Raw genomic sequence first — 51,736 nt, forward strand, 5'->3', positions numbered from 1 at the left:
GAAGCGGTCGCCCTCGGAGGAAACATGACCGATACGCTGACCGAGCGCCTCGAACGCTGCTACACCGGCATCATCCACGACACGATGCGGGCTATGGGCCTGAAGGACTTCACCCTGCCGCCGGCGCTTCGCCCGCTGCTGCCCGGCGTGAAACTCGCCGGCCCCGCTTTCACCGTCGAGGGCAAGACCGGCGAATTCGACGCGCACGAGACCCTGCTCGGCTGGACCGGCCTGCTCTCGGCCGCCAAGCCCGGTCACGTCTGGGTCTGCCAGCCGAACACCGAGGAGGTCGCGCTGATGGGTGAGCTCTCGGCCGAGACCCTCAAGAACAAGGGCGTCCGTGGCTGCGTCATCGACGGCCTGTCGCGCGACACCGAGTTCATGGTCGAGATGGGCTTCCAGGCCTATTTCAAGGCCTACACGCCGCGCGATATCGTCGGCTTCTGGCTGCCCAAGGCGGTCGACGAGCCGATCAAGATCGGCGATGTCTGGATCCGCCCTGGCGACTATATCCTCGCCGATCGCGACGGCGTCGTGCGCATCCCAGTCGAGATCATCGAGGAAGTCCTGGAGAAATCCGAGACGGCGATCTCAGCGGAGAACAAGGTGCGCACGGCGATCCTCGCCGGCACCGACCCGCAGCAGGCCTATCTGCAGTTCGGCAAGTTCTGATGACCCAGCACGATCCCCGCCTGATCCTGCTCGATCCGCGCGACAATGTCTTCGTCGCGCGCACCCGCCTGCCGGCGGGCGAGCCTATCGAGACCGGAACCGGTCCGGCGGAGGTCGATCGCGACATCGCGCTCGCCCACAAGATCGCCCGGCGCGCCATCGCGCCCGGCGAGAAGATCCTGAAATACGGTGCGCCAATCGGCGTGGCGACGATCGCCATCGCCGCCGGCCACCACGTCCATGTCCAGAACATGAAGAGCGACTACACGCCGACCTATCACCTCGAGGAAGAGCGCAAGGCGGGAGCGGCGCAATGAGCGGGTTGCAAGGCTATCTCCGCAGCGACGGCCGCAAGGGCATCCGCAATGTCGTCGCCGTCGCCTATCTGGTCGAATGCGCCCACCATGTCGCGCGCGAAATCGCCCTGCCCTGGCGCGAGCACGAGGTCCACGCCATCGGATTCCCGGGCTGCTACCCCAACCCTTACGCCGAGCGGATGATGGAGCAGCTCTGCACCCATCCCAATGTCGGGGCGGTGCTGCTGGTCTCGCTCGGCTGCGAGAGCTTCAACAAATACGCGCTGGAGCGGGTGGTGCACGCCAGCGGCCGACCGGTGAAGACGATCGTGATCCAGGGCACCGGCGGCACGCGCGCCTCGATCAAGGAAGGCCGCGCCTGGGTCGAGGAACAGCGGATCGCGCTCGACAGCGCCGAAACCGTGCCGATGCAGGTCAGCGAACTGGTGGTCGGCACCGTCTGCGGCGGCTCGGACGGCACCTCCGGCATCACCGGCAATCCGGCGGCGGGCCGCGCCTTCGACCAGCTCATCGCCGAAGGCGCGTCCTGCATCTTCGAGGAAACCGGCGAGCTGATCGGCTGCGAGCACATCATGGCGGCGCGTGCGATCACGCCCGAGCTCGGGCTCGAGCTGGAGAAATCGGTCGCCAAGGCGGCGCGCTACTACGCGACGCTGGGTTATGGCTCCTTCGCCGCGGGCAATGCCGCGGGCGGGCTCTCGACCATCGAGGAGAAGTCGATGGGCGCCTACGCCAAGTCGGGCGCCTCGCCGATCTCCGGCCTGTTGAAACCCGGCGACGTGCCGCCGCGCGGTGGGCTCTATCTGCTCGACGTGGTGCCCGACGGCGAGGTCCGCTTCGGCTTCCCCAACATCAACGACAATGCCGAGATCGCCGAACTGATCGCCTGCGGCGCGCATTGCGTGCTGTTCGTCACCGGGCGCGGCTCGGTGGTGGGGTCGGCGATCTCGCCGGTCGTCAAGATCTGCGCCAATCCGGAGACTTATCGCCGGATGAGCGACGACATGGACGTCGATGCCGGCCGCATCCTCGAAGGCAAGGCTGGTCTCGACGAGGTCGGCACCGAAATCCGCGACCTCGTCGTCTCACTCGCTCAGGGCGGGCGGACGAAGTCGGAGGAGCTCGGCCATCAGGAATTCATCCTGACCTATAAGAGCTTCGAGCCGCTCGGCCCGGCTTGCCTGCCGGCGGCATAAGATCCGAACGCTGCGCAGCCGTCCTTGACCCCTCCCCTGACCCGGCACTAACCTTGGGTCATCGGGGACGGGCAGGACCAAGATCATGGCGCTCACCTCGCCACGCTTTTCCGCCAATGACCGCCTGAGGAAGGCTGCCGAGAACGCGCCGCCGCTGAAGCAGGGCGAGCGCGGCCAGGCGGTCGCCATCATCCAGCTCGCTCTCACCGATCTTGGCCTGGCGATGCCGAGCTCGACCAATCAGGGCCGCACCCTGCCTGACGGGATTTTCGGTCCGGAGACAGCGCGCCGAATTCGCAGTTTCCAAACGGCCAATGGACTCGTCGCCGACGCCATCGTCGGCCCGCTGACCATGGCCGCGCTGGAGCGCGCCATCATCGCGCAGAGCGCCCTCAACCGGCGGGCCGATGCTGCCAAGGCACGCACGCACAGCGCCGCCGTTCGCTAGATCGACGCTCCCAGCCCCGCAGGCCTGGGGTAACCGGGACATCCGATATCAGCAGGAGTAGCCATGGTTATCGCGATCGCTCCCGGCAGCGCCACGATCACCGCCAACAAGGGCGGCTCACGCACCGACATTCATGTCGGCACCGAACACGCTTTGCTCCACTGCACCACCAAGGTGCGCCGCGCCGCGGCGGACGAAGCCGCGGGGCATCCCGGCCATACAGGCCCGATGATCACCTGCACCGGCACCGTGCTGATGTCGGGCGACCCGGCCAATCGGCAGGACAAGATCGACCTGATGAGCAATTGGGAGTTCGGGATGATCCTGGTCGCCGACATCGTCGTCTACGAGGCGCACTATGCCGGGCGGATGGCCAATGAAGGCAGCATCGTCGTCAATCTCAAATCCGCTTTCGGCACCAATCCATCGCTGGACGGCGACGGCGACCTGCCGACCGTCGACGAGATGATCTTCGACCCGAGCAATCAGGTCATCACCGACCAGACCACCGGCACCAAGGGCTTCCTGGTGACCTATAAATTCGGCGACCATCCCAACAACCCGTTCCCGCTGCGCCAGACCAACAGCAAGGCTCATTCGCCGAACTTCCTGCACACGGCGCGGCGCGACGAAGGCTTCATCGCCTATTTCGTCGCAAGGGAGCGCGGCACGACGGTGCACCATCTGGCGCGGATCGGCTGGCACACGATCTGGCACGGCACGCTGGGCTGGACCTCGCCGACCGCGAAGCCGACGGCCGCTATGGTGACTTCGCGCATCGATATCGGCCAACCGACCACCGACGCGGTCGACAACACCGCCTTCCCGCGCTCGGCCGCCATCGCCAAGAACCCGCAGCGCCCGACCTGCAACGAGCAGGACGGCACCGCCTTCGACAGGGGTTACGGCCCGACCGCCAGCGAGCCGGTGCGAACCGAGTCGACCACGCGGCCCGGCAACCTGCCGAGCAATTTCTTCCCGACGCCCTGAGACAGGGGCTCATCGCGAGACCCCGGCCTGCCTACCGGCCGCCCGCCCGGTCAATCGTTGCGCGCGGCGGGGCTGGTGCCAGAACTGGCCGGCTGCGGCGCTGGCGCGGTCCAGGACGCCGTCCAGGTTTCGCTGAGCGTGTGCTTCGCCGTCTTCAGGAAAAGCCGCAGATCGGTGCTTTCGCCGAGCCGCAAGCTCACGTCGACGATCGCGCGGAAGCCCTTCGCCGCGATGTTCGGGTCGACGATGGTGCCGGCGACGGTGCCGGCCGAGACCGTCGCGACCACCGAGACACGCTTGGGATCGGAGAGATAGTATTCGAGGTCGCCGGCATTGAAGTCGACGATGAAGCGGCGCCTCGCCAGCCCTGCCGCAGCATCGAGCTCTTCGCGCGCAGCAAAGCTGCTCTGCACCTGCGCCATCGCGTGCAGCGTCTCGGTCGTCGACACCGTGGTGATGCGATAGCTCAGTTCGGTCGCCTGGCCGCTCGGCAGAGGCGTCTTCGGTGTCCAGCAGCAGACGACGTTGTCGAATTCCTCGCCCTGGGTCGGGATTTCGATCAGGTCGACTCGGCCCTCGCCCCAGTCGCCTGATGGTTCGACCCAATAGCCGGGACGGGCGTGGTAGTGCGCTTCCAGATCCTGGTAGTGGCCGAATTCACGGTCTCGCTGGATCAGCCCGAAACCGCGCGGGTTGCGGTCGTGGAAGGACGAGATCGTCAGCGCCTGCGGGTTCCGGATCGGACGCCAGATCCATTCGCCCGCACCGGTCTTCAGCATCAGCCCGTCGGAATCGTGGACCTCGGGTCGAAAGTCGGTGCGCTGCTCGCGGTCGCCTTCGCCGGCGAGGAACATCGAGGTCAACGGCGCGATGCCGATGCGCTCGATCGTTCGCCGCGGCACGATTGTCGCCGTGACGGCGACGCTGGTCTGCTGGCCGGGCGTCACGACATAGCGGAAGGCGCCGCTCACGGACGGTGAATCCAGCAGGGCATAGATGACGAGGTCGAGGTTGTCGGGCTTCGGCTTCTCCAGCCAGAGCGCGCGAAAGAACGGAAACTCCTCGGCCTGCTCGCCGCCGACATCGAGCGCCAGCGAGCGCGCCGAAAGGCCATAGCGATGGCCGCGGCCGAGGAAGCGGAAATAACTGGCGCCGAGGAACGAGATCACCTCGTCCTGCACCTTCAGGTCGTTGAGCGTCGTCGTGACGGCGAAGCCGGCGAAACCGAGCGAGATCGGCAGCTTCTGCGGGACCTGCGCCTTGCCATATTCGAACAGCGCCATGTTGAACGGCAGCGGGATCGCGGTTCCGTCGCTGATCACATGAACCGGCACCGGCTTGTCGTGCAGGAAGCCGAGATGGAACAGATGCAGGCGGTAGTCTGAGCCGCTCTCCTGCCAGAGCGCCTTGTCCCTGCGGAACCGGATCTCGCGATAGCTGTCATAGGTCAGCGATTTCAGCGCCTCCGGGATGGCGGGCGCGCTCGTGTCGAACGGCCGGGCTGCGAGCTCGCGGGCCTGGCGGACGACATCCTCATAGCCGAAATTGCCTCGCCGTTGCTCGGCGGGCGTCGTGTTCGGCGCGGCAGCCGGCGGGCGGCTGTCCTGGGCACCGGCGGATGAGGCGACCGCAGCCGTCGAGGCGAGAGCCGCGATGATGGCGCGGCGAGACGGCCGCGCCCGATCACAAGAGAACATGTCGCTCTGGTCGAGCGGGGGCGTGCTCACATCGGGCTCCGCAGGAATCGCGACGCGTTCGTCGTGTCGCTTGCGATCTGCCAACGTCGCGGTGACGACGAAGTTCCGGCGGGAAGGGATCGCTGACCCATGCCATAGATTATCCTTGTGATAAACACAACCTATGGTTGTTGTAAGCAATACTGAAAATACTGGAAAATCGTCGATCGGCTTAAGACTAAATCAAATTGCGCTGCGGCACTGTCCCGTGAACGGCGTCAGAATACCGCCGGTGCCTTGTGGAAGAATCCATGCTGCAGACCCTCACCCGCATGCCGGCGGAGATGTCCTCGGACTCCCGGCGCAAGCTTCTCAATGCCGTGACCGACCTGTTCCTGCTCGACGCCGATCCGAGCGAGGAATCGCAGGAGCACTACGGCGACATCGCGCTGCGCTCGTTGCCGCATCTGGATGCTGAGGGTCGCCGCGAATATGCGGATTCCGTCGCCGAGACGGCGACCCTGCCGCGCCCGGTCGCGGTGTCGCTGGCGAACGATAGCGACAGCGAAGTCGCACGGCTCGTGCTCAAGCTCTCGCCGGTCCTGACCGACACCGATCTGGCGGCCATCGCCATCAGCCAGACGCAGGCGCATCTCGCAGCCATCGCCGAGCGCGCCCGCCTGTCGGAGGGCGTCACCGACATCCTGGTCGAGCGCGGCGATTCGACGGTGCTCCGCTCCGTTTCCGGCAATGAGGGCGCCCAGTTCTCCGACCATGGCTTCGATCGGCTGCTGCAGCGCGGCGGCGACGACGCCGTGGTGGGCGACGCGCTGGCGCGCCGCTCCGACCTGTCGCCGCAGCGCGCCGAGCGGGTGCTGCGCATCGTCGAGCAGATGTCGGATCCCGCAGCCGAAGCGAGCTCGCACCAGGCCACGATGATGGCGCGTCAGGCGCGGCAGCAACGCCGCGAAGTCCGGCTGCTCATCGCCGACCTGCAGGCGGGCGCACGCAGCCTCGACGAGGTCGTCACGATGCTGGCGGAGGAGGATCGCGCCTTCCACCTTGCGCAGGTGATCGCGACCCGCGCCGACGTCACCAACGAGCAGGCCCTGCGTGTGCTGCTGCAGCGCGACGTCAGCGGCATCGCCGTGCTCTCGCGCATGCTGGAACTCGGCAAGGATACCTTCCACGCCGTCCTGCTGCTGCGCGGGCGGCGCCTCTACTTCAAGGCCAAGGATATCGAGGACGACCTCAAAGCCTATGAGCAGCTCGACATGGCCACCGCCGAGCGGACGATGCGCTTCCTGCGCCTCAAGACCAAGTTGAGCTGAGCCGGCAACGCACCTGCCGCCACAAAAGCGCGACAATCGCGCCCTCACCTGCTAACCCATGAGCATGATCCTGGCTGCGGGTAGCGCACGCATGAAGCTTTTCTCGGCCGGCGCCGCCGTGGCGGCGCTGATGGCGACCAGCGCCTCGGCGCAAGCACAGGCCTTCCTGCCGCTCTCGGGCTTTGGAATCTTGCCTTCCTTCGCCTGGTCCGAGCCGACAGTGTCGCCTGGCGGCGTCAAATGGGACGGCTCTTATGCCCGCATCTCCAGCGGCTTCCAGGTCAGCAGCTCGAAACGCTTCGGCACCTCGGCCGGGCCGGTGATCGGGCTCGAGGCCGGCAAGATGTGGCGCGACGGCGACTTCGTCTATGGCATCGCCGGAGCGCTCGAATTCTCTCCGGCTTTCGGCGGCTACGCCAATCCGGGCTTCAACCAGGCGAGCTACACCCGCGACATCGCCGGCGCCTTCCAGCTCAAGGCCGGCGTGTTCGCGACGCCCGACGTGCTGCTCTACACGAGCGTCGGCCTGGCTGCCGCCAACGACACCTTCCGCTACGGTGCGACGCTGTTCTCCAACCCCTTCTCGCGCTCCGAGATCGCGCTCAGGCCGGAGGCGCGCGCCGGCATCCAATGGGCGGTGACCAACAATGTCACGCTCGGGCTGGAAGTCGGCGTGGTCGGGTCGGCGATCCGTTGAGAAGCCGATTCAAGACGCTTCGGACTTGATTCAGGCCGCTGGCGAATTGAATCAAAGGATTGGCGCAAGCCTCTGACCAAGCAACGGATTGGCCGCGGCTGGCGCTCTCAGGCCGTCAGGCTGAGTACGGTCGCATGCTTTTCCGACCAGGCCCTGATCTCACGAAAGACTGCACCAAGATCGCGCGCTGCCGGCGTCAGCTCATACTCTACCCGCGGGGGCACCTCCGGATAGATCGTGCGCTTGACGAGACCGTGCGCCTCAAGATCGCGCAGCTGGGTCGTCAGCATGTGCTGGGTGATGCCGGGGATCGAACGGCGCAGCTCACCGAAGCGCAAGGTGCCCTCCCCGAGCCGCCACAGGATCTCGCCCTTCCACTTGCCGGTCAGCATGCGCATCGCGGCGTGAAATTGTTCAACCGCGGCGGAACTCGGACAAGCTTCTGATTCCGCGAGAGTTTCCGTGCCGCTGACCGGGCGCTGCAGCCCAATAGTCTTGTTTTCCATACTATATCACAAATTTCATCCTACTTGAGTTTTCGATCTTACTCTCGATTTTCTCACGACGAAAGCGACGGGCCGCCCGCCGCAGCCCTCGAGCATTCCTCGGAGACATCCATGTCGGCTACTGAAGTTTCGGAGGCGCCACGTTGGCGCCGGCTCGGCCTATGGGCCGTCAAAGCGCTGCTCGCCGCCTCCTTCGCAGTCGCCGGCGGTGCCAAGCTTGCCGGCCTACAGCCGATGGTCGAGGTCTTCGACATGATCGGCTTCGGGCAATGGTTCCGCTATCTGACCGGGACGATTGAACTGGCCGGCGCTGCCGCACTGCTCCTGCCTGCACTCGCTGGTTTCGCCGCCCTGTTGCTGGCCGCCACCATGGTCGGCGCCACCCTGGCGCATCTCACGGTCCTGCCCGGCTCGCCGCTGCCGGCCGCGGTCCTGCTCGCGCTCTGCCTGCTGGTCGCCAGTGCCCATCGCAGCGCGATCGAGGCAGCGGCCAAGCCGGTGTTTCTCGGCCGAGACTGAACAGGCCCGGCTCGCACTATCCCTGCACGATCCATCCGGAGCAATTCATGTCGCGCCTGATCACCGCCGCACTGCTGGCATTCACCTTGTCGGCCTGCCACACCACCGATCTCGGCCGCTCGGTCGGCTGGCCCACGCCGCAGCGCACCGTCAGATAACGGCGCGCCGCCGGGCGCCCGCGGCCTCGCTCACCCCCCGAACTTGTTGTTCTTCGGGAAGCCCTTGGGCGGCAGGCGGCCGGCTTCGGCGCGATGGCCGAGCCATTCGATCAGCTCGGCCTGCGCCACCGTCCAGGTCCGGTTCGAGGAATCCAGCCAGGTCAGCCCGTCCTCGAGCTTGAAGACCTTGGCGTCCGACAGGCCACCATCCTTGTAGCGCTGCAGCTTGACGCCTTTGCCGCGGCTCATCTCGGCGACCTCGGAGAGCGGGAAGCAGAGCAGCTTGCGATTCTGGCCGATGATTGCGACATGGTCGCCCTCGGCCGGCACGACGAGCATCGCCTCGGCCGGCAAGTCGACATTGAGCACCTGCTTGCCTTTGCGGGTATTGGCGACGACGTCGTCGGTCGGCACGACGAAGCCGCGCCCCTCCGTGCTCGCGACCAGGAGCTTCAAGCCCGCCTTGTAGGGGAAGGCGGCGACGATCTCGGCACTCTCCTCCAGCTCGATCATCAGCCGGATCGGATCGCCGAAGCCGCGCCCGCCCGGCAGCTTCGAGGCCTCCAGCGTGAAGATCTTGCCGTTGGTCGCCATCACCAGGATTTTGGCCGTGGTCTCGCTGAAGAAGGCGGTGCGGAGCGTGTCGTCGCCCTTGAAGGTGAGGCTCGACAGGTCCTGGACATGGCCCTTCAGCGCCCGGATCCAGCCCTTCTTCGAGATCACCACCGTCACCGGCTCACGCTCGACCATGGCCTGGGTCAGGTCGATATCGGTCGTGTCGGGCATATCGGCGAAGGTGGTGCGGCGCTTGCCGATCGCAGTCTCCGGTCCGAACAGCTTCTTCACCTCGCGGATGTCCCAGGAGATGGTCTTCCACTGCTGCGCGTCGGAAGCGATCAGGCCCTCGATCTGGCCCTTCTCCTGGGTCAACTCGTCGAATTCGGTCTTGAGCTGCATCTCCTCGAGCTTGCGCAGGGCGCGCAGGCGGATGTCGAGGATGGCATTGGCCTGGACTTCGTTGAGCGCGAAGACCTTCATCAGCTCGAGCTTCGGCTCGTCCTCCTCGCGGATGATTTTGATCACCCGGTCGAGGTCGAGATAGACGATCAGCAGGCCGGCGAGGATTTCGAGGCGCTTCTCGATCTGGCCGAGACGGAAGCGCGAGCGCCGAATCAGCACCTCGCGGCGATGGTCGAGCCAGGCGCGCAAGGCCTCGGCCAGACTGAGCACGCGCGGCACCAGCCCGCCGGTCAGAACATTCATGTTCATTGGAATGCGCGATTCCAGCTCCGAGAGCTTGAACAGCGATTCCATCATCAGGTTGGCGTCGACATTGCGGGCGCGCGGCTCGATGACGACGCGGATGTCCTCGGCCGACTCGTCGCGCAGGTCCGCGACCAGCGGCAATTTCCGGTCGTTCAGGAGCTCGGCGATCTTCTCTATCAGCCGGCCCTTCTGGACCATGTAGGGGATCTCGGTGACGACGACGAACCAGGTGCCCCTGCCCTGATCCTCGACATGCCAGCGCGCCCGCGTGCGGAAGGCGCCGCGGCCGGTCCGGTAGGTCTCGACCATCGAGGAGCGCGACTCGACGATGATGCCGCCGGTCGGGAAATCGGGCCCGGGCACGAAGGTCATCAGCTGTTCGGAGGTCGTCTCCGGGTGCTGGATCAGATAGAGCGCCGCGTCGCAGAGCTCGGCGGCATTGTGCGGCGGGATCGAGGTCGCCATGCCGACCGCGATGCCCTGCGAGCCATTGGCGAGCAGGTTCGGGAAGGCGGCCGGGAGCACCATCGGCTCCTCGTCCTCGCCATTATAGGTCTCGCGGAAATCGACCGCGTCCTCGTCGATGCCGTCGAGCAGGAGGCGCGCGACCTCGGTCATGCGCGCTTCGGTGTAGCGGTAGGCGGCGGCGTTATCGCCGTCGATATTGCCGAAATTGCCCTGGCCGTCGACGAGCGGGTAGCGCTGGGCGAAGTCCTGGGCGAGACGCACCAGCGCGTCATAGACCGACTGGTCGCCATGCGGGTGGAACTTGCCGATGACGTCGCCGACGATGCGGGCGCATTTCTTGTGGACCTGGCCGGGATCGAGCCGGAGCAGGCGCATGGCGTGCAGGATGCGGCGATGGACCGGCTTCAGCCCGTCGCGAGCATCCGGCAAGGCGCGGTGCAGGATCGTTGAGAGCGCATAGGTCAGATAGCGCTCTTCGAGCGCGCTCTTCAGATCGACGCGTTCGGCTTCCTCCTCCGGAGGCGGCTCGACGGGTTTGCCCATGCTTCTACCAACCTAGTTCGACACGCAGCCCAGCTGAGGGGCTAACACCGGTCCATACCTCGCAGGACGAGGGAATAAGGGCCCGAATCACTTGATGCAACGATGCAGTCGGGATGCAAGCGACGCAAAGCGGGACCGGCGAAAAAACCGCAGAAATCAGGGGATTCTCGCAGCCAGCTCCAGCAGGCGCACCCGCTCGGGCGGCTCCAGCAGGCCGCGCGGCTCGTAGAGGTCACGGCGCAGGAAGAAACCTGTCAGGGCAAAGCCGGCGGCGATCTCGGCCGGCGCCGGCCGGCGCGCGCCCTGCCCCTCGCTCAGGAAGGCCGGCAGGGCGAGGAGACGGTCGAGATAGGGCTCGGCGGCCTTGCGGCTGACCGCCTTGCCCGATTTCGGCGAGACGTGGCTGAGCTCCTCGCGCAGGCCGGTGACGGCGCAGCGTTCGAGCGAGAGGCCGTAGCCGAGCTCTGTGAGCATGGCGAGCTCGAAGCGCACCATCAGCGCCGGGGCGATCGCGATCTCGTCGAGATGGGCTAGCAGCACCGCGAGGCCCTCATAGAGGCCGGGATGCGGATCGCGCTCCGGCAGCAGGCGCAGCAGGCCGGCGACATTGGCGAGCCCATAGAGCGCGACCGGCTGCGCCATCAGCCTGGCCGCATGCGAGGTCAGGAGCTCGACCTTGTATTCGCCGAGATGCTCGTCGAGCCGCGCCCGCCAGGTCAGCGAGACGAGGTTGCCGGGCTGCAGCACCGGCTGCTGTTTGCTCGAGCGGCCGCCGCGGACGAGGCCGAGATGGCGGCCATGATCGCGCGTCATCGCCTCCAGGATCACGGCGCTCTCGCCGTGGCGCCTGACGCCGATGATCGTGCCCTCGTCGCTCCATTCCATCGCGGAGAGTTAGAGGCAATGAGGGGTAGGTTTCCAGTGCTGCTATGCTGAAGCGTGTCAGCAGAAGCGCGGGATCCCCTCTCCTGGAAGGAGAGGGGTAGGGGTGAGGTGTTCGGGAGAGAAATCGTAAGCCTCAACCCGACCGCGCCGTGAGCGCTCGCGGAACTGGTCCAGCGGCCTACACCTCACCCTGCCCTCTCCTTCCAGGAGAGGGTTCCCCGCGCCTTCTCCAGTGACGTTTGCTCACGCCACGTACTGCGCGATCCCGCCGCCGAAGGACCAGTCCTCGCGCTTGACCTCGACGAGGTTGATGAAGATGTCGTCGGGCTTCAGCCCCGGCTCCTTCTGCAGGTTCTCGGCTATGGCGGCATAGAGCGCCTTCTTTTGGGTGACGCCGCGGGTGTTGGCGACGGTAAGCTGGATGATCACCAGAGCGTCGCTGCGGTTGAAGCCGAAATAGTTGTTGTCGAAGATGAACTCCTCGGCCTCGTGCTGGTGCACCACGGCGAAGAGATCGTTCTCCGGCACCTCGAAGGTGGCGCGCAGGGCGCGGTAGACGCCATCGACGATGGCGGCGGGATGCGACGCCGGGCGGCCGCGGCGCATCGAAATCCGGATCAGAGGCATGACAGGCTCCATGGAACGGGGCGGCCTTAGCCGCCGACATCCCGAAGCTAGGCTTGAAATGATAATCTGAAAACCGTATTTTTGATGATATCAATGATCTTAAATTGAGATCTAAAATGAGCAACACCCTCGACCTCGACGGCGTCAGCGCCTTCCTGCATGCCGCCGAACTCTCCAGCTTCACCCGCGCTGCCGAGGCGCTCGGTACCGCGCAATCCCTGATCAGCACACGGGTCAAGAAACTGGAGGAGGCGCTAGGCCAATTGCTGCTGCAGCGGCATCCGCGGCTGGTTCGGCTGACAGCCGAGGGCGAGCGCTTCCTGCCGGCCGCGCGCGAGCTGATGGCGGCGCATGAGCGCGCTCTGACCTCCTTCCAGCAGGTTCAGGAGCGCATCACCATCGGCATCAGCGAGCAGGCGGTCGGGGCCGATGCCCCTGCTTTGCTGGCGCGGCTCGCCAAGCACGACCCCTCGCTGGTAATCGGGCTGCGCATCGAGCCCTCGGCGGCGCTGGACACGGCCTTCGAGCGCGGCGAGCTCGATGTCGCGGTGATCCGCCGGCTGGGCTCCGGACGCACCGGCGAGGTGCTGCGGCGCGATGCGTTCGGCTGGTTCGGCGCACCTTCCTTGGCGAAGCCCGACGGGCCGGTGCCGCTGGTCAGCTTGATGCCGGAATGCCGCCTGCGCCGCCATGCCATGGATGCGCTCGACCGCGTTGGCCTGCCCTGGCGCGAGGCCTTCATCGGCGGCGGCATGGCGGCTGTGCTGGCGGCGGTCGAAGGCGGCCTCGGCGTCTCGCCGCTGGCCGCGCGGATCGCGCCGCGCGGAGCGGTCGACCTCGGCCCGGAATGGGGATTGCCGGCGCTGGATACGTTCGAGGTCGTGCTGCGCAGCAATGTCGCGACGCCTCGCGCCAACGCCTTCGTCAGGGAGCTGGCGGCGGCGTTCCGGGCGGGGTGACGCTTACGCCACCACGCGCTCGACCCGGCTGATCACCCGCTTCTCGCGGAGTTCGCTGATGATCGCGGAAAGATGCTTCAGGTCCCAGACCGTGAGGTCGATGGTGACGTCGGTGAAGTCCGGCGTCGGGCGGATCATCGAGACCGCGTCGATATTGCCGTCATGCTCGGCGATGGTGGTGGTGATCTGGGCGAGCGAGCCCGGCTCGTTGATCGAGTTGAGCTGGATGCGCGCCGGGAAGCGCTGCGGGCGCTTGTCGTCGAGGTCCCAGCGCACGTCGAGCCAGCGCTCCGGCTCGTTGTCGAATGCGGCGAGCGAGGGCGACTGGATCGGATAGATCGTCACCGCCTCGCCCGGCGTCAGGATGCCGACGATGCGGTCGCCCGGGACGGCGCCGCCGCCCGGCGCGAAGCGCACCGGCAGGTCGCCGCCGAGGCCGCGGATCGGGATCGCGTCGGCGCCCGGCGTCTCGTTCGGCAGCTTGAATTTGAGGTTCTCGCCCTGGCGCAATTCGAACCAGCCCTTGCCGGGCGGCGTCGCCTTGGCCTCACCCGTCGCACGCTTCTCCGGCTCCAGGTCGGGATAGACCGCTCTCACCACGTCGCCGGAGAACATCTCGCCGCGCCCGACGGCGGCCAGCACGTCGTCGACGGCAGTGCGGGCGAGGCGCTTCAGCGCCGCCTTCAGCTTCTCGTCGGTGAAGGGCCGCTCGGCCCGCATGAAGGCGCGCTCCAGGATCTGGCGGCCGAGCCCGGCATATTGCCGGCGCACCGCCACGCGGGTGGCGCGGCGGATGGCGGCCCTCGCCTTGCCGGTCACCACCAGCGATTCCCAGGCCGCCGGCGGCGCCTGGCCCTCGGCGCGGGTGATCTCGACCTCGTCGCCGTTCTGGAGCTCGGTCAGGAGCGGCGCGATCCGGCCGTTGATCTTGGCGCCGACAGCGGTGTTGCCGACATCGGTGTGGACCGCATAGGCGAAATCGATCGGCGTCGCCCCGCGCGGCAGCGCGATCAGGCGGCCCTTGGGCGTGAAGCAGAAGACCTGGTCGTGGAAGAGCTCGAGCTTGGTGTGTTCGAGGAACTCCTCGGGATTGTCGCCCTCGGCCAGGAGGTCCACGGTGCGGCGCAGCCATTGATAGGCGCGGCTCTCGTCGGCGGCGGCGACGACGCCGGCCGTCCGGCCATCCTTGTAGCGGGCATGGGCGGCGATGCCGAATTCGGCGACGCGGTCCATCCCGTCGGTGCGGATCTGCAATTCGACGCGCTGGCGGCCGGGGCCGACGACGGTGGTGTGCAGCGAGCGATAATCGTTCTGCTTCGGCGTCGAGATGTAGTCCTTGTATCGGCCGGGCACCATCGGCCAGGTCATGTGGACGATGCCGAGGACGCGATAGCAGTCCTCCGGCTTGTCGATGATGACGCGGAAGCCGAAAATGTCGGAGAGCTGCTCGAAGGAGACGGATTTGCGCTCCATCTTCTTCCAGATCGAATAGGGGCGCTTGCGCCGCCCAAGGACCTGCGCCTCGATGCCACGCTCGGCGAGCTTGGTCTTGAGATCGCTTTCGATCTCGCCGATGACCTTGCCTTCGCGCTGCGTAACCTCCTCCAGCCGCTTGGTGATGGTGGCATGCGCTTCAGGCTTGATATGGCGGAAGGCGAGCTCCTCCAGCTCCTCGCGCAACTCCTGCATGCCCATGCGGCCGGCGAGCGGCGCATAGATCTCGATCGTCTCCTCGGCGACGCGCAGGCGCTTTTCCGGCGGCACATAGTGCAGCGTGCGCATGTTGTGCAGCCGGTCGGCGAGCTTGACCAGCAGAACACGGATATCGTCGACGATGGCGAGCAGAAGCTTGCGAAAGTTCTCGCCCTGCGCCGCCTTCTTCGAGACGAGGTCGAGCTTCTTGATCTTGGTCAGCCCGTCGACGAGGCGGCGGATATCGGGCCCGAACAGGGTCTCGATCTCCTCCAGCGTCGCTTCGGTGTCCTCGACGGTGTCGTGCAGCACGGCGGCGACGATGGTGGCGTCGTCGAGCTTGAGCTCGGTCAGGATCGCCGCGACTTCGAGGGGATGGGCAAAGAACGGGTCGCCGGAGGCGCGCTTCTGCGTGCCGTGCGCACGCATGGCGTAGACATAGGCGCGGTTGAGCAGCTCCTCGTCGGTGTTCGGGTTGTAGCGCTTGACCCGGTCGACAAGCTCATATTGCCGCATCATGCCCATGCGGGCGTAACTCCACCGCTCAACTCGATTGGATTCGGTTCAATATCGACGATCGCGGCAGGGTGCGGCAAGACGAATCCGTGCGGGGCGGGCATGAAAAAAGCCCGGCGGGGCCGGGCTTTAGCAAACGTCATGAACGCTTTCCGGCGGTTCAATCTTCGTCGTCGGCGCTCTCGGTCGGCGGCACGAGGCCGTCGAGGCCGCGCAGCAGGTCGTCCTCGCTCATCCGGTCGAACTGAACCTCCGAATCGGGGGTGGCGACATGCGACTGCGAGGTCAGCAGCGGTACGGTGTCGGCCTCCGGCTCGTCGACCTCGACATGCTTCTGCAGCGAGTGGATCAGGTCTTCCTTGAGATCCTCGGGGGTGAGCTTCTCGTCGGCGATCTCGCGCAGGGCGACGACCGGGTTCTTGTCGTTGTCGCGCTGGACGAGAATCGAGGAGCCCGAGGCGATCATGCGGGCGCGATGGCTCGCGAGCAGAACCAGCTCGAAGCGGTTCTCGACCTTGTCGATGCAATCCTCAACGGTGACGCGAGCCATTCGCGGCTCCTTCTGATCTTGCGCGATACGATGGAAAGGTTGAACGGCGCTCATACAGGCTGCGCGCCGGAGATGCAAGGTTTGAACCGCCTTCCCCGCGCGCCGCGATGCGGGCGTGGCCATTACGGCGACGCCACTGCCTTGAGCCATTGCCGGACGGCCTGAACATCCGCGCTGGCCATGTTCTCCTCGGTCGCGACCAGGTGATAGTGATGCCCCTCGATAACCGGACCGAACGGGTGCACGAGCACGCCGCGCGAAAGCTCGTCCTCGACCAGGAACAGGCTCGTGATCACGACGCCCTGCCCTGCCACGGCCGCCTGGATAGCGTGGCTTTCGTCGGTGAAGCGCAGGCCAGCCTCGACATTCAGTCCCGCGACCCGGGCCAGGGCCTGCCAGCATCGCCAATCCGGCTGCAGATCCCGACGCAGCCACTCCGAGTGGATCAGCCTCGCCGCAGTCAGATCGATGGGATCGCGGAGACCGAGCAAGGGGCTGCAGACCACGCCGAAACGCTCCTGACACAGCGGTTCGGAGACCAGTCCCGGAAACGGGCCAGCACCGTAACGCACGGCGAGATCGGCAGCGCCGCTCACGAGATCGACGGCGTCGTCCGATGCATGCAGCCGCAAGGCAAATTGCGGCCACTGCGCCTGGAAAAGCCCCAGCGCCGAAATGAGGCGGCGCGCGGTGAAGAGCGCGGTCGCGCTGACCGTCACCGCGCTGCGCTGAGGCCGAGGAGAGAGTTCGGCGATGGCGCGCGCGAAATTGTCCAGCCCATCCCTGAGCACGGGAAAGAGCTGCGCGCCGGCCTGCGTCAGCGAAACGCGCCGGACATGGCGCTCGAAGAGCGGCAGGCCAAGCGTCGCTTCCAGCAGCCGCAATTGATGGCTGACCGCCGTCGGCGTCACGGCCAGTTCCCGGGCCGCCTTCTGAAAGCTCAGATGCCGGGCGGCAGCCTCGAAGGCGCGAAGCGCAGCAAGCGGAGGAAGCTTCCGGGGCCCCGACATGAGTGAAACTGGCTCATCTATCAGTTGAGGAATTCGATTTTGTTCGTCGGCAGATAGCAACCTATCTCACAGATAGCGAGAACATCGCATGAGAAATTTGAATTCATGGAGATCGCCATGCCGCCGCTTCACATTCTGCAGATCGATGCCAGCGCCCGTCCCGGGCGGTCCGGGGTCGACCCGCGCGGATCGCATACGCGCCGCCTGACCCATCGCTTCGCCGAGCGCTGGCAGGCGGCGCGGCCGCAGGACACGCTGACCTATCGCGATGTCGGGCTGCAGCCGCCCTCGCCCGTCAGCGGCGACTGGATCGCGGCCGCCTTCACCCGGCCCGAACGCCGGGACGCAGCGGCGCAGGCACAGCTCGCAGAGAGCGATGCCCTGGTGAACGAGCTTCTGCGCGCCGACCTCATCGTGATCGGCGCGCCGATGTATAATTTCGGCCTTCCAGCCCAGCTCAAGGCCTGGGTCGACAACGTGGTACGCGTCGGCGTCACCTTCGGCTTCGACCGCAGCCGGCAGGGCGAGCCCTATTGGCCGATGCTGCCGGCGGACAAGCGGATGGTCATCCTCTCCTCCCGCGGCGATTACGGCTACGCCCCCGGCGGCCGCCTCGAGGCCGTTAATCTGGTCGAGCGCGGCCTGAGCGTGCCGATGGGCTATCTTGGCCTGACCGAAACGCATTCGGTCGCCATCGAGTATGACGAGTTCGCCGATGAGCGCTTGAGGGCGTCGATTTCCACGGCCGAAGCCGCTGTCGACGAACTGGTCGAGAAGCTCGCGCGCGACGCCGCCGAAACCACGGATCGAGCGCTGGAGATCGCCTGACACAATCCAAGCGGCGCCAATCCCACGACCCGATCGGTGAGTACCGCCAGCGTCCGGGTATCAGAGCCCGCGCATGCGGGCGACGAGCTCCTCGACCAGCGGCTCGCGCTGCTCGACCTGGGCAGCCACGCGGCCGGCCATCGCCGGCAGCTCGTCGGGCCGCTGCTCGGAAAAGCGCATGCGCATCGTCGTCGCGACCGCCTCGCCGAAGGCGATCGCCTCACGATTGCCGATCGAGGAGAGGAAGGCGATGGTGCTGGCCGAGGCGTCGGCGATCGCGGCGCGGATGATCTGCTGGTCGCGCTCGTTGCCAAGGCGCATGGCGAACACGGTCGAGCATTGCGACAGGATGGTCGGGTCGAGCTCGCCCGGACGCTGCGTCACGATGCCGAGATAGGCGCCGTATTTGCGCCCCTCCTTGGCGATGCGGGCGATGGCCTGGCGGGTCGGCGCGAAGCCGAGCGACTGGTCCTGCGGCACATAGCGATGCGCCTCCTCGCAGAGCAGCAGGATCTCGTAGCTGCCGCGGCTCGCCATGGCGAGGTCGAAGGCGAGCCGCGCCAGGCTGGACGCCACGGCGTTGACGACCTCGGAGGGCAGCCCGGCGAGTTGGAACACGGTGATCGGCCGGCCCCGATGCGGCACGCGGAAGATCTGGCTGACCACCGGTGCGATCGTCTCCATGCTGTTGGCATGGGCGAAGAGGAAGCCGTAGCGCGGATCGCTGTACAGCGTTTCGAGCCTGACTTTGAGCGCGCGCAGGGTGGTGCGCGGATAGCGCAACTCGTGCAGCCCGATCAGTTCGTCGAGCGCGGTGAAGAGATCGGCGATGCGATAGGGCGCTGCGAGCTCGGCTGTTCCGCTGACCTCCCCCGGCCGGCGCGCGCCGGGATCGAGCGGCCGCTTCAGCACGCTGCTGCCGAGATCGCGCGCCATGTCATGGGCGGAGACGACGCGGTAGCGGCTGCGAGCCACCGCAACGACCTCGCGCAGGATCTCGGCTTCGTCCTCCAATGGCGAGCGGCCACGGAAGACGATGTCGGCGAACTCCTCGAAGCGGAACAGCCAGAACGGCAGGTCGAGCGTGCTCGCATCGATCCGCACGCAGGTGTCCTGGAAGGCGTGGGCGTATTCGTTGTGGGGATCGAGGATCAGCACCCGCAGGTTCGGCCTCGCCGCCACGGCCTTGCGCAGCATCAGCGCCACGGCGCTCGATTTGCCGACGCCGGTGGTGCCGAGCACGGCGAAATGACGCGATAGCAGGCGCTCGATATCGACGCTCGCCGGAACCGCTGCATCCTGGGTCAGGGTACCGAGCGAGACAGCGCTGCGCTCGCCGAGATCATGGATGAGCGCCAGGTCCCGCGAGCGGATGCGATGCGCCAGCGCCCCGATCGGAGGGTAAGTAACGATACCGCTGTTGAAGCGCGCCGCGCCGTTCTCACCGTCGACGACCTCGCCGAGCAACTCGACCTCGATCGCGATGGCATTGGGGTAGGCTTCGTCCCAGACCGGCTGCAGCGCGCGCATTTCGTAGACAAGCCCGACGACACGGCTCGTCCCGAGACTGATCGAGATCAGGCGGCCGATCGCGCAGCCGTCATGGGTGCCGGGCGCACCGGACGCAGTGGCCGCGATGGTGGCGCGCGATCCCGTGCACGACACGACGCGACCGAGCGCGCGGTCGGCCGGCTGGTTCAGGTCTCGCCGATCCGGCGTGACCTTCGTCTCGAACTGCCGATGGTCGGCGGGAAGCTGCATGACAGGTCCGAAAAGGCGATGGGACGATGCCGGAAGCTAGGTGCCAGGGCTTAATAAGCGTCACGCCGCAGATTGCGTGTAGATTCCTGATACACACGCAATACGTGTGGGATTGATCACCAATACTGACGGCGTTGATCACATCCCTTGCCTTGAACCCGCGCCTGACGCGGCGTAGACGGCAAAGGACGAGGGGGGCGACGATGACCAAGAACCGCTTGCGCCTGGGCGTGAACATCGACCATGTCGCGACCGTGCGGAATGCACGCGGTGGCGCCCTGCCCGACCCGGTGCGCGCCGCCCTTCTCGCGGTGGCTGCCGGCGCCGACGGAATCACCGCCCATCTGCGCGAAGACCGGCGCCATATCCGCGACGCCGACATACAAAGGCTCGCGAGCGAACTCTCCAAGCCGCTGAATTTCGAGATGGCGGCGACGGCGGAGATGATCGGCCTTGCCGAGAGATTCAAGCCGCACGCAGCCTGCCTCGTGCCCGAGAAGCGTGAGGAGCGTACCACCGAGGGCGGGCTCGACGTGGTCGGCCAGGCGGACGCATTGGCCGCGCCGATCGCGCAGCTCAAAGCTGCCGGCTGCCGCGTCTCGCTGTTCATCGAGGCCGACGAGGCGCCGATCGCGATGGCGGCGAAGCTTGGCGCGCCGGTGGTCGAGCTTCATACCGGCACCTGGTGCCATGCTGTCGCCGATGGCCATGCCGACAAGGCGCAGGCCGAGTTCGAGCGGCTCGCCAATGGCGCGGCATTCGCCGCCTCGCTTGGGCTGGAGGTCCATGCCGGTCACGGGCTCGACTACGACACCGCGCGCAAGCTCGCCGGTGTTCCCGACTTCGTCGAGTTCAATATCGGCCATTTCCTGGTCGGAGAGGCGATCTTCGTCGGCTTCGAGACCGCGATCGCCGTGATGCGGCGGGCAATGGACGAAGGACGCGCCGCGAGCTAAATCGCTGGCATGATCCTCGGCATCGGTTCCGATCTCTGCGACATCCGCCGCATCGAGAATTCGCTCGCTCGCTTCGGCGAGCGCTTCACCCAGCGTATCTTCACAGCTGGCGAGCAGGCGAAATCCGATCGCCGGGCGACGCGCGCCGCTTCTTACGCCCGCCGCTTCGCCGCCAAGGAGGCCTGCTCGAAGGCGCTCGGGACCGGCATCAGGTCAGGCGTGTTCTGGCGCGACATGGAGGTGATCAATCTGCCGAGCGGGCGGCCGACCATGCGGCTCACCGGCGGCGCTGCGGCGCGACTGGCGGAGATGACCCCGCCCGGGCATGAGGCGGTCGTGCATGTCTCGCTGACCGACGACCCGCCACTGGCGCAGGCCTTCGTGGTGATCGAGGCCAGGCCGGTTCGGGCCTGACCTCGGTTAGCAAGATTTACTCGGCCGGGGCCGGCGTGACGCCGGTGACCTCGCCCCTCGGCTCCTCGCTCAGCCAGCGATAAACGACGCCGCCGAGCGCACCGCCGATGATCGGCGCCAGCCAGAACAGCCAGAGCTGCTGGATCGCCCAGCCGCCGACGAACAGAGCCGGCCCGGTCGAGCGCGCCGGATTGACCGAGGTGTTGGTCACCGGGATGCTGACGAGGTGGATCAGGCAGAGCCCAAGGCCGATCGCGAGCGGGGCGAAGCCGGCCGGCGCCTTGCCATGGGTCGCGCCCATGATGATGAACAGGAACATCATCGTCATCACCACTTCGGTCAGGAAGGCCGAGGCCAGCCCGTACTTTCCGGGTGAATGCTCGCCGAAGCCGTTGGAAGCGAAGCCCTTGGCGAGATCGAAGCCGGGCGCTCCGACCGCGATGAAATAGAGCACGGTGGCGCCGATGATCGCGCCGACGACCTGCGCGACGATGTACGGGACGACCTGACTAGCCGGGAACCGCCCGCCTGCCGCCAGGCCGACGGTCACTGCAGGATTGAGATGGCAACCGGAGATGTGGCCGATCGCATAGGCCATGGTGACGACGGTCAGGCCGAAGGCGAGCGAGACGCCGAGCAGGCCGATGCCGACCTGCGGAAAACCGGCAGCGATGACGGCGCTGCCGCAGCCGGCGAAGGTCAACCAGAAGGTACCAATAGCTTCCGCGGCATATTTCTTCGTGCTCATGGCGATTCGCCCCAAGGTTGCGGGTCACGAAACTGTGATCCCCGGCAGACCTAGCGTCAATCGCCGGAAATCGACTGCCCACCGTGCAATCCAGGGCGAACGATCACCCGCTTGACGTGTGCTGCATCCTTTGCGGCCTTGCCGCGTTGCAGCATGAGCGACCGGTCATGCGGGAGATCAGATGGCATTCGATGAGATCATGCGGGGCATGGAAGCCCGGCTCTCCTGGCTCCCGGCCTGGAGCATCAGCCTCGTCCTGTTCGCAATAGCCTTCGCCTTGGCCCTGACGATCCACCGGATCGCCTATGAGATCATGACCCGGATCGTGGCGAATTGGGACCTGTTCTGGCGCTCGCTGGTCTCACGCACCTTCGGCCCGGCGCGTTTCACGGTGATCACGCTGGCGCTGTCCTTCGCCGCCTCGATCGCGCCGCTATCGCAGACGCAGGCGACGCTGATCCGGCATGTGCTGCTGATCTGCTTCGTCGCGCTCGTCGCCTGGATCGCCAAGACCGCGCTGCACATCTGGACGACGGTCTATCTGCGCCGCTTCAAGCTCGATGCCGAAGACAATCTCCTGGCGCGCAAGCACGTCACGCAGACGAAGATCCTGCGCCGGATCGCCGAGATCATGGTCGTCGTCGTCGCCGTCGCGGCGATGCTGATGACCTTCGACGGGGTCAGGCAATACGGCGTCAGTCTGCTCGCTTCGGCAGGCGCGGCCGGTCTCGTCGTCGGTCTCGCCCTCCAGCCCTTGCTGAAGAACGTCTTCGCCGGCATCCAACTCGCGGTGACCCAGCCGATCCGGATCGACGACGCCGTGCTGATCGAGGGCGAATGGGGCAATGTCGAGGAGATCACTTCGACCTATGTCGTGATCCGGCTCTGGGACTGGCGCCGGATGATCCTGCCTTTGTCCTACTTCATCGAAAAGCCGTTCCAGAACTGGACCCGCGACGATGCCGCGCTGATCGGCACGGTGATGATCTATCTCGATTATACGACGCCGATCGAGGCGGTGCGCCGCAAGGTCGAGGAGATCGCAGCAGCGTCGCGGCTCTGGGACAGGCGCGTCGTCAACGTCCAGGTCACCGATTTCAAGCAGTCGACCATGGAGGTGCGCATCCTCGTCAGTGCCGGCACCTCGCCGCGCGTCTTCGACCTGCGCTGCGAGATGCGCGAGCAGATCGTCGCCTTCCTGCAGCGCGAATATCCGCATGCCCTGCCCCGGATCAGAGCTGAGCAATTGCAGCCGGCGCACGGCGGAACTGCGGCGGTGACGGCGGTGCAATGACCCGGTGAGCCATCATATTTGTTGCCGCGTCGCTGCGGCGGCACGTACCGGCCTTGCAAAAGTGGTTTCCACTTTGACGGAACATGCTCTAGACCGCGCTCTCGAAACGTAGCCAGCAGGAGGCCCGTGTGGCCAACGACGCCGAGATCAAGAGCAAGACCAAGGACGAAGGCGGCATCCTCGAGACGATCAAGGTCGTCGTCCAGGCCCTGCTGATCGCCCTGGTGATCCGGACCCTGCTGTTCCAGCCCTTCAACATCCCCTCGGGCTCGCTGATCCCGACGCTGCTCATCGGCGACTACCTGTTCGTCTCGAAATACACCTATGGCTATTCGAAGCACTCGATGCCGTTCAGCCCGCCGCTGTTCCAGGGCCGGGTCTGGGCGGCCGAGCCGAAGCGTGGCGACATCGCCGTGTTCAAGCTGCCGAGCGACAATTCGACCGACTACATCAAGCGCGTCATCGGCCTGCCGGGCGACCGCATCCAGATGATCGACGGCATCCTGCACATCAACAACCAGCCGGTGAAGCGCGAGCGCATCGCCGATTTCGTCACCAACGACGCATGGGGCCGCGCCACGACCGCGATTCAGTATCGCGAGACGCTGCCGAACGGCGTCAGCCACCAGATCATCGAGCGCGAGGGCGACACCGGCACCTTCGACAACACCCCGGTGTTCCGCGTGCCCGACGGCCATTTCTTCATGATGGGTGACAATCGCGACAACTCGCTCGATTCGCGCGACCGCAGCGTCGGCTACGTGCCGTTCGAGAACTTTGTCGGCCGCGCCGAGATCATCTTCTTCTCGATCGACGAGGGCGCGTCGGCCTGGCGCATCTGGGAATGGCCCTGGACGGTGCGCTGGAACCGCATGTTCTCGACGATCAAGTGAGCAAGACGACCGACAGCGGCCGCAAGCTGCCCGAGCTCTCGCGGCTCGAGGACAGGCTCGGCCACCGCTTCCGCGACCGAAGCCTGCTGGAGACGGCGCTCACCCATATGAGCGCCGACACGCGCCGGATCGCGAGCTATCAGCGGCTCGAATTCCTCGGTGACCGGGTGCTGGGCCTCTCGGTCGCCGACATGCTGTTCACCACCTATCCGCAGGCCGAGGAAGGCGACATGTCGCGCCGCCTCGCCGACCTCGTGCGCAAGGAGACCTGCGCCGAGGTTGCGGCGGCCTGGGACGTCGGCCCGCACTTGCGGCTCGGTGAGGGCGAGATACTCTCGGGCGCTCGCAAGAACAAGGCGATCCTGGCCGATGCCTGCGAAGCGATCATCGGTGCGGTCTTCATCGATGGCGGCTATGATGCCGCCCGCAAGCTGGTCGAGGCGGGGTTCGGCGAGCGGCTGCTGAAGCCCGTGACGCCCTTGCGCGACGCCAAGACTGCGCTGCAGGAATGGGCGCAGGGCCAGGGGCATCCGACCCCGACCTATGCCGAGCGCGGCCGCTCCGGCCCGGACCACGCGCCGATCTTCCGCATCATCGTGCGGATCGGCGCATTGGCCGAGGCGGAAGCCGAGGGGCGCTCGAAGCGGTTGGCGGAGCAGGCCGCCGCCGAAGCCTTCCTGCGCCGGCAGGGCCTGTGGAACGAGACGATGGAGGGCGAGCATGGCTGAGCCTGATAAGGCGACCCGCTGCGGTTTCGTCGCGCTGATCGGCGCGCCCAATGCCGGCAAGTCGACGCTGCTCAACCAGCTCGTCGGCGCCAAGGTCTCGATCGTCTCGCGCAAGGTGCAGACGACACGCACCCAGGTGCGCGGTATCGCGCTCACAGGGCCGACGCAGGTCATCTTCGTCGACACGCCCGGCATCTTCGCACCCAAGCGCCGGCTTGACCGCGCCATGGTGACGAGCGCCTGGGGCGGGGCGACCGATGCAGACCTGATCGGCGTGCTGATCGATGTCGGGCGCTTCGACCATGAGGAGAATACTGCGCTGCTGGAGAAGCTCGTCCAGCTGAAGCAGCCGAAATTCCTGATTCTCAACAAGATCGACACGATCCCGAAGGAGAAGCTGCTCGCCATTACCACGGCCGTGAACGAGCAATCCAAATTCGAGGCGACCTTCATGGTCGCGGCGCTGACCGGTTATGGCGTCAAGGACATCCTCACCTGGCTGGAGACGCGGCTGAAGCCCGGCCCGTGGCTTTATCCGGAGGATCAGATCTCGGATGCGCCGCTGCGCTTCCTCGCCGCCGAGATCACCCGCGAGAAGATCTTCGAGCGGCTGCATGATGAGCTGCCCTATCGCTCGACGGTCGAGACCGAGAGCTGGCAGCAGCGCCCGGACGGCTCGGTCCGGATCGAGCAGACCATCTATGTCGAGCGCGAGGGCCAGCGGAAGATCGTGCTCGGCGAAGGCGGGCAGACGATCAAGGCGATCGGCCAGAAGGCGCGCGTCGAGATCGCCGAAGCGGCCGAGGCGAAGGTGCACCTGTTCCTGTTCGTCAAGGTCCGCGAGAACTGGAGCGACGACCCGGAGCGCTATCGCGAAATGGGATTGGAGTTTCCGAAAGGCTGAACACTTAAAGCTGAACACTGGAGTTTGCGCACGCTTAGCTGGCAAAATTCGCTCGCAATCTTGCGCGGTACGCCGCATTCACCACATAAACGCCGAAGGGCCGCTCGATTTGGAGCGCCAACCCGACATTATTCAACCTTGATCCGTGCCGATTCTTATTGATCGACTCGATTTAAGCCAGGAGCCATTACATGGCAGGTGAACCGCGCATCGCGCTCTTCATCGACGGAGCTAATCTCTATGCGACGTCGAAGCAACTCGGCTTCGACATGGATTACCGTCGTTTGCTCAAGGAATTCCAGGGACGCGGCAATCTGATCCGCGCCTTCTACTTCACGACGCTGATCGAAAGCGAGGAATATACCTCGATCAGGCCGCTGGTCGACTGGCTCGACTACAACGGCTACCGGGTCATCACCAAGGCGGCCAAGGAATTCACCGACGCGACCGGCCGCCGCCGCGTCAAGGGAAATATGGATATCGAGCTCGCCATCGAAATGCTCGAGCTCGCCCCCCATCTCGACCACATCTACCTGTTCTCGGGTGATGGCGACTTCCGACCGCTGGTCGAGGCGGTGCAGCGCAAGGGCGTCAAGGTCTCGGTGGTCTCCACCATCAACACCAGTCCCCCCATGGTCGCCGACGATCTGCGCCGGCAATGCGACGAGTTCGTCGAGCTCGCCAGCCTGATGCAGAAGGTCGGACGCGACCCGGCCGAGCGGGCGGCGCGCGCGCCTGCTGCCGGCAATCCGGGGCTGGAGCGCCGTTATGGCATCCGGCAGGGCGACGAGCCGCCGGAAGGCTGAACTCTCCCCCACCCTCCTGCGTTGTCGATGAGGAACAGGCGGCGCGGTGCGAAGGACACTTGACCGCGACCGCGGCTCGCGCAAGCTCTGTTTCCGCAACGACACCTGGAGGGCATGCCTTGGAACGCCGCAGTTTTCTCACCGGCCTTGTCGCCGGCTCCGCCCTCATCATCGCCCGTCCGGCGCTGGTGCTGGCACAGACCGCGCCGGCGCCAGCCGCCGCTCCGCCGCCGCCGGTCTTCACCTTGCCGAAGCTGGCTTACGCCTATGAGGCGCTGGAGCCGGTCATCGATGCGCAGACCATGCGCATCCACCACTCGCTGCACCATCAGGCCTATGTGAACGGCGCCAACGCCGCGGCCGGCCAATGGGAGGCCTTGCGCACCACGCCGATCGAGACGGTGCTCGCCGATCTCAGCGCCGCCCCGGACAATGTCCGGACCGCGGTCCGCAACAATGTCGGCGGCCACTGGAACCACAGCTTCTTCTGGGAGCTGATGACGCCCGGCGGGGCGCAGCAGCCCGGCGCCGAGCTGAAGAGCGCGATCGACGGCGCTTTCGGCTCGATGCTCGAGCTGGTGCAGAAGGTCAACCAGGCCGGTGCGACGCGCTTCGGCTCGGGCTGGGCCTGGCTCGTCGTGGACAAGGACAAGAAGCTCGCCATCGTCTCGACGGCCAACCAGGACACACCGCTCGAGCTCGGCGCCAAGGCAGTGCTCGGCATCGATGTCTGGGAGCATGCCTATTATCTCAAATACCAGAACCGCCGGCCGGAATACCTCGCCGCCTGGTGGAAGACGGTGAACTGGGACAAGGCGAACGAGAACTTCAAGAAGGCTATGGGGTGACCCTACGGAACTTGCCTCGGCTTTCCCCGTTACGGTCGTGACGTGACGGGGAAACGAGGCAGTTCATGCCGGATGATGCGAGCGATTTAGCGCGCGCCTGCTACCAGGCCTATGTCGACAAGGATCGAGCCGCGCTCGATGCCCTCATCGCCGAGGATTTTCATTTCAGCAGCCCGCTCGACAATCGGCTCGATCGCGAGACCTATTTCGAGCGCTGCTGGCCGAACAGCGAGCGCATCCGTTCCTGCACGCTCAAGCACCTCATACCGATCGGCGAGACGGTCTTCGTCACCTATGAGGGCGAAAGCATTGGCGGCAAGGGATTCCGCAATACCGAGATCCTGACGATCCGAGGCGGCAAGATCGTCGAGGTTGAGGTCTACTTCGGCTGGTCGCTGCCGCATCCGGCGCCGGACGGAAGTTTCGTCGAGCTCAATGAGCTTACCAAATAGGCTCGCTTCTGACGCTTATCCGCCGGTCTTCAGGATCCGCGCCTTGTCGCGGTTCCAATCGCGGGCTTTCTCGGTCTCGCGCTTGTCGTGCAGCTTCTTGCCCTTGCCGAGGCCAAGCTCGACCTTCGCCCGGCCCTTGTCGTTGAAATAGACCTTGAGCGGGATGACGGTGTAGCCCTCGCGCTGGATCGCGCCCATCAGCTTGTCGATCTGGCGGCGATGCAACAGGAGCTTCCGCGGCCGGCGGACATCATGGTTGAAGCGGTTGGCTTCGAGATATTCCGGGATATGGGCGTTGAACAGGAAAAGCTCGGTGCCCATCGGCCCGGCATAGCTCTCGCCGATCGTCGCCCTGCCGCCGCGCAGCGACTTGATCTCGGTGCCCTGCAGGGCGATGCCGGCTTCGAGTGTCTCGGTGATGGCATAGTTGTAGCGCGCCTTGCGGTTGTCGGCCGCAAGCTTGTAGCGCTCGGGATCTGGCTTGCTCATCGAAACACTCCGGTAGTCGTCGGCATTGCCGACTACCTCACTTAAGCATTCAACAGGCCGGCGTGAACCATGGCGCTGCGGATGACGTTCCCGGTCGCCGGCGTCACCGGCATCAGCGGCAGGCGAACTTCTTCCTCGATCCGGCCCAGGCGCTTCAAGCCGTGCTTGGCGCCGGCGAGGCCCGGCTCCTTGAAGATGGCGTCGTGCAGCGGCACCAGCCGGTCCTGGATCTTCAGGGCGCCGGCATAGTCGCCCTTGAGCGCGCAGGCCATCAGATCGGCGCAGAGCTTCGGCGCGACATTGGCGACGACCGAGATGCAGCCATGGCCGCCGGCGGCCATATAGGCGAGCGCCGTCATGTCCTCTCCCGAGAGCTGGATGAAGTCCGGACCCAGCACATGACGCTGCTGCGAGACGCGGGCGAGGTTGGCGGTGGCGTCCTTCACCCCGGCGATGTTCTTCAGCTCATAGAGCCGCGCCATGGTCTCGACCGACATGTCGACCACCGAGCGCGGCGGGATGTTGTAGATGATGATCGGGATGCCGATCGCATCGTTCACCGCCTTGAAGTGCTGGTACATGCCCTCCTGGGTCGGCTTGTTGTAATAGGGCGTGACCACGAGCACGGCCTGGGCACCCGCCTTCTCGGCGTGCTTTGCCAGCGAGATCGCCTCGGTGGTGTTGTTCGAGCCGGCGCCGGCGATGACCGGCACCCTGCCCTTGGCCTGGTCGAGGACGATCTCGGTGACCTGGCCGTGCTCCTCATGGCTGAGCGTCGGGCTCTCGCCGGTGGTGCCGACCGGGACCAGCGCCGACGAGCCGCTCTCAATCTGCCAGTCGACCAAAGCGCGCAGCGTCGCTTCGTCGATCTTTCCGCCCTTGAATGGCGTCACCAGCGCGGGCATCGAACCGGTGAGGGGCGCATGCTTGGTCATGGACGGTCCTGAAAACGACAAAGTTCGGCGTGAAACGGGCGACAGACATAGCCTTTCAGCTGCAGTCCGCAAAGCCGGCAACCCATCAAAAATCGTGGCGGCATGGTTAGGACTTCCTAAAGCTCCCTGCGGGAGCATGGTCTACTGCTACGATCCGGCTTGCTTGGGGGATGCCTCATATGGCGATATCGCCGGGCCGACGGTTCTTTGGAGCCGGCCTGACGCTCATTCTGGTGACTGCCGGACCCTGCTCCGCGGGCCCTGATGGCTCGCATCCATTGCAGATCGAGCGCCTGGCGCGCGTCAATACAAGCGACGATACCGGACATGCGAGCGTCGATGTCGGCGTGACGGCCTCGCTCGCGCCGCAGACCGAGCCGCCTGCGTCGCCCATGCCGCCGGCCGCGATCGCCCGGCCGGAGGAGCGCATCGACCTCGAGCCGCTGAAGAAAGTGGTCGCGGCCTATCGCGCCGGCAAGCTCGAGGAGGGCGATGCCATCGCCCGGCGCATCGACGACAAGGCGGTGCGCGGCATGCTGGAATGGGTGGCGCTGCGCAGCCTGTCCAATGTTGTGAGCTTCGAGCGCATCGCCGAATTTCTCGACGCCTTCCCGAACTATCCCGGCACGACGCCGTTCCGCCGACGCGCCGAGGCGGCGCTGGTCACCGACCGGCGCAGCCCGGACACGGTGCGCGCCTTCTTCCACGGCCGCGAGCCGATCAGCCCGGCCGGGCGCATCGCGCTCGCCCGCGCCCTCGCCGCCGAGGGTAAGAAGGACGAGGCGCTGGCGCTCGCACGCCGGACCTGGCTCAAAGACCATCTCGGCGCCGGGCTCGAGAAGATCGTGCTCGACAATTTCGGCGACAAGCTCACCAGCGCCGACCATCGGCTACGCACCGAGCGCTATCTCTTCGCCGCGAAGAGCGAAGAGGCGCTGCGCAATGCCGCCCGCGTCTCGCAGGACTATGTCGCCCTGGCCAAGGTCCGGCTCGCCAGCGCCAAGGCGAAAGGCCCGATCGCGCAGAAGCAGATCGACGCCGTGCCGGCGGCCCTGAAGAAGGACATCTCCTTCGCCTTCCTGCAGGCGCAGCAGGCGCGCCGCTCCGGCAAACCGGCCGATGCGGCCAAGGCGATCGCCGAGGTGCCGCGCGATCCCGCTTTGCTCGGCGACGGCGATGGCTGGTGGGAAGAGCGCCGGCTGATCGCCCGCAAGCTGCTCGACGACGGTGATGCCAAGGGTGCCTATGCGGTCGCCTCCGGCCACGGCGCCGAAGACACCGCCGAGCGCATCGACGCCGAATGGCATGCCGGCTGGATCGCCCTGCGCTTCGAGAAGGACGCCGAGCGGGCGGCAAAGCATTTCGCAGAGGCGGCCAAGGTCGCGGAGACGCCGATCTCGGTGGCCCGCGCCACCTATTGGCAGGGTCGCGCCGCCGACGCGCTCGGCAAGACCGACGAGGCGAAGGCCTTTTATGCCCGCGCTGCCGAGCACCCGATCGCCTATTACGGCCAGCTCGCTCGCGCCCGGCTCGGCCTCACCGAACTGCCAGTCCGGCGCACCATCGCGGCGCCGCTGGCGCATCTGCCCGGCTTCAAGGCGGCCAAGCTGCTCTATGCGATCGAGGCGCCCGATCTCGCCGGCCAGTTGCTGATCGACCTGTCGCAGCGCCTGCACGATACCGCTGCGCTGGAAGCAATCGCCGACATCGCCCGCCAGCGTGGCGACGCCAAGACCCTGCTCACCATCGGCAAGATCGCGCTGCAGCGTGGTTTCCCACTCGACGAGGCTGCTTTTCCGACCTTCGGCGTGCCGGATTTCCCATCGGTGGGCGATCCGATGGAGCGCGCCATCGTCCATGCCATCGCCCGGCAGGAAAGCGCCTTCGACCCGGCCGCGGTCTCGCATGCGGGTGCGCTCGGGCTGATGCAGATGATGCCGGCGACGGCGCGCGAGACGGCGCGGCGGGCTCAGTTTCCCTTCGAGCTCGACCGGCTGACCAAGGACCCGCTCTATTCGGCGAAGATGGGCGCCGCCCATCTCAACGACCTGCTCGGCGACTGGCGCGGCTCCTATATCCTGACTTTCGCCGCCTACAATGCCGGCTCGGGCAATGTGAAGAAGTGGATCACGGCCTATGGCGACCCGCGCTCGCCCGAGGTCGATGCCGTCGACTGGGTTGAGCGCATCTCGTTCACCGAGACGCGCAATTATGTGCAGCGGGTGATGGAGAACCTGCAGGTCTACCGCCAGCGCCTCAACCAGCGCACCGCCTACATGATCGACTACGATCTGAAGCGGGGCGGCAAGCGCGACTGAGCGCCGGCCACATTCGTGATCAACGCCCTCAGAAGCCCAACGGCCCGGCCCCGGCTTTCGCCCCCGGCACGGCCATGGTTAGGTGCGCCGTGCCCGCTTTCCCCCCGAGTCCCGCATGAATTCCGATACCGGTTTCCGCTCCCTGTTCATCAGCGCCCGCGACGGGCTGAAGCTGCATGTGCGTGAATACGGGCCGCAAGCCGCTTCCCTGCTGCCGATCGTCTGCCTGGCCGGTCTGGCGCGAACCTCTGCCGACTTCCACGAACTCGCCCTGGCACTTTCGGAGGACGGGCCGCGGCGGGTCCTGGCGCTCGACTATCGCGGCCGCGGCCGCTCCGATTACGCCAGGGACTGGCACGACTACGATATCCGTATCGAGCTCGACGATCTCATGCAGATGCTTGCGGCAACCGGCGTCGAGGAAGCCGTCTTCGTCGGCACCTCGCGCGGCGGGCTCCTGACCATGGCGCTGGGGGCAGCACGACCTGCGGCGATCCGCGGCGTCGTCCTCAACGATGTCGGGCCGGTGATCGACGCGCGCGGGCTGCTGCGCATTCGCGGCTATGTCGGCAAGCTGCCGACGCCGCGCAGCTTCGCCGAGGGGGCCGAGATCCTGAAGCGGCTCTCGGACCAGCAATTCCCGCTCTTCGGCGAGGCCGAATGGGAGATCATGGCGCGCCGGACCTGGACCGAACGCAACGGCGCGCTCTTGCCGGACTACGATCCACGCCTGCTGAAGACGCTGGAAGAGCTCGACCTGGAAGCGCCGCTGCCCGAGCTCTGGCCCTATTTCGCCGCGCTCAACCATGTCCCGGTGCTGGCGATCCGCGGCGAGAATTCCGACCTCCTGGCCGAGAAGACGCTGGCGGAGATGGGGCAGCGCCATCCGCGCTGCGAGACCTTCACCGCGCCGGGCCAGGGCCATGCTCCCCTGCTCGGCAGCAAGGACATGGTCCGCCGGATCGGCCGGTTGATCGCGAAGGCTGAGAAGCAGGCAGCCTAACGATCTGGCCTCCTAACGCTGCCTTGCCTGAAGCGGCAGGGCGTCGAACAGCGACGGCTCGGCGCTGGTGCGCGCCTTCTCGATCGTCAGGATCTTCAGCTTTGTCTCGACGCCGCCATCGGCCGAGAAGCCGCCGGTCTTGCCGCCGGCGGCGAGCACGCGATGGCAGGGCACGATGATCGGGATCGGGTTCTGGCCAAGCGCCACGCCGACGGCCCGCGCTGCGCCGGGCTCACCGATCCGCGCCGCGACCTCGCCATAGGTCAGCGTCTCGCCAGGCGGAATCGCCAAAGCGACGGCGTAGACGCGCCGGTTGAACTCAGGCGTCGCCGAGAGATCGATCGGCAGATGCGCGAGATCACGCTGCTCGCCTGCCAACAAGGCGACGACGTCATCGATCGCCTGCCGCACGAAAGGCGGAGGCTCGGCCTTGACCGCCTCGGGAAAGCGCTTCGCCAGGCGCCGCCGCGCCGCATCCTCGTCGCGCTCGGGCAATTGCGCCGCGATGATGCGCTCGCCCTGCCAGACCAGAGCGCAGGAGCCGATCGCGGTCGCAAAGAGACAGATGTTCTGCATGGGTCGAAGCTAGCGCAGATGCCGCCTGCGCGGCACCCGCTTTCTGCCAGCAGGTGGTCAGGCCCAGAGCCGTTCCTTCTCCAAGCCCTTGTAGAGATCCGCCACCTGCTCGGCATATCCGTTGAACAGCAGCGTCGGCTTGCGGTCGCGCGAGCCCAGCACCTGCTCGCTCGCCTGGCTCCAGCGCGGATGCGAGACTTCCGGGTTCACATTGGCCCAGAAGCCATATTCGGAAGCCTGCAACCCCTCCCAGAAGGTCTTCGGCCGCTCGGCGACGAAGCTGATCTTGCTGATCGATTTCACCGATTTGAAGCCGTATTTCCACGGCGTGATCAATCGCAGCGGGGCGCCGTGCTGGGTGGGGATCGGCTTGCCGTAGATGCCGGTCACCATCAGCGCCATCTCGTTGGTCGCCTCGGCGATGGTCAGCCCTTCCGTATAGGGCCAGGGATACCAGCGCTGCGACTGCCCCGGCGCCATCTTCGGATTCAGGAAGGTCTGCATCTGGATATATTTCGCCCCTGACAAGGGCTTGGCCAGCGCGACCAGACTCTTCAGCGTGAACCCCGTCCACGGCACCGCCATCGACCAGGCCTCGACACAGCGGAAGCGATAGAGCCGCTCCTCCAGCGTGACCTTGCGGATCAGGTCGTCGATGCCGATCTCGAACGGCTTCTCGACGAGACCGTCGATCGTGATCGTCCACGGCCGCGTCTGCAGGCGCTTGGACGCGGCGGCCACCTCCTTCGAGGTGCCGAACTCGTAGAAATTATTGTAGTTCGCCGCCAGTTCCTCGTCGGTCACCGGGCGGTCGAGCGTGTAGGCCGCATTGCGCTTGGCCGGGTAGAGGTCGAGCGTCGGGTCGGCGCCCTGCGCCATGGCGCCCTGCGGCAAGGCGGCCCCGGCGATCAGACCGGCACCGCCGGCGAGCCATTGCCGCCTGTTCAGGAAGACGGCCTCGGATGTCGCCTGGCTCTCGGGAATTTCCCAGCCGGCGCGGCGCTTGATCAGCATGACGGACATACTCCGTTGCAACAGAGTATGATTAGTCGATTTGGTACCTGCCCACCAAGTCACGAGGGGGAGAGCAGCTCTCCCCCTCGCTTGGAAATCACAGCGGCCCGGCCATTCAAGCCGGCAGATCGGCGAAGCGCTTGGCGTAGTCCGCCTCCAGCCCTGCGATCCTCGACCAGAAGCCACGCGGCGGATCGCCGGCGAGCTTGTCTTCCAGAATGCCGAGATGGGCGTGCCAGCCGCCGGAGACGTCGGTCATCTCCGCCTTGTCGGCGAGCTTGCGATGCGTCAGCACCAGCTTGACCTTGTCGCCTTTGGGCGTGAGTTCGAAGGTCACCTCCGAGCTGGCGCCGCCCTCGCCCGGCCAGGTCATCGCCAGCGCGGTCATCGGCTCGTAGCGCGTCACGGTTCCCTTGGAGGGCCAGCCATTGTCGTTCATCTCGCGATAGCGCTCCGGCGGCCGCTCGCTGGTGATCTCCGAATGCTTGAACAGGAGATCGACCGTGCCGCCGACGCGTGGCTCGAGTTGGCCCGAAGCCAGCCAGGTGCCGCGTTTGTCGGACTCGGTGAGATAGGACCAGACTCGCTCGACTGGGCCGGGCAAAAGGCGTTCGAAGCGGATAGCGCCGCTCTCCAGAACCACACCATACTCGTTCATGACTGCTCTCCTTACTCGTCGTCAGATTTTGCGAGCTCTCGTTCCAGGCGGTCGAGCCCGCCATTCCAGAAGCTGCGGACCTGCTTGACCCAGGCCTCGAAGGCATCGAGGCCTTCCGGATCGAGCCGGTAGATGCGCCGCTGGCCACTGACCTCGACGCTCACCAGCCCCGCCTCCTTCAGCACCTTCAGATGCTGCGAGATCGCCGGCGCGCTCATGCCGAACTGGGCAGTGATCTCGCCCGCCGCCATGGCGCGCTGGCCCAGCATCTCGACGATGCGGCGGCGGGTCGGGTCGGCAAGGGCAGTGAAGCGATCCATGCATTTCATTTAGTCATTTACTTAATTAAGTCAACACGAAAATTAAGAGCCACAGACGCATGCCCTCCCCCTTGCGTGTACCGGGCTTGCCCTTGCGCGCACGACGGGTCATGAGGATCGCCCTTCCCGCCTCATTCGTCAGATCATGCCCTCCCGAAACGCCACCCTCGCCGGCATCCTGATGATGCTGCTCGGCATCCTGCTGTTCTCGATCAACGACGTGATGGGGAAATGGCTGGTCGCGACCTATACGGTCGGCCAGATCCTGCTCCTGCGCTCTGGCGTCGCTCTCTTGGCGATCATCCCCTTCGTGGTGAAGCAGGGTCTCCGTCGTACGCTGCGGCCCGAGCGGCCGGGCCTGCAGCTGCTGCGTGTTACGCTCGGCTCCTGCGAGGTCGCGCTGTTCTACTGGGCGGTGTCGTATCTGCCGCTCGCCGACACGATGACGCTCTGGCTGGCGGCACCGGTCTGGGCGGTGGTGCTTGCGGCGCTGCTGCTCGGCGAGCGTGTCGATGCTGGGCGCTGGCTCGCCGTGGTCGCCGGCTTTATCGGCGTCGCGATCGCGCTCAACCCGTCGAGTGAGAGCCTGTCCCTGCCGGCGATCATCGCGCTGATCGGCAGCTTCTCCTTCGCCGCGATGATGATCATCGGCCGGCAACTGCGCGGCACGCCCGACGTGACACTGGTCTTCTGGCAGACCTTCGGCGCGCTGGTGATGGGCCTGCTGCTCCTGCCCTTCGGCTGGGTGACACCGAGCCTGGCCGATATCGGCCTGCTCGGCCTGCTTGGCATCCTCGCCATGGTGGCGCATCTCTGCGTCACCCGCTCGCTCAAGCTGGCCGAAGCCTCGGTCGTCGTGCCCTATCAGTACACGCTGATCATCTGGGCGCTGATCTTCGGCTGGTTCGTCTTCGGCGATTGGCCCAAGCCCGCCATGCTGTTCGGCTCCGCCCTGATCATCGCTGCCGGCCTCGCTTTGCTCGTGCTCGAGCGGCGCGCGGGCAACTCGGCCTCTGAGAACGCCAAGGAGCGTGTTACCGTCGAGCAGAACTGACATTGGGGGTGCGATGGCCGAGGCTGCGAAACCGCCTGATTTCTGGAGTTGGCTCGGCGCTGCGATCTCCCTCGTCCTCGGCCTCTGGCTGCTCATCGCCGGCTTGCGCACCCTGCCGCTGGCGCGCGGCGATCTCCTGGTCGCCGACCATGTCGGCCCCATCAATTACAGCGCACCTCTGATGCGCGTCAGCTCGGGACGCGGTTCCAGCACCTACCGGACCCAGGACATTCCGCTGGTCGCGCTCGGCGACAACCAGCAGATCTACCGCCAGCGCTACTACCGGCCGGCCCGCGGCCTCTGGGTCGACGGCATCGACCGGCTCGACTCCGGCCAGCAGGTCCGCTTCCTCGTCGATCCGGGTCGGCAGCTGGTCTACGAGGCGACCTCGCGCGGCAAGACCTTCCTTGCCTATGACGCCACCGCCGAGACGCTGACCAGCGCCGCCTATCGCTCGATGCTGTTCGGCTTTGCCCTGCTCGGCAGCGTCGCCTGGCACCTCAAGCCACTGGCGTCGCGCTACTGGCGCGAGCGGCAGGGCGCCGGCGAAGCCCATGGCGGCTGAGAATGCGGAAACCGGACCGCTCTGGTGGACAGGTGTTGCCGTCATCGGCCTGGTCTTCCTCGCCTTGGGCTATGGCGCTCTCCCGGTCGGCCGCGACAGCCTCGTTACCGTTGAGATCGAGGCGCCGCTGCCGGTCCGCCGCGTCCTCGTCGAGGGCAGCGGCAGGAACCCCGACAACTACTTCACCCAGCGCCTCAAGGTCGCCTTGCCTGGCAACGATAGTGCGGAGGTCTCGCCGGTTCGCAAGCTTCTGATCCCGGAGATCGAGGATCTGAAGCGCGGCACAGTACGCTTCCTGATCGACCCGCTCTCGCGCCAGATCTACGAGGCCTCGCTCGATGGCCGCGTGCTCCTCTCCTATATCCGCTCGGCCGGGACCCGGCGCCGCAATGCATTCATCGCGATGCTCGTCGGGCTGTTCTGCGTCGGGGTCGGGGCTCTGGGGCTGGCGCCGGTGGCGCGGACGGGCGAAAAGACTCCTGCCCGGTCCGAGAGCTGAACGGGCGCAGGGGAGGACCATGGCGACGATTTCCTATCTGACGACGATCCAGTTCGGCTTCGGCGAACTCAAGGCCATCGCACCCGGCCTGACCGATCTGAAGATCACGCGCCCCTTGATCGTCGCCGATCGCGGCCTGGCGGCTACCGACCTGATCGATCGGCTGCGTGCCGCCTCGCCTGTGCTCGGCAATGCCCCACTCTTCGTCGACACACCCACCAACCCGACTGAGGAAGCCGTCGAGGCCGCGGTCGCGCTCTATCGCGAGCATGGCTGCGACGGGCTCGTCGCCATCGGCGGCGGCTCGCCGATCGACCTAGCCAAGGGCGTCGCCCTGCTCGCCAGCCATGACGGGCCGCTAGAGACCTATGCCGCGATCCTTGGCGGTATTCCGAAGGTTACGAGCAAGGTTGCACCGGTGATCGCCGTTCCAACCACCGCCGGCACCGGCAGCGAGGTCGGCCGCGCCGCGCTGATCACGTTGAAGGACGGCCGCAAACTCGGCTTCATCTCGCCCTACCTGATCCCCAAGCTCGCCATCTGCGATCCCGAGCTGACGCTCGGCCTCCCGGCAGGGCTGACCGCCGCCACCGGCATGGACGCCCTCACCCACTGCATCGAGACCTATCTCAGCCCACGCGAGAACCCGCCGGCCGAAGCGATCGCGCTCGACGGACTGAAGCGCGCTGCCGGCCATATCGAGCGCGCCACCGCCGATGGCTCCGACCGCGAGGCCCGCAAGGAGATGCTGATGGCCGCCCTGCAGGGCGGCCTGACGTTCCAGAAGGGTCTCGGTGCCGTCCACGCCCTCTCGCATCCGCTCGGGGGCCTGAAACAGGTCTCGCTGCATCATGGCACGCTCAATGCCGTGCTGCTGCCGGCAGTGCTGCGCTTCAACGAATCAGCTGCCGCCGCGAAATACGCCGAAATCCGCCGGGTGCTCGGCTTGCCCGCCGATGCCGATCTCGCCGGCTGGGTCGCCGGGTTGACGCAACGCCTCGGCCTGCCGGGGACACTCGCGCAGATGGGCCTGCCGCGCGAGGTCCTGCCTGCCATCTCGGAAGCGGCGACGCAGGACCATTCGAGCGCGACCAATGCGCGGCCGGCGAGCGCGGCGGAGTATCTGGCGATGCTCGAGGCTTCGTTCGGGTAAGCGCCGGGCGATACCCAGCGCAGCCGGTCGTTCAACGCTTCCGCTTGCCACGCTTGCCCTTTGCGGCGCGCGAATGCTCGGTCTGGCCGCCGGCAGCAAGAATCTTCGCCTCGGCCTGCCATCGTTCCGCAATTGCATGCTCCGCGATGTCGGTGTGGCTGGCGAGGAAGCGCAGTTCCTCCGGGCCGAGAGCCGCGATCTGGTCGAAATGCCAGATTCCGAGACCGTTCAGCTTCTCGGCGATTGCCGGTCCGACGCCGTCGATCAGGCCGAGATCATCCGGCTTGCCGCCACGAGCCGCCGGCAGGAGGTTGGCCGGCCGTTTGCTTTCGAGCACCGCGGTGGAAACCGGAGCTGGCACGTCAGCCGCCGGTCCCGCCAAGGCCGCCGCCTGCTTCACCCATTCCTCGCGCTCGATGCGCCCAGGGAAGGCGAGATAGGCGCCGACCCATTCGACGTTCTGCGGCGTCCAGGCGGCAATCTGACTGAAATGCCAGATTCCGAGCACCTGCAGGCGCCCCTCGTTCTGCGGACCTATGCCCTTGATCAGCTTGAGGTTATCGGCAGCGCCGCGGGCCGCAGGCAGACCGGCCGGGCGCTTGCCGGCGAGCGCATGCTCGCCCTCGACCTTGGGCATCGGAGCGGGCTCAGTCTCGTGCGCGCTGGCGGTAACTACCTGCTTGGACGGCGCCGGAAGTGCCGGGGCTGGCTGGGGCAGAGCAAGGCGTGGCGCAGGCGCGGCGAGCGCCGGAAGCGCCTCGCCTTCGCTGGCGAACAGGCTGCCGATCAGACAGCCGGCGGCATAAGCGAGCAGATAGAGCAACGCGGTCTCGATCCAGAACGCCGCCTGGTCGTTGACCAGCCGGAACCAGACCAGCGCCGCCAATGCGGCCCAGAGGATCGCAAGGCCGGCAACAGGGCCGCGCGGGCCGCCTCTCCCGCTGAGCCAGCCGAAGACGAGGCCGACCGCGAAGGCGGCGAAGAGGAACCAAGCGAACTGGGTTGCGAGATAGAGCATCGCCGCCCTCCTATTTCGCCACGGTGAACTGGACGCGGCGGTTCTTGATCCGCGCCTCCGGGTCGGTCGGGGCAACCAGCGGCCGATCGGTCCCGTAGCCCTTGACCTCGAGCTGCGCCGCGGCGACACCGCGGCGGATCAGCTCTTCGCGGACACGCTGCGCCCGCCGGTTCGACAAATCGAGGTTGTTGAAGCCGCTGCGCTCGCCATCGAAATTGCTGTGCCCTTCGATGGTCACGCGCGTGCTCGGGCACTGTTTCAGGATGGCGGCGGCCTCGGTCATGGCCCGCTCGGTTACGGGATCGAGAGTCGTGACCCCAGTCCCCAGGGCAAAGATGACGTAGTAGCGCTGCGTCAGCGCATCGAGCTCGTTCTGGCAGGTGCTTGCCGGGTCGATGACGCAGCCGGTCTGGCGCATGCTGATCTCGGCCTTGCCGGAAAAGCCCTGCGGCAAGCCGCTCGCAAGATCGGTCTCTACCTCGTCGCGGACCAGCGCGCGGCAGGTCAGCCCGCGAACATTGACCTCCCGATCGACCACGCTGGCCGAACCGAGATCGAGCCGCAGCAGATCCTGCACCACCCCGCGCGCCGCGACACCGAAGCCGGTCGGCGCCGCCGGCCGGATCTCGGTCTCGTCATTGACGCGCCCACGCAGCGGCGACGCCTCGATCAGCGCCGCGATCGCGTCCTTGGCCGCGGCATCGGGCAGGTGGCCGTTGAGATAGCCCCCGGATTTGTCGATCGAGGCCGTGAAACCGTAGCCCGCCGCAACGGGCGGCGCCGGCTGCGGCAAAACCGGCGGCTCGGTCACGGCGGCCGAGCTCGGTGCGCCGGGAGCGGGCTCGACCGGCGTCGGTTGCCGCAGGGCGCCCGAGCCGGCGGGCGGCACCGGGGCAGGCGTCGGCGCCGGCGATGGGACCAACGGGCAGACGATGCTGGCGAGCGCGACCGAATCGGGACCGTCGCCCTGCGCGATATTCAGCTTCAGGGCCTCGCAGGCCTCGTAATTCTCAGGCCCCTGCCCCGAGATGCGGTAGGCGCCGCCTTCGATCTCGACCTTGCCGCTGCGCAGGCGGGCGAGATCGGCGACGGCGCGCGTCACCTTGGTGGCGAAAGCCGCCGGCTCTCCGGCGGCCGGCAGCATGCGATCGGTCACCGCGCCGACGGTCTGGAAAGCGCGAGCGAGCAGTGCCGCAATCTCGCGGCGTGCCGGATCGGATGGATAGTACCCCGCGACCGTGACCGAGCCGGACGCGCTCTTCTCGGCGCTCCAGCGATAGGGGGCCATTGTCGGTGGGCTGAGCGCGCAGTCGACGCGGGTGAAGCCCTTCTGAGCGGCGGTGGAAGCACTCTCTCGCAGTGCCAGGAAATTCTGCGGTGTCGCGGCGGTGCCCTCGACACAATAGCGCGTATCGTCCAGCGCGACCTTGCCTGCGGAGAGTTGTCCGAGATCGCGCATCAGGCTGCCGGCGAGTTCGGCGAAGCCGGGCGGCGCACCGAAAGCGACCTTCTGCTGGTCATCGACCCGCAGCTCAGGGCCAAGCGCCCGGGCCGCAGACACGCTCGCCGTGGCAATCGCCTCGTCCGGCACGAAGCCGGACAGTGTCACGAGATTGGCCTGCCGTGTCGCCGACCAGCTATAGGGCTTTTGCGCGATGACCTGCGTGAGCCCACCGAGCACGCGCCGGACACCGAATTCCGATTGCAGCTGAGCCAGCGCCTTGCTGGCGCCGTCGGCCGTGACCGCCTCGCCGTCGAGATAGACGTCCCGGCCGCTGACCCGAACCAAAACGCCACGTGCGCCAGAGGCGGCCCCCGCCACCGCGTTTGCTGCAAGCGCCCTGGCTTCGATGTCCCGGCGCACGGTTTCGGTGTTCAGGACGTTGGCTGACGCCCAGAGCAAGGCCAGTGGAACAAGCCCCCAGAGCCAACCGGCGTTTCGCGCCATGCCGAAATTCCCGCCTCGTCCCAAGGATCGCTCGCGCCGAATCCGGACGCCCGCGGCCCCTTGCAATCACGCCCCATCACGGCCCCAAGTCAAGCAAGAGGCCGCCTCGCCCTTGTGAGGGACAGACAGGGTTTCCACGACAGGGAGATAGATCGGAAACGAAAAAAGCCCCGGGTTTCCCCGGGGCTTTCCTTGAACGATCAGGTGATCGATCAGAAGTCGCGCTGGATGCGGAGACGGCCAGCCCAAGCGTCGTCGGACTTGATCGTGCCCGGACCACGGCCACCGGCGTCGGTGCCGGCCAGAACGGCCTGCTTCAGCTCGGTGCGGGTGTAGAGAACCTCGACACCGATATCGAGACCCGAAACCGGCGACCAGATCAGGTTACCAGCAACGATCAGCTCCTTCGGATCAAGCGGACGGGAAACCACGCCCGGGACCGCCTGGTTGGCCAGGACGTAGCCGAGCTTCAGCTCGGAATACGACGCGGCCAGCTCCGACCGCAGGGTCGGGGTCCAGAAGTGACGCAGAGCAGCGACAACCGACCAGCCAGTGGCCGTCTTGGTGTTGCCGAAGACGTCGGTCGAGACATCGGCGATGCCGAGCTGGGCGTTCTGCGCCAGGATACGACCCGAGCCGAAGCTGCCGCCCCAGCCGAGATAGCCGAGAGCGCCGTCAGCATAGGCAGCCTGCAGGAACAGGGAGTCGCCAGCCGCAAGCATCGGCAGGTTGATCTTCACGCCACCCTGGACAGCAAAGCCCCACTCGTCCTCGTTGCGGAAGCCGAGAGCAGCATTGTTGATGCTACGCTGGGTGATGGCACCCGACAGCTGAGCCGAACCCCAGCCCTGATCGACGCGCACCGAAGCGACGATGTCGGGGAAGTTCGTGCCGAGCAGCGTCGAAGCGCCACCGGGGCTGACAACACCGTTTTCACGGCCGCCGGTGCCGGTGACGCGGTCTTCGAGCGAGATCGTCGCCGAGAAGCCCGAGCCGAAGGTGGCGGTGTAGGCCAACAGGTTGAGACGCGAGTCAGCCGTGCGGACCGTCGTGTAGGTCCAGTCGTTCGCGTAGAAGTCGAAGAACGACTGAGCGCGACCGGCGGTGATCGGGCCGAACTGGATGAAGGCCAGATCGAGGTTCGACGCCGTCGCGTTCGCGAACAGGCTGCCGGCGCCCGGGGTAGCGGTCGGACGCGGGTTGCCCGGGGAGACGATGCCCTGGTTACCGCCGGCGGCCGTGCTGTTGTAGAAGCCGGAGCTGACGGTCAGCTCGTAGCGGAAGAAGGTGCGCAGCGTGCCGTAAGCGGTCGCGGTGCGAGCGTCGACGTTCAGACGACCGCGCGAGCGGGAGCCGTAGCCATCGCCGGTGTCGCCGTAGCGCGAACCGATGGTGTACTCAGCGCGAACACGACCACCAACGCGAAGGCAGGTGTCGGTGCCCGGGATGTAGAAGAAGCCTGCGCCGTAGGCGGAGCAAACACGAACGTATTCGACCGGAGCGGCCTTCCGCGAAGGAAGGTCGGCGGCCTGAGCCCCGGCAACCGCGGCGATGCCGGCGGCGGAACCGAGGAGGAGGCTCTTTACGAGCTTCATTTGATAACCTCCAAAAGAGTTTCGAGACCCTCGGGCGTCGGCGCGTTCCTTGCCGGCGGCCCCAGGAGACCAAACCAGCGAACCCGCTTATCCCGGTCTTTCGCCCGCGTCCCCGAACCGTTCGGAGGCGAAGACGAAAAACAGCGACCGGGAACGTCCCGCCGCACAGTCACCATTACGAATGCCCGGCCGCCGATCAACCACGATCACGCCACAGTCCCCACCACGGACCCGCTTTGCCCCCCGGTGTTGCACCTCGGCCACGCTTTGACCGCCGAACTTAAGAGGGCGTTAACCGCATAGGGTCGTTTGCGGGCTTCCAAAGCCGCCTGCTCGCCATTCCGGCTGCGAATCTGCGGCGTCGTCTCGGCGATTGAGTCGGGACGTCAGTATTCCCACTCGGCCCCGACGCCGACCGCAGCACTGCCGTCGGCGTTGGTCTCGGCCTGGAGCTTCAGGCGGCGTGTCACATCAATGCCGATGGAGACGCCGCTGTCCTCGGGCTTGGCACCGGCTCTGACCCCGAGCGTGACGTTGTCGCTAAGAGCACGCGAGACACCGACCGTCGGACCACCCGGCCCCATCTGGACATCGAGATTGTCAACGCCGAGCGAGCGACGGATGCGTTCGAAGACGTCGTCGCCGCCGGCTCCGGAGAACTGCGCCGCGGTCTGGGCGAGCTGCAGCGCCTGGAAGGGCGAAAGCGAACCGGAGGCACGGGCGAAGAGCAGCCGCGAGAGCACCTCGTCCGGTGGCAGCTCCGGCGAGGAGGAGAAGGTGAATTCCGGCGCCGAGGCCTCGCCGGAGATGATGATCCGTGCGGTGACGTCGGCGGCGCGGGTTTCGGCGACGAAGTCGAGCGTCGGCATCACGTCGCCGGAGAAGGTGATGCGGCCACGGGTGAAGTCGAGGCGCTGGCTGGCGAGGCTGAGACGCCCGCGCCGGAGATCGAAGCCGCCGGTCAGCGCCGGCGCGCCGGAGCTGCCGCCGACGCGCAGGTCGCCGCCGAGCTCGGCATCGATGCCACGCCCGCGGATGAAGACGCGCCCGGGCGCCGACACGGCGATGTCGAGCACGGCGTCGAAGGCCGGCGCACGAGCACCCTTCCGACTCGCGACTGCGCGCGCCTTGCGCTCGGCCGCGAGTCGGGCCGCCGCCTGGCCCTTGGCATTGATGTGACGGATGCCGTCGACCGGTCGCGAGCTCGATGGCAGGCGGTCCGGCACCGCGACCTCCATGGTCACGACATCGATGCGCCCGGCGATTCGGGGCCGCTGCACCAGGGGGCCTGCCAGCTCGAGATTGAGATCGGAGACCGCCCTGACGAGACCGCTGTCGACGAGCTGGGCCCGTTTGCCCTCGATCCGAATCGTGCCGGGGAAGCCAGCCTCGGGATCCAGTTTGACATTGCCGCGGGCCGAGAGCGTGCCGCCACCTGGCGTCTGCGCGGCGAAGCGCTCGATCACGAGCTCGGGTCCATTGGCCGCGAGGCGCGCTTCGAGTCCAGTCAGCTTCACGCCCTGAAGCGCATCACTGAAGCTGCCGCCGGAGAGCGTCGCGCCACCGGAGAGGCGCGGCGCCGCAAGCGTACCGCCGGCGCGCAGGTCGAGCGCGAGCTGGCCGGTCAAGCGCCTGCCATCGGCGGCGAGCTGGGTGTTGGCGAGCGCCGCATCGGCACGGCCTTGTATCGAGAGATCGAGCGCGCCGTCGCCACCGAGCGGTGCGGTGCCCTTCGCGGTCAGGCTGACGAAACGGCCGGCGTTCAGGCTGGCATCGAGGCTGGTCTGGCGGCCGCCCAGCGCGCCCTGCCCGGCGATCTCGATCGGCGGCAGGCCGGCGGAGCGGGTCTGCGGCGTGACGAGGCGGGCGATGCGGACGCGCCAGGGTCCGGTCGGTGCCTCGGCCGTACCCTTGATCGTCGCCTCGGCGTCGAGCGTGCCGGACAGGTCGAGCGTCGGAGAGGCCAGGCGAGCGGCGGACAAAGGCACGTTCTGCGCGGCGAAGCGCAGGTCGAGCGCCCTGCCGGCCTCGCCGTCGAGCGTGATCCGGCCGCCGTCGAGCGCGATGGCGAGATCGCGGATTGCGACGCCGCCATCGATCGCGACGAAGCTCGCCGGCTTCGCCAGCGCAATGCGACGGCCATCGCGGGTCGCGGTAAAGCTGGCGAGATCGAAGCGCAGCGGCTCGGTGACCGAGAGCCTGCCCTTCGAGGCGAGCGAGAAGCCGCGCGCCGTGGCATCGAGACTGATGTCGCTGGCGTCGGCGGCGCCCGTCGAGACCAGGCGGATCGCGCTGACCGGCTCGCCGGCGATCACAGCGCGGTCGACCTGGATATTGCCGTCGATCAGCGGCTTGCGCAGCGCATCGGCGATGACGACCGCGGCATCGAGCCGGTCGATCGAAAGACTTGGCCCGACAAGCTTTTGGGCATTGGCTTTCAGATCGAGATTCTGGCCGCCATTGGGTCGCGTGAGCTTGAGATCGGCGTCGATGCGGCCACCCAGCTTGGCGAGCGCCAGCGCCGAAAGGTCGTCGAGATTGCGGGCGGCGAGCTTGAGAGTCCCGTCGGCGAGATTGGCGCCGTCGAGATCGAGCGTGCCGTTGAGCGTGGCCGAGCCGATCGCGATGTCGAGCTGCGGTAGGCTCCAGCCGCCGCTGTCGCCCTTGGCGAAACGCAAGGTTCCTGTCGCCGGCTTACCCTCGATCTCGCCGGACAGGCGCGCATCACCGGACAGCATCCCTTGCAGATCGCGGAGATTGGCATCAAGCGCGAGGCGCGGCACCGGTCGGCCGAGCGCGGTCGCATTGGTGATGCCCGCCTTCAGCGTGGCGTCGAGTCTGTCGAGCGGGCCGGTCAGCGTCGCATCGAAAGCGCCCTGCCCCGACAGCTTCGGATCGGCCCGGCGCAAATCGGGGATCGCGATGTTGGCGCGCAGGCTCGAGCCTTGCGCGCCAAGCGCGCCATCGGCTGTCGCCGCGACATGGGTTCCGGCGATGCGCAGGCCGTTGACGATAAGGCCGCCGCTGCCGGGTACCCTGATCTCGCCGCCGATTGAGAGCTTGCCGGCAAGCAGGCGGTCGAGCGCCTCCTGGCCAAGGGCGAGCGCTTCGGCACCGCCATCAAGCTTGACGGCATAGAGTCGCTTCTTCGGCTCGGCATCGACATCTGCGCTGACGGTGGCAGCGCCCTTGAGCGGACGGCCGGCGAGCGTGCTGAGCCGCGACAGGTCCGGCAACCGCGCCTGCACCTTGCCGAGGACGCGGGCCGGATCAAGACGACCGGTGTAGCCGAGCTCGGCGCCGCCGAAGCTGAGCTTCAGCGTCTCGAACTCGCCGCCTCCGCCTTCCGAGGCCGTGCCGCGCAAGGTGAAGCGCAGGCGGTCACCGATGAAGCGCGCCAAACCGGGATCGGCGAGCACGACACCGGAAGCCTCGCCGTCGGAGACCAGCACCGTGCGAGTCGCGGGATCGTTGAGCGCGCCGGTCGGCGTCGCCGTAAAGGTGAAGTCGAGCTTGCCGAGCTTGCCCGCCGGGACATTGGCGCCTTCCGCCTGCAGGCTGGCGTTGACGCGCGGGCCAGCGGCCGGCCCGCGGATCGTCGCATCGAAGGCGAGCTTGGCGATCTCGGCGCCGGAGGCGACGGTGCGGCCCTCGGCATTGGGGCGGGCGGCGGCGGTGATCTTGAAGTCGAGATTCTTGTCGGCGCCGTAGAGGCCGTTGACGTCGAGCCGCGCCAGCGCCGAGACCAGTGCCATCTGGTCGACCGAGACGGCGCCGTCATCGGCGAAGGCGACCGTGCCGTCGAGCCGGGTCGAGCCCTCGAACACCGGCGCGACCGGCGGCGGCATCAGGCCGGCGATGCGCGAATCGAGCGCGAGCAGGAGCCGCCTGCCCGCGCCCTGGCGGCTGAGGTCGGCGGTGCCGTTGGCGCCGATCGTCGGCCCTCCAGCAAAGGCGAGCGTCGCCCGGAAGCGGTCGAGCGGGCCGTCGCCGGAAAGGTCGAGCTTGACCGGCGGCCGGTCCGGCAGGTCGGCGATGGTCGCGATCAGGCCGCCTGCCGGCTCGTCGAGCTTGAGCGCGAGCTGGAGCTGCGTCGATTGCGGCACGAAGCGCAGGTTGACGTCGAGCGTGCCGCCCATGTCGAGCCGGCGGCCGGCAAGCCGGAAATCGAGGCCCTCATTCGGCGGCCCCAGACGGGCGGCACCCGTTGCCGAAAGCCGGGCCGGCGCCCCGATCACGGTCGGGCCCAGCGCCAGCTCGCCGAGCTGGAACGCCTCGATGATCACTTTGAGTGGCAGTTCGGGCAGGATCGGCCCGGCATTGGCCTGCGCCGCTGCAGCGGCCGGATCCGGCAGCGGCTTGCGCAGGATCTCAAGCTTGCCGATCTCGAGCCGGTTGACCTCCAGCCGGCGCAGCAGCAGCGCCGAGCGGGTCCAGACCAGCCGGGCGCGATCGAGCCGCAGCCAGGGGCCGTCGCGGTCGGAGATGACGATGTCGCGGATGGTCGCGTCGGAGGAGAGCGCACCGTCGACCGCGCCGATCGAGACTTGGCTGCCATCAGTCGTGAGCGCCTTCGAGATCAAATCGGCGATGACGCCGCGATCGCCGGCGTTCTGGGCGAAGCCGCCGAGACCGGTGAAGACGACCAGCGCAGCGGCGATGAAGAGCGCCGCGAGGCCGGCGATCAGCCGAGGAATGCGGAACGCGCCCATCAGAAGGCCTGCCCGATGCTGATATAGAGTGCGACCGGCTTGTCCCCCTTGCGCGGGTTGAGCGGGGCCGCGACATCGACCCTGATCGGCCCAATCGGCGTGTAGTAGCGCAGGCCGAGGCCGGCGGCGTACTGCATCTTCTCCTTGAAATTCGGGATTTGCGACTCGAAGGCCATGCCGGCGTCGAAGAACGGCACGATGCCGATCGTGTTGGTGATCTTGATACGCGCCTCGACCGAAGCCTCGAACAGGCTGCGCCCGCCGGTCAGCCGATCGAGCGGGCCGAGCGGCGAGAGCGTCCGATAGGCGTAGCCGCGCACCGAGCCGCCGCCGCCGGCATAGAAGCGCCGCGTCGCCGGCACCTCGTCGAGGGCAGCGCCGGCGATCGAACCCAGCCCGATCCGGCCGGCGAGCACGTAGCGGGCGTCTTCGTCGAGGGCGTAATAGCCGGAGACCGAGGCCTTGCTCTGGATGAAGGGTGCATCGGTGTCGCCGAAGGCGGCATAGGGCGTGACCGAGGCCGCGACCCTGATGCCACGGGTCGGGTCGAGCTGGCTGTCGGTCGAATCGTAGCGCAGCGACAGCGGCAGGCCGAGCAGCATGTAGTCGACCTGGCCGAGCACGTCGCTGGTCTGGCCGCGCTCGGCCTCGATGCCGGCCTGGATCGAAAAGACGTCGCTGAAGCGATGGCGGATCGCCGTGGTGACGTTGGCATAGCGCGCCGTATAGCCGCCATAGCGGTTGGTGCCGACGCGCTCGCGCACGCCGCTGGCATCGATCAGCAGGTCGTTGCGGCTGCCGCCGAGCGCCGGCTTGAGGAAACTCGCCGAGAAACGGGCGCCGAGATCGGTCGGCTCGAAATCGCCGAAGCGCTGGACCTTGGTGCCGTCGATGCGCGGGGCGAAGAAGACGGAGGCTTCGAGCCGCAGGCGCTCGGCGCCGCCGAACAGATTGCGGTGCTCCCAATAGGTCTTCACCGCCGGGCCATCGATGGTCGAATAGCGGGCCGAGAAGCCGAGCAGGCGCTTGGGCCGTTCGTTGACCTCGACGAAGATCGGCAGGTTGCCGGCCTGGTCGAGCGTCGTGCCTTCGCGGATGCGTACCGAGCCGACCGCGGGAATCGTCGCGATCGACTTGCGCGTATCCGTCAGTGCCTTGGGCGAATAGGGCTCGCCCGGCTCGAGATAGATGAAGGAACGGATCACCTCTGTCGGGATATCGCCGGTCTCGGTGACTGAGACGTCGCCGAAACCGGCGACGGGACCGGGATCGACGACGAGGGCGACGTCCATCGTCTTCGCGGCATGATCGACGACGGGGCGGACCTCGACGACGCGGGCGAGCGGGCGGGACTTGCTGCGCCAATAGTCGACGAGCGCGGCTTGCGCGGCGCGGATCGAGGAGGAGGTGGCGGGCGCGCCGGGCACGAGGCCCGAGACCTTGCCGGGATCGGGGATCACGGCTGTAGGGTCGCGGCGTGCGCCCGGCACGATGTCGATAGTGCGCAGCGCGAATTGCGGCCCCGGATCGACCGTGACCACGACCGGCGCCGGGGCGCGATTGCGATAGCGCTCGGCAGCGGGGGCGAGACCAGGTGGCGGCTCGCCGGCCTGTGTCACCGCGACGCCGTCGAGCGCGATCGCGACCTGTGCGTTGAAATAACCCTGGGCCCAGAGCGCATCGATCAGCGGGTTGATGTCGGCGGCGGCGCGGCGGGCGAGGGTCTCGCCATCCGGCGGCGCATCCTCGCGCAGGCGATAGAGCAGAGAGGCGTCCTGCAGGCTGCGCTTCAGCGCGCTGGCATCGGGCACATCACCGAGCTCGAAGCGCAGTTCGTAAGGGACCGTCGACTCGCTGACCGGGGGCGGCTTGTCCTTGCTGCCGAAGAGATTGAAGACGTCGAGCGATGACAGGTCGAAGGCGCGCGCCGGCGAGGCATCACCGGCAAGCATCGCCGCGAAAGCGCAGACGCCCCCGCCAGCTAGACCGATCCCCCGCCTCCGCCATGACCGCATCAAACCTCCAACCCCACTCAACTAAAACGCAGCGAATGCGTTGATTTTGTGATCGCGCCTCCAATTGATCACAATTCGACGCTCGGGATTAGCGCACGTTCAACCGAAAACCTGAACGAATCGTTGGCCATCCGGACTTTACCGAACGGCCAACGATCAGATCGCGACCTGATCTCAGTCGCCCTGTTCCGCCAGCGCGAAGGAGATCGCCGTGACCGGGTCGAGCCGGGCGATCACCGGCCCGACCGTTGGCGCGAGCACGCCGCCGCAGAGGCTGCCGGTGGTGATGATCTGACCGGCCTTGAGCGGGCCGAGCGGCCCCTCGACCGGGCGATTGGCCCAGGCGAGCGCGGTGACGAGCGGATCGCCATTGGCATGCAGCGCCTGGCGCTCATAGAGCACGTCGCCGTCGAGTTCGACCGTGCAGGTCAGGGCCGGAACGTCGTCGAAGATGCTGAACGGGACCTCGGGGCCGATGAGGTAGCCGCCATGCCCCATCGCGTCGGCGAGCCAGAGCGGGAACGGCACATTGGTCCAGTCGGCGATACGGCTCTCGACAATCTCGATGCCGACGAGGGCGGCGTCGCAATGCTCGATCAGCTCCTGGCGCGTATAGGGCTGGCCAGGCCGCAGCGGCATGTCGCGCCCGAGCCGGATGGCGAGCTCGATCTCGACCCTGAGCTCGGCGCCGTGCACGCCGCGATAAGTGTCGCCGGATTTGAGCCAGGGGCCCGGCATCAGCCCGGCCATCGGCCGGCCGCCCTCGCCGAGCGAAACCTTCCAGCCGGCGAGCGGGTAGTCCATGCCGCGGTTGATCTCGGCCTGCGCAGCGAAGCCGGCATCGACGTCGGCGGGAACCGGCAAGGTCGCGATATCGACCAGCTTGTGGCCACGGCGAGCGCCGATGAAGGCGCTAGCAAGAGTCTCGGTCGTCACAGCCATGGTCGTCTCGCCCCTGTCGCCGTCGCGGCGGCTGCCCGCCGCCTCATGCTCTCTGGCTACAGCATCGACCGGCTTCCGGGAACCCGGAGATCGCGAGCCGATCATCGCGGCGGCACATGTCTGCGCTATTTCCGGCTGGCGAGCACGACGCCGAACACGGCGACCGCCATGCCGACGAGCTGGATCGGCGTCAGGGTCTCGCCGAAGAGCAACCATGCCTCGACCGCGACTGCCGGCGGCACAAGATAGAGGAAGGTCGCGATGCGCGAGACCTGGCCGCGGCGGATCAGCACGAGATAAAGCCCGATGCCGCCGAGCGAGAGCGCCAGCACCGACCAGGCCAGCACCAGCCCCATGGTCAGGTTCCACTCGATCCGCATCGGCTCGAGCAGATAGGCGAAGGGCAAGGTGAACAGGAAGGCGGCGAAGTATTGCACCGCCGTCACCGTGCGCAGGTCGCCCTCGACGATGCGCGCCTTCTGCCAGAACGAGCCGAAGGTGACGGCGAACATGCCGACAACGTTGACGATGATCGGCAACGCCACGGCCTGCAGCGCCTCGGGCGCGACGCCGACGAGCTTCGGCTCCAGCACGAGCGCGATTCCGACGAAGCCGAAGACGATGCCGAGCCAGCGGATCGGCGAGATGCGCTCGCGCATGATCATCGGTGCGAACAATGCGGTGAGCACCGGCTGCAAACCGGCGATCAGCCCGGAGACGCCGGCCGGCAGCCCATGGCGCACCGCCCACCAGACGCCGCCGAGATAGATCGCATGCAGCAGGATGCCGGCGATGGCGCAGTCGATGATGGCGCGCCGGCTCTTCGGCCAGGGCGCCCCGAGCGCGAAGGCGAGCGCAGCGAGCGCAAGGCCGGCACAGGCGAAGCGCACCGAGAGGAAGGTGAGCGCATCGGAATAGCGCGCCGAATAGCCGGCGACAATCCAGCCGCTCGACCAGAGGAAGACGAAGAGCACCGGCGACAGGCGCAGGAAGAGCGGGGAATCGAACATTGCGGCGACCTTCTAGGCGCCTGATAGGCCTGAAACCGGCAGTTGTCGCCGCATGCGGACGCTGTGAGGCCATGTTCCGCACGCGACAGAAGAGGCGCGGGATCCCCTCTCCTGGAAGGAGAGGGGTAGGGGTGAGCGACTGTCTTGGTGGTCAAGCGTCTTGTTCGCGCCATGGTTGTTGGTCCCGGATGACGGCATTGAGGATCGTGACGAGTTTTCGGGCCGTCGCGATGATGGCGACGAGCTTTGGCTTT

48 protein-coding genes and 1 pseudogene are annotated in these 51,736 nt (G+C 66.9%); 25 read left to right on the forward strand and 24 right to left on the reverse strand.

What is annotated here, in order from left to right; all coding sequences use genetic code 11:
* Positions 1-24 precede the first annotated feature (24 nt).
* The 5 genes from B6S44_RS06245 to B6S44_RS06265 all read left to right on the forward strand — a co-directional run bounded on the left by B6S44_RS06245 (position 25) and on the right by B6S44_RS06265 (position 3,623).
* Positions 25-672 carry an RraA family protein gene (locus B6S44_RS06245; RefSeq protein WP_129155888.1) on the forward strand — a complete coding sequence of 216 codons (648 nt, stop codon included), beginning with the start codon at positions 25-27 and terminating at the stop codon, positions 670-672.
* On the forward strand, positions 672-989 hold the full coding sequence (locus B6S44_RS06250) for a UxaA family hydrolase (RefSeq protein ID WP_129155889.1): 318 nt from the start codon (positions 672-674) through the stop codon (positions 987-989). The genes B6S44_RS06245 and B6S44_RS06250 overlap by 1 nt, the downstream gene beginning before the upstream one ends.
* Positions 986-2,185 carry a UxaA family hydrolase gene (locus B6S44_RS06255; RefSeq protein ID WP_129155890.1) on the forward strand — a complete coding sequence of 400 codons (1,200 nt, stop codon included), beginning with the start codon at positions 986-988 and terminating at the stop codon, positions 2,183-2,185. Before B6S44_RS06250 ends, B6S44_RS06255 begins: the two co-directional genes overlap by 4 nt.
* 85 nt (positions 2,186-2,270) lie before the next feature.
* The gene (locus tag B6S44_RS06260; RefSeq protein ID WP_129155891.1) at positions 2,271-2,633 is read left to right on the forward strand and encodes a peptidoglycan-binding domain-containing protein; all 363 of its coding nucleotides are present in this window, start codon (positions 2,271-2,273) and stop codon (positions 2,631-2,633) included.
* Between the two features lie 63 nt (positions 2,634-2,696).
* A complete protein-coding gene (locus B6S44_RS06265; protein WP_129155892.1) occupies positions 2,697-3,623 on the forward strand; it encodes a hypothetical protein in 927 nt (308 codons plus the stop codon).
* 50 nt (positions 3,624-3,673) lie between these two features.
* Here the strand turns inward: B6S44_RS06265 and B6S44_RS06270 are convergent, their stop codons facing one another.
* On the reverse strand, positions 3,674-5,350 hold the full coding sequence (locus B6S44_RS06270; RefSeq protein WP_248309470.1) for an OpgD/OpgG family glucan biosynthesis protein: 1,677 nt from the start codon (positions 5,348-5,350) through the stop codon (positions 3,674-3,676).
* A gap of 260 nt (positions 5,351-5,610) precedes the next feature.
* Between B6S44_RS06270 and B6S44_RS06275 the strand changes: the two genes are divergently transcribed.
* Positions 5,611-6,630: a DUF2336 domain-containing protein gene (locus B6S44_RS06275; RefSeq protein ID WP_129155893.1), complete on the forward strand. Its 1,020-nt coding sequence runs from the start codon at positions 5,611-5,613 to the stop codon at positions 6,628-6,630.
* A gap of 91 nt (positions 6,631-6,721) precedes the next feature.
* Positions 6,722-7,327: an outer membrane protein gene (locus B6S44_RS06280; protein ID WP_164985739.1), complete on the forward strand. Its 606-nt coding sequence runs from the start codon at positions 6,722-6,724 to the stop codon at positions 7,325-7,327.
* 107 nt (positions 7,328-7,434) lie between these two features.
* Here the strand turns inward: B6S44_RS06280 and B6S44_RS06285 are convergent, their stop codons facing one another.
* On the reverse strand, positions 7,435-7,833 hold the full coding sequence (locus B6S44_RS06285) for a winged helix-turn-helix transcriptional regulator (RefSeq protein WP_129155895.1): 399 nt from the start codon (positions 7,831-7,833) through the stop codon (positions 7,435-7,437).
* Positions 7,834-7,944: 111 nt separating this feature from the next.
* Here B6S44_RS06285 and B6S44_RS06290 point away from each other — a divergent pair, with 111 nt between their 5' ends.
* Complete coding sequence (locus B6S44_RS06290; protein ID WP_129155896.1) at positions 7,945-8,352, forward strand: DoxX family protein; 408 nt, start codon at positions 7,945-7,947, stop codon at positions 8,350-8,352.
* 188 nt (positions 8,353-8,540) lie between these two features.
* Here B6S44_RS06290 and parC read toward each other — a convergent pair whose 3' ends face one another.
* From parC to B6S44_RS06305, 3 genes are all read right to left on the reverse strand, one after another.
* Positions 8,541-10,787 carry a DNA topoisomerase IV subunit A gene (gene parC, locus B6S44_RS06295; RefSeq protein WP_129155897.1) on the reverse strand — a complete coding sequence of 749 codons (2,247 nt, stop codon included), beginning with the start codon at positions 10,785-10,787 and terminating at the stop codon, positions 8,541-8,543.
* Positions 10,788-10,943: 156 nt separating this feature from the next.
* Positions 10,944-11,672 carry a DNA repair protein RecO gene (gene recO / locus B6S44_RS06300; RefSeq protein WP_129155898.1) on the reverse strand — a complete coding sequence of 243 codons (729 nt, stop codon included), beginning with the start codon at positions 11,670-11,672 and terminating at the stop codon, positions 10,944-10,946.
* A gap of 243 nt (positions 11,673-11,915) precedes the next feature.
* Positions 11,916-12,299: a tautomerase family protein gene (locus tag B6S44_RS06305; RefSeq protein ID WP_126112688.1), complete on the reverse strand. Its 384-nt coding sequence runs from the start codon at positions 12,297-12,299 to the stop codon at positions 11,916-11,918.
* A 116-nt stretch (positions 12,300-12,415) separates the two neighbouring features.
* Between B6S44_RS06305 and B6S44_RS06310 the strand changes: the two genes are divergently transcribed.
* Complete coding sequence (locus B6S44_RS06310) at positions 12,416-13,258, forward strand: LysR substrate-binding domain-containing protein (RefSeq protein ID WP_129155899.1); 843 nt, start codon at positions 12,416-12,418, stop codon at positions 13,256-13,258.
* A 3-nt stretch (positions 13,259-13,261) separates the two neighbouring features.
* Here the strand turns inward: B6S44_RS06310 and B6S44_RS06315 are convergent, their stop codons facing one another.
* From B6S44_RS06315 to B6S44_RS06325, 3 genes are all read right to left on the reverse strand, one after another.
* Entirely contained in the window at positions 13,262-15,469 is a 2,208-nt protein-coding gene (locus B6S44_RS06315; protein ID WP_129155958.1) for a RelA/SpoT family protein, read from the reverse strand.
* 157 nt (positions 15,470-15,626) lie between these two features.
* Positions 15,627-16,016, reverse strand: a complete 390-nt coding sequence (rpoZ, locus tag B6S44_RS06320; protein ID WP_057192190.1) for a DNA-directed RNA polymerase subunit omega — start codon at positions 16,014-16,016, stop codon at positions 15,627-15,629.
* A 122-nt stretch (positions 16,017-16,138) separates the two neighbouring features.
* The gene (locus B6S44_RS06325; RefSeq protein WP_129155900.1) at positions 16,139-17,026 is read right to left on the reverse strand and encodes a LysR substrate-binding domain-containing protein; all 888 of its coding nucleotides are present in this window, start codon (positions 17,024-17,026) and stop codon (positions 16,139-16,141) included.
* A 117-nt stretch (positions 17,027-17,143) separates the two neighbouring features.
* Between B6S44_RS06325 and B6S44_RS06330 the strand changes: the two genes are divergently transcribed.
* A complete protein-coding gene (locus B6S44_RS06330) occupies positions 17,144-17,854 on the forward strand; it encodes an FMN-dependent NADH-azoreductase (RefSeq protein WP_129155901.1) in 711 nt (236 codons plus the stop codon).
* A 60-nt stretch (positions 17,855-17,914) separates the two neighbouring features.
* On the opposite strand, the gene B6S44_RS06335 is transcribed toward B6S44_RS06330, so the two are convergent.
* Positions 17,915-19,615: an ATP-binding protein gene (locus B6S44_RS06335; RefSeq protein WP_129155902.1), complete on the reverse strand. Its 1,701-nt coding sequence runs from the start codon at positions 19,613-19,615 to the stop codon at positions 17,915-17,917.
* Positions 19,616-19,818: 203 nt separating this feature from the next.
* Here B6S44_RS06335 and B6S44_RS06340 point away from each other — a divergent pair, with 203 nt between their 5' ends.
* Together B6S44_RS06340 and acpS are read left to right on the forward strand one after the other, a co-directional pair.
* Positions 19,819-20,571 carry a pyridoxine 5'-phosphate synthase gene (locus B6S44_RS06340; protein WP_129155903.1) on the forward strand — a complete coding sequence of 251 codons (753 nt, stop codon included), beginning with the start codon at positions 19,819-19,821 and terminating at the stop codon, positions 20,569-20,571.
* Between the two features lie 9 nt (positions 20,572-20,580).
* Positions 20,581-20,985 (forward strand): holo-ACP synthase, encoded by a 405-nt coding sequence (acpS, locus tag B6S44_RS06345; RefSeq protein ID WP_129155904.1) that lies wholly within the window; start codon positions 20,581-20,583, stop codon positions 20,983-20,985.
* 16 nt (positions 20,986-21,001) lie between these two features.
* Here the strand turns inward: acpS and aqpZ are convergent, their stop codons facing one another.
* A complete protein-coding gene (aqpZ, locus tag B6S44_RS06350; protein WP_129155905.1) occupies positions 21,002-21,733 on the reverse strand; it encodes an aquaporin Z in 732 nt (243 codons plus the stop codon).
* Positions 21,734-21,914: 181 nt separating this feature from the next.
* Here aqpZ and B6S44_RS06355 point away from each other — a divergent pair, with 181 nt between their 5' ends.
* The 7 genes from B6S44_RS06355 to B6S44_RS06385 all read left to right on the forward strand — a co-directional run bounded on the left by B6S44_RS06355 (position 21,915) and on the right by B6S44_RS06385 (position 27,658).
* On the forward strand, positions 21,915-23,027 hold the full coding sequence (locus tag B6S44_RS06355; RefSeq protein ID WP_129155906.1) for a mechanosensitive ion channel family protein: 1,113 nt from the start codon (positions 21,915-21,917) through the stop codon (positions 23,025-23,027).
* A gap of 128 nt (positions 23,028-23,155) precedes the next feature.
* The gene (gene lepB / locus B6S44_RS06360; protein WP_129155907.1) at positions 23,156-23,920 is read left to right on the forward strand and encodes a signal peptidase I; all 765 of its coding nucleotides are present in this window, start codon (positions 23,156-23,158) and stop codon (positions 23,918-23,920) included.
* Positions 23,917-24,648, forward strand: a complete 732-nt coding sequence (rnc, locus tag B6S44_RS06365) for a ribonuclease III (protein ID WP_248309471.1) — start codon at positions 23,917-23,919, stop codon at positions 24,646-24,648. The genes lepB and rnc overlap by 4 nt, the downstream gene beginning before the upstream one ends.
* Positions 24,641-25,552, forward strand: a complete 912-nt coding sequence (gene era / locus B6S44_RS06370; protein ID WP_129155909.1) for a GTPase Era — start codon at positions 24,641-24,643, stop codon at positions 25,550-25,552. The genes rnc and era overlap by 8 nt, the downstream gene beginning before the upstream one ends.
* Positions 25,553-25,743: 191 nt before the next feature.
* Positions 25,744-26,358, forward strand: coding sequence for a LabA-like NYN domain-containing protein (locus B6S44_RS06375; RefSeq protein ID WP_129155910.1), 615 nt, complete (start codon positions 25,744-25,746; stop codon positions 26,356-26,358).
* A 119-nt stretch (positions 26,359-26,477) separates the two neighbouring features.
* Positions 26,478-27,206 (forward strand): superoxide dismutase, encoded by a 729-nt coding sequence (locus B6S44_RS06380; protein WP_129155911.1) that lies wholly within the window; start codon positions 26,478-26,480, stop codon positions 27,204-27,206.
* Positions 27,207-27,271: 65 nt separating this feature from the next.
* Entirely contained in the window at positions 27,272-27,658 is a 387-nt protein-coding gene (locus tag B6S44_RS06385; protein ID WP_129155912.1) for a nuclear transport factor 2 family protein, read from the forward strand.
* A gap of 15 nt (positions 27,659-27,673) precedes the next feature.
* Here the strand turns inward: B6S44_RS06385 and smpB are convergent, their stop codons facing one another.
* Positions 27,674-28,147, reverse strand: a complete 474-nt coding sequence (gene smpB, locus B6S44_RS06390) for an SsrA-binding protein SmpB (protein ID WP_110492638.1) — start codon at positions 28,145-28,147, stop codon at positions 27,674-27,676.
* A gap of 41 nt (positions 28,148-28,188) precedes the next feature.
* A complete protein-coding gene (gene dapA, locus B6S44_RS06395; protein ID WP_129155913.1) occupies positions 28,189-29,082 on the reverse strand; it encodes a 4-hydroxy-tetrahydrodipicolinate synthase in 894 nt (297 codons plus the stop codon).
* Positions 29,083-29,360: 278 nt separating this feature from the next.
* Here dapA and B6S44_RS06400 point away from each other — a divergent pair, with 278 nt between their 5' ends.
* A complete protein-coding gene (locus tag B6S44_RS06400; protein WP_164985740.1) occupies positions 29,361-31,400 on the forward strand; it encodes a lytic transglycosylase domain-containing protein in 2,040 nt (679 codons plus the stop codon).
* A gap of 115 nt (positions 31,401-31,515) precedes the next feature.
* Positions 31,516-32,403 carry an alpha/beta fold hydrolase gene (locus tag B6S44_RS06405; RefSeq protein ID WP_129155915.1) on the forward strand — a complete coding sequence of 296 codons (888 nt, stop codon included), beginning with the start codon at positions 31,516-31,518 and terminating at the stop codon, positions 32,401-32,403.
* 12 nt (positions 32,404-32,415) lie between these two features.
* On the opposite strand, the gene B6S44_RS06410 is transcribed toward B6S44_RS06405, so the two are convergent.
* From B6S44_RS06410 to B6S44_RS06425, 4 genes are all read right to left on the reverse strand, one after another.
* Positions 32,416-32,979 carry a methylated-DNA--[protein]-cysteine S-methyltransferase gene (locus B6S44_RS06410; protein ID WP_129155916.1) on the reverse strand — a complete coding sequence of 188 codons (564 nt, stop codon included), beginning with the start codon at positions 32,977-32,979 and terminating at the stop codon, positions 32,416-32,418.
* A 57-nt stretch (positions 32,980-33,036) separates the two neighbouring features.
* Positions 33,037-33,993 carry a protein-methionine-sulfoxide reductase catalytic subunit MsrP gene (gene msrP / locus B6S44_RS06415; RefSeq protein ID WP_129155917.1) on the reverse strand — a complete coding sequence of 319 codons (957 nt, stop codon included), beginning with the start codon at positions 33,991-33,993 and terminating at the stop codon, positions 33,037-33,039.
* 115 nt (positions 33,994-34,108) lie between these two features.
* Positions 34,109-34,651, reverse strand: coding sequence for an SRPBCC family protein (locus tag B6S44_RS06420; RefSeq protein ID WP_129155918.1), 543 nt, complete (start codon positions 34,649-34,651; stop codon positions 34,109-34,111).
* A gap of 11 nt (positions 34,652-34,662) precedes the next feature.
* Positions 34,663-34,971 (reverse strand): ArsR/SmtB family transcription factor, encoded by a 309-nt coding sequence (locus B6S44_RS06425; RefSeq protein ID WP_129155919.1) that lies wholly within the window; start codon positions 34,969-34,971, stop codon positions 34,663-34,665.
* A 145-nt stretch (positions 34,972-35,116) separates the two neighbouring features.
* On the opposite strand from B6S44_RS06425, the gene B6S44_RS06430 reads away from it, so the two are divergent.
* From B6S44_RS06430 to B6S44_RS06445, 4 genes are read left to right on the forward strand one after another with little or no spacing between them, the layout of a single operon-like run.
* Entirely contained in the window at positions 35,117-36,025 is a 909-nt protein-coding gene (locus B6S44_RS06430; protein ID WP_129155920.1) for a DMT family transporter, read from the forward strand.
* 13 nt (positions 36,026-36,038) lie between these two features.
* Positions 36,039-36,590: a hypothetical protein gene (locus tag B6S44_RS06435; protein ID WP_129155921.1), complete on the forward strand. Its 552-nt coding sequence runs from the start codon at positions 36,039-36,041 to the stop codon at positions 36,588-36,590.
* Entirely contained in the window at positions 36,580-37,089 is a 510-nt protein-coding gene (locus B6S44_RS06440) for a hypothetical protein (protein ID WP_129155922.1), read from the forward strand. The genes B6S44_RS06435 and B6S44_RS06440 overlap by 11 nt, the downstream gene beginning before the upstream one ends.
* Before the next feature lie 19 nt (positions 37,090-37,108).
* Positions 37,109-38,242, forward strand: a complete 1,134-nt coding sequence (locus tag B6S44_RS06445) for an iron-containing alcohol dehydrogenase (RefSeq protein WP_129155923.1) — start codon at positions 37,109-37,111, stop codon at positions 38,240-38,242.
* Between the two features lie 31 nt (positions 38,243-38,273).
* On the opposite strand, the gene B6S44_RS06450 is transcribed toward B6S44_RS06445, so the two are convergent.
* From B6S44_RS06450 to B6S44_RS06485, 8 genes and pseudogenes are all read right to left on the reverse strand, one after another.
* Complete coding sequence (locus B6S44_RS06450; protein WP_129155924.1) at positions 38,274-39,260, reverse strand: hypothetical protein; 987 nt, start codon at positions 39,258-39,260, stop codon at positions 38,274-38,276.
* Positions 39,261-39,270: 10 nt separating this feature from the next.
* Positions 39,271-41,208, reverse strand: a complete 1,938-nt coding sequence (locus B6S44_RS06455; RefSeq protein ID WP_129155925.1) for an OmpA family protein — start codon at positions 41,206-41,208, stop codon at positions 39,271-39,273.
* A gap of 212 nt (positions 41,209-41,420) precedes the next feature.
* On the reverse strand, positions 41,421-42,803 hold the full coding sequence (locus B6S44_RS06460; protein WP_129155926.1) for a porin: 1,383 nt from the start codon (positions 42,801-42,803) through the stop codon (positions 41,421-41,423).
* A gap of 386 nt (positions 42,804-43,189) precedes the next feature.
* Positions 43,190-47,515 carry a translocation/assembly module TamB domain-containing protein gene (locus B6S44_RS06465; protein ID WP_129155927.1) on the reverse strand — a complete coding sequence of 1,442 codons (4,326 nt, stop codon included), beginning with the start codon at positions 47,513-47,515 and terminating at the stop codon, positions 43,190-43,192.
* Positions 47,515-49,467: an autotransporter assembly complex protein TamA gene (locus B6S44_RS06470; RefSeq protein ID WP_129155928.1), complete on the reverse strand. Its 1,953-nt coding sequence runs from the start codon at positions 49,465-49,467 to the stop codon at positions 47,515-47,517. Before B6S44_RS06470 ends, B6S44_RS06465 begins: the two co-directional genes overlap by 1 nt.
* Positions 49,468-49,704: 237 nt before the next feature.
* Entirely contained in the window at positions 49,705-50,472 is a 768-nt protein-coding gene (locus B6S44_RS06475; RefSeq protein WP_129155929.1) for a fumarylacetoacetate hydrolase family protein, read from the reverse strand.
* Between the two features lie 125 nt (positions 50,473-50,597).
* Complete coding sequence (locus B6S44_RS06480; RefSeq protein WP_129155930.1) at positions 50,598-51,482, reverse strand: DMT family transporter; 885 nt, start codon at positions 51,480-51,482, stop codon at positions 50,598-50,600.
* A 151-nt stretch (positions 51,483-51,633) separates the two neighbouring features.
* A pseudogene (locus tag B6S44_RS06485) lies at positions 51,634-51,736 on the reverse strand (IS110 family transposase); the annotation flags it as partial.

This window comes from Allobosea sp. Tri-44 (genome assembly GCF_004123845.1).
Classification (GTDB): Bacteria; Pseudomonadota; Alphaproteobacteria; order Rhizobiales; family Beijerinckiaceae; genus Allobosea.

Bases quoted from the DNA above. Each gene is read 5' to 3' on its own strand.
- B6S44_RS06245 (WP_129155888.1), top strand. From the start codon at position 25: ATGACCGATACGCTGACCGAGCGCCTCGAACGCTGCTACACCGGCATC.
- B6S44_RS06250 (WP_129155889.1), top strand. From the start codon at position 672: ATGACCCAGCACGATCCCCGCCTGATCCTGCTCGATCCGCGCGACAAT.
- B6S44_RS06255 (WP_129155890.1), top strand. From the start codon at position 986: ATGAGCGGGTTGCAAGGCTATCTCCGCAGCGACGGCCGCAAGGGCATC.
- B6S44_RS06260 (WP_129155891.1), top strand. From the start codon at position 2,271: ATGGCGCTCACCTCGCCACGCTTTTCCGCCAATGACCGCCTGAGGAAG.
- B6S44_RS06265 (WP_129155892.1), top strand. From the start codon at position 2,697: ATGGTTATCGCGATCGCTCCCGGCAGCGCCACGATCACCGCCAACAAG.
- B6S44_RS06275 (WP_129155893.1), top strand. From the start codon at position 5,611: ATGCTGCAGACCCTCACCCGCATGCCGGCGGAGATGTCCTCGGACTCC.
- B6S44_RS06280 (WP_164985739.1), top strand. From the start codon at position 6,722: ATGAAGCTTTTCTCGGCCGGCGCCGCCGTGGCGGCGCTGATGGCGACC.
- B6S44_RS06285 (WP_129155895.1), bottom strand. From the start codon at position 7,833: ATGGAAAACAAGACTATTGGGCTGCAGCGCCCGGTCAGCGGCACGGAA.
- B6S44_RS06290 (WP_129155896.1), top strand. From the start codon at position 7,945: ATGTCGGCTACTGAAGTTTCGGAGGCGCCACGTTGGCGCCGGCTCGGC.
- parC (WP_129155897.1), bottom strand. From the start codon at position 10,787: ATGGGCAAACCCGTCGAGCCGCCTCCGGAGGAGGAAGCCGAACGCGTC.
- recO (WP_129155898.1), bottom strand. From the start codon at position 11,672: ATGGAATGGAGCGACGAGGGCACGATCATCGGCGTCAGGCGCCACGGC.
- B6S44_RS06305 (WP_126112688.1), bottom strand. From the start codon at position 12,299: ATGCCTCTGATCCGGATTTCGATGCGCCGCGGCCGCCCGGCGTCGCAT.
- B6S44_RS06310 (WP_129155899.1), top strand. From the start codon at position 12,416: ATGAGCAACACCCTCGACCTCGACGGCGTCAGCGCCTTCCTGCATGCC.
- B6S44_RS06315 (WP_129155958.1), bottom strand. From the start codon at position 15,469: ATGATGCGGCAATATGAGCTTGTCGACCGGGTCAAGCGCTACAACCCG.
- rpoZ (WP_057192190.1), bottom strand. From the start codon at position 16,016: ATGGCTCGCGTCACCGTTGAGGATTGCATCGACAAGGTCGAGAACCGC.
- B6S44_RS06325 (WP_129155900.1), bottom strand. From the start codon at position 17,026: ATGTCGGGGCCCCGGAAGCTTCCTCCGCTTGCTGCGCTTCGCGCCTTC.
- B6S44_RS06330 (WP_129155901.1), top strand. From the start codon at position 17,144: ATGCCGCCGCTTCACATTCTGCAGATCGATGCCAGCGCCCGTCCCGGG.
- B6S44_RS06335 (WP_129155902.1), bottom strand. From the start codon at position 19,615: ATGCAGCTTCCCGCCGACCATCGGCAGTTCGAGACGAAGGTCACGCCG.
- B6S44_RS06340 (WP_129155903.1), top strand. From the start codon at position 19,819: ATGACCAAGAACCGCTTGCGCCTGGGCGTGAACATCGACCATGTCGCG.
- acpS (WP_129155904.1), top strand. From the start codon at position 20,581: ATGATCCTCGGCATCGGTTCCGATCTCTGCGACATCCGCCGCATCGAG.
- aqpZ (WP_129155905.1), bottom strand. From the start codon at position 21,733: ATGAGCACGAAGAAATATGCCGCGGAAGCTATTGGTACCTTCTGGTTG.
- B6S44_RS06355 (WP_129155906.1), top strand. From the start codon at position 21,915: ATGGCATTCGATGAGATCATGCGGGGCATGGAAGCCCGGCTCTCCTGG.
- era (WP_129155909.1), top strand. From the start codon at position 24,641: ATGGCTGAGCCTGATAAGGCGACCCGCTGCGGTTTCGTCGCGCTGATC.
- B6S44_RS06375 (WP_129155910.1), top strand. From the start codon at position 25,744: ATGGCAGGTGAACCGCGCATCGCGCTCTTCATCGACGGAGCTAATCTC.
- B6S44_RS06385 (WP_129155912.1), top strand. From the start codon at position 27,272: ATGCCGGATGATGCGAGCGATTTAGCGCGCGCCTGCTACCAGGCCTAT.
- smpB (WP_110492638.1), bottom strand. From the start codon at position 28,147: ATGAGCAAGCCAGATCCCGAGCGCTACAAGCTTGCGGCCGACAACCGC.
- dapA (WP_129155913.1), bottom strand. From the start codon at position 29,082: ATGACCAAGCATGCGCCCCTCACCGGTTCGATGCCCGCGCTGGTGACG.
- B6S44_RS06405 (WP_129155915.1), top strand. From the start codon at position 31,516: ATGAATTCCGATACCGGTTTCCGCTCCCTGTTCATCAGCGCCCGCGAC.
- B6S44_RS06410 (WP_129155916.1), bottom strand. From the start codon at position 32,979: ATGCAGAACATCTGTCTCTTTGCGACCGCGATCGGCTCCTGCGCTCTG.
- msrP (WP_129155917.1), bottom strand. From the start codon at position 33,993: ATGCTGATCAAGCGCCGCGCCGGCTGGGAAATTCCCGAGAGCCAGGCG.
- B6S44_RS06420 (WP_129155918.1), bottom strand. From the start codon at position 34,651: ATGAACGAGTATGGTGTGGTTCTGGAGAGCGGCGCTATCCGCTTCGAA.
- B6S44_RS06425 (WP_129155919.1), bottom strand. From the start codon at position 34,971: ATGGATCGCTTCACTGCCCTTGCCGACCCGACCCGCCGCCGCATCGTC.
- B6S44_RS06430 (WP_129155920.1), top strand. From the start codon at position 35,117: ATGCCCTCCCGAAACGCCACCCTCGCCGGCATCCTGATGATGCTGCTC.
- B6S44_RS06435 (WP_129155921.1), top strand. From the start codon at position 36,039: ATGGCCGAGGCTGCGAAACCGCCTGATTTCTGGAGTTGGCTCGGCGCT.
- B6S44_RS06440 (WP_129155922.1), top strand. From the start codon at position 36,580: ATGGCGGCTGAGAATGCGGAAACCGGACCGCTCTGGTGGACAGGTGTT.
- B6S44_RS06445 (WP_129155923.1), top strand. From the start codon at position 37,109: ATGGCGACGATTTCCTATCTGACGACGATCCAGTTCGGCTTCGGCGAA.
- B6S44_RS06450 (WP_129155924.1), bottom strand. From the start codon at position 39,260: ATGCTCTATCTCGCAACCCAGTTCGCTTGGTTCCTCTTCGCCGCCTTC.
- B6S44_RS06455 (WP_129155925.1), bottom strand. From the start codon at position 41,208: ATGGCGCGAAACGCCGGTTGGCTCTGGGGGCTTGTTCCACTGGCCTTG.
- B6S44_RS06460 (WP_129155926.1), bottom strand. From the start codon at position 42,803: ATGAAGCTCGTAAAGAGCCTCCTCCTCGGTTCCGCCGCCGGCATCGCC.
- B6S44_RS06465 (WP_129155927.1), bottom strand. From the start codon at position 47,515: ATGGGCGCGTTCCGCATTCCTCGGCTGATCGCCGGCCTCGCGGCGCTC.
- B6S44_RS06470 (WP_129155928.1), bottom strand. From the start codon at position 49,467: ATGCTTGCCGGTGATGCCTCGCCGGCGCGCGCCTTCGACCTGTCATCG.
- B6S44_RS06475 (WP_129155929.1), bottom strand. From the start codon at position 50,472: ATGGCTGTGACGACCGAGACTCTTGCTAGCGCCTTCATCGGCGCTCGC.
- B6S44_RS06480 (WP_129155930.1), bottom strand. From the start codon at position 51,482: ATGTTCGATTCCCCGCTCTTCCTGCGCCTGTCGCCGGTGCTCTTCGTC.